This window comes from Mycoplana sp. ABR4_002 (assembly GCF_056159645.1).
In genome coordinates, this window is the sequence record NZ_JBSWVO010000003.1 from 170,460 (window position 1) to 228,130 (window position 57,671).

Here is a 57,671-nt window from a genome sequence, read left to right on the forward strand (position 1 = left end):
GTCGGAGAAGTATCGGGGCGCAACGCGCGGGTTCGCGGTCGGATCGGCGCTGAGAAGCGTGACCTCCCCTCGCGACCGCGGCCGGATCTGCCCGAGATTGACGGTGCAACCGTTGCCACCGGGAACTGCGTCCACGCCTTCCTCGATGCCAGCGCCAACGACCATGAAATACTGGATGTCTGGCGTCAGCTGGCTCTTGTCCCCCCACCAAAAAGCCCCACCCTCGATTAGGTTGGACGAGGCGGGTCCATTGCGGAAGAGCGCGTAATTGAGGCCGGCTGCCGCCTTCCAGTGCAATTTCTTGTACTTATCGTAGCTGTGCGGTCCGTTGAGCTGGTAGACCAGCGAAATTTCGATATGGTCCTGCAGATTTTGGCCAACACCTGGCAGGTCGGCATGGGCCTCAATGCCATACCGTCGGATCTGGTCTGCCGGGCCGATTCCGGAGAGCATGAGGAGCTTTGGTGTCGCGATTGCGCCCGTGGAGACGACAACCTCCTGATCGGCGCGATAGACGACCTTGCGCTTGCCCTTGGCGCATTCGACGCCGACCGCCCGTCCCTTCTCGATCAGAACGCGGGTTACCGCGGTACCCGTCTCGATGCGCAGGTTGCCACGCTTTCGGGCAGGCTTCAGATAGGCGACGGAGGAGGAGCTACGGCGGCCATTCCGCGCCGTGATCTGATACAGGCCGCATCCCGCTGGATCGCCTGAATTGAAGTCGGGATTGTAAGGCAACCCTGCCTGCTGGCAGGCCTGCAGCCAGGCGCGGGTCAGGGGATGAATGTAGTCGATGTCGGAAACGCCAAGCGGTCCGCCAATGGCATGAGCGTCATTGCAGAAGCGATTGTTGTTTTCCGCACGCTTGAAGAACGGCAGCACGTCCGCGTAACCCCAACCTTCCGCGCCGAGACTGACCCATTGCTCATAGTCAGCGGGCACACCACGGATGTAGATCATCGCATTGACCGAGCTGCCGCCACCAAGCACACGGGCCTGCACCATGGTCGGTGTTTCCGTCCGCCCTTGCTCGGGCATCGGTTCCCATGGAATGCGTTTAAGGAGATCCCCCTGTGCGGTCTTGTAGTAGGCGCCCGGAATGTGGATGTAAGGATTGAGATCTCGGGGGCCCTCTTCTATCAGGAGAACTCGTACGCTTGGGTCCTCCGACAGTCGCGAGGCGACGACGCACCCGGTCGATCCGCCACCGACGACGATATAGTCAAAGATATTGACCTCGGCCGGGGCTTGCGTAGAAATGCCGTAACGCGCCGATCCCATGTTGCGAAGCTCCATTAGTGCCCCCTTGAAATTGCGGCCCCGGCCTTGATGGCGAGGGCGGCTATTGTCAGCGCCGGATTGACGGCGGCCGATGTCGGCAGCACGGAGGCGTCCGTAATGTAGAGATTTTCTACATCGTGGCTGCGGCAGTTCAAATCGACCACTGAGGCTTTCGGATCGTTGCCGAGACGGGCGGTGCCACATTGATGCGATGTCGTCTTTCGACCAAAGGTGTGCGTCAATACGATCGGGAACCCCGCGCTTCGCATGACGGCGCGGGTTTTTTTGATCAGTGCTTCATGCGCCCCCATGTTCGACCGTACCCAATGCATGACGATGCGGTTGTCACGCACCATCACCCGGCTTTCCGGGTTGGGAAGGTCCTCGCTTGTAAGGAACCAGCCGTAAGCGTAGCGCGCCATGAGCTTGGCGAACCAGGCGGGAGCGGGGAACGGTAAATTGGCCTTGAGGATATTGCCGGTGATGTGGCCGAGAAGCTGCACGTTGCCGAGCGGAAAACCATAGTCGTTCTCTGCATTGTAGAAATCGTTGAAGGCCATTGTCTTCTGGTAGACGCAACTGTTCGCGGCAAAAGGATCGATCGTCAGCATCGCTGTCGTGTTGTGGTTCATGAAGTTGCGCCCGACCTGGTCGGAGCTATTTCCAAGGCCGGTCGGATGGACCTTGCTGGCCGATCGCAGAAGCAGCGCCGCAGACTGAACCGCTCCGGCCGCCACGGCGAAGCGATCCGCCAAAATCCGGTGTTCGACGCCTTCCTTGACATAGGCGGCGGCGCGCACGCGATGACCCGTCTCGTCTGTTTCAAGGCGTATGACGCTGGCACCAGTGATAAGGCTGACATTGGGATGGGAAAGCGCGCTGGTGAGCGGCCCCACCTCCGCGTCGACTTTCCCCATGCCCGTATTAGGAAAGCCATCCCAGCCGGTTTTCGCTCCCTTCAGCCAGGCGTCTATATCAATCGACAGTGGCAGGGACGACGGATGGACGCCCGCCTTTTGAAGCCGACGGCGGACGGCAGCAATCGACGGCTCGTCGGGAACCGGCGGGTAGTCATAGGGTTTGTCGTGTGGTGGCTCGGTCGGGTCGCAACCCGTCTCCCCCCGCACGCAATAAATCTGCTCGGCGGCATCATACCAGGGCGAGAGTTCTTCATAGGACAGTGGCCATCCGGGCGATACGCCATCCATATGACGGCGAGGGGCGAAATCCTCACTGCGGTAACGATACATGACCCCACCGAAGAGCTTCGAATTACCACCGACATAGTAGTAGTTGCCGGGCAGGAAGCTCTCTCCGTCCGTGCCTAGCCATTTCTCGGAAGAGCGATAGAAACCCTTCTGGAAGATCGCGATGTCGTCGCGAGCCTCTGGGCTGTCTTTCAGATGCACTCCTCGTTCCAGAATAACAACCCTGAGACCCGAAGGCGCAAGACTGTGCGCCAGGGAGGCTCCCCCGATGCCGGAGCCGATGATGACAATGTCTGCGGTCTCGGTCATGAAAATTCTTTCAGTCGATGCGCGTCTCGGTTTCACTGTCGAAAAGCACAATCTTGGATGTGTCGACCGCCAGTGGTGCCTCCCGGCCCGCATGGGCCTGCCGAGGCGGAAGGCGCGCGGTCACCTCAACGCCACCGAGCTGGAAGACGGCGAGCGTGTCCGGTCCTGTCGGCTCGACCACGTCAAAATCGACCTTAAGCGAAGGCGCAACACCTCCTGTGGCGATTGAAAAATTCTCCGGGCGGATGCCGACCAGTACCTTCCTGTCGGCGTAGCGGCGCAACGCTTCAGCTGAGAGAGGCACACCCGAGATGCGCGCCGGTTGCCGCCCCGCGAGATCAACCACAACCGTTGCCGTCGCGCCAGCGACTTCGAGGACAGCGGGCACGATGTTCATGGCAGGCGAGCCGACGAAACGTGCGACATAGACATTGGCCGGCCGATCGTAGACCGCTTGCGGCTCATCAAGTTGCTGCACCACACCGTCCTTCATAACCGCGACACGGGTGGCAAGTGTCATCGCCTCGATCTGGTCGTGCGTGACATAGACAATCGTCGTACCGAGGCGGGCGTGCAGGCGCTTGATCTCGGTGCGCATGTCCACGCGCAGTTTGGCATCTAGGTTCGACAAAGGCTCGTCGAACAGGAAGAGTTTCGGCTCCCGCACGATCGCCCGCCCCATTGCGACGCGCTGGCGCTGGCCACCTGACAGCTGCGAAGGCTTGCGATCGAGAAGGTGGGTGATCTGAAGAAGATCTGATGCAGTTTTTACCGCCTTGTCGCGATCGACCTGAGCGATCTTGCGGATCTTCATGCCGAACTCGATGTTTTGCCGCACGGTCATCGTCGGATAGAGCGCGTAGGATTGAAACACCATTGCGATGTCACGGTTCTTCGGCGAGAGATCGTTGACGGTCTTTCCGGCAATTCGGATCTCGCCACCGGTAATTGTCTCCAGTCCGGCGATCATGTTGAGCAACGTTGACTTTCCGCAGCCAGAAGGGCCGAGCAACACAAGAAAGTCACCGGTACCGATGGAGATGGAAACCTCCTTAAGGACCTCTAGATTCCCGTAGGCCTTCCGGACGCGATCGATTTCAAGAGTGGACATGGGCTCAGCCTTTCACGGCGCCGGCCGTCAGCCCGCGGACGAAGTAGCGGCCCGCGACGATGTAGACGACCAAGGTTGGGATGGCGGCGATCATGGCTGCTGCCATGTCGACATTGTACTGCTTGCGACCGGTGGTCACGTTGACGATGTTGTTGAGCGCGACCGTGACAGGGCTGCTGGAGCCCGAGGTGAAGGAAACGCCGAAGAGGAAATCGTTCCAGATCTGCGTGAACTGCCATATGCAGGACACAACGATGATCGGGATTGACGTCGGCAGGATGACGCTCCAGAAAATTCGGAAGAAACCCGCTCCATCAACCATTGCCGCCTTGGTCAGTTCATCCGGCAGCGACACAAAATAGTTTCGGAAGAACAGCGTCGTGAAGCATATCCCATACGAGGCGTGCACAGCGACCAAGCCGGGAATGGAGCCGGCAAGGCCCAACAGGCCGAGTGTGCGGGCCATGGGGATGAGGATCGCCTGGTAAGGCAGGAAGCAGCCAAACAGCAGAAGGCCAAAAGCGAGATTCGCGCCGGGAAACTTCCATTTGGTGAGGATGTATCCATTTATCGCGCCGATGCCAGTCGACAGCACGACCGCCGGGATCACCATCAGCAGGGAGTTGACGAAATAGGGCTTGAGGCCGGTGCATCCGGTGCCGATGCATGCCTCTGACCACGCCGAGCGCCAGGCGTCCAGCGTGACCGCCTTAGGCATGCCAATGAAGGAGCCGCCATAGATCTCGTCAAGTGATTTTAGCGATGTCGTGATCATGACCCAGAGAGGCATCAGATAGACAAGCGCCACAAAGATCAGGCAGCCGTAAACGACGAACGAACCGAGCCACGCCTTGCCAGATCGGGACACAGCGTTAGCCATTGTTCTTCTCCCGGAGTTCGGAATAAAGGTAAGGAATGATGATGGCCGCAACGGTCATTAGCATCATCACCGCGCTTGCGGCGCCAACGCCCATCTGATTGCGCCGAAAGGTGGCGGAGAACATGAAAGTCGACGGCAACTCCGTCGCAGTGCCCGGTCCGCCATTTGTGAGCGCCAGTACCAGGTCAAAGCTCTTGATGGCGATATAGCTCAGGAGAACAATGACACTAAGCATTGCGGGGCGCAGCATCGGAATGATGATCTGACGGTAAATCAAAGGCAGCGAGGCTCCCTCGATCTGCGCGGCTTTGATGACCGAATTGTCAATGCCGCGAAGGCCCGCAAGAAAGATCGCCATTGCGAATCCGGATGACTGCCAGACGCCTGCCACGACGACGGTGTAGATCGCCATGTCGGGATCGGTGATCCAGTCGAAGCGAAAGTCCGTCCAACCGAGATCGTTGACAACCTTCTGGATCCCGAGGCCCGGGTTCATGATCCACTTCCAGGCTGTGCCTGTCACGATGAACGAAAGTGCCATGGGGTAGAGGTAGATCGCGCGGAGCACGCCCTCGGCGCGGATGTTCTGGTCAAGGAAGATCGCCATCAGCAGCCCGAGGCCGGTGGAGAGTGCCAAAAACAGTGCCGAGAAGATAAAGAGATTGGCCACGGCGGTGTGCCATCGCGGCGTTGCCCAGAGCCGTACATATTGCTCGAGACCCACGAAATCATAGGTTGGCACGAATTTCGACGAAGTCACGGAGATCACGCCCGTCCAGAGAATGAACAGGTAGACCGTGACGATAACGACGAGCAGGCTGGGAGCCACGACGAGGCGCGGTAGCCAGCTTGCCAGTCGCGAGGACATGCGCATGGTGGCGCTCATGAGTCAGCTCCGATGGCAGTTGTCTGGAGGAGCCGGCAAACGCGGCTCCTCCTTTTGCAGTTGATTACCGGGCGTTATCGATGCCAGCGACCAGCATCTTCACAGCATCTTCCGAGCTCATGCTGCCGACGAAGAACTGGGCGGCGACGTCACCGAAGACGGCGGCAAATTCGGGCTTGGCCGCGAAGCCATGCGTCATCGCGCCCTGCATGCTGCCATTGTCTATTGCATTTGCGCGCTCTTCGAAGCCGAGCTTGGCGCAATCATCGAAATCATCGACTGGCACGTCATTGCGGGCCGGAATCGAGCCTTTGATGAGATTGAAGTCCTTCTGAACCTTCGGATCCATGATGGTCTCAGCAAGAGCGACCTGTGCCTTCTGCACGCTCTCGTCGTTCACGGTGAACATACCGAAGCTGTCGATGAGATACTGGAAGGACATCACCTTGCCAGGCGTTGCAAAGCAGTAGAAGTCCTCGTTGGCTTTCAGACCTTTGGCGAGGAATTCTCCTTTCGCCCAATCGCCCATAAACTGCATGGCGGCCTCCCCGTTGATGACCATGCCGGTGGCAACCGCCCAGTCGCGGCCAACGAAATTGTCATCGACGAGACCGCGAACCTCGCGCAGGGCATCGAACACCTTGACCATCTCGGGGCTGCCGAGCGCTTCCGGATCGAGATCGACCGCGGCCTTCTGGTAGAAGTCGGGTCCGTTGATGTCGGACAGCAGCGCATCGAAGATGATGCCGATCTGCCAGGGCTCGTCACCCATCGCAACCGCGACGACACCCTTTTCCTTCAACTTTTTGCCGGCATCAATCAGTTCAGCCCAGCTCTTCGGCATGGTGACACCGGCATCGTCAAAGATTTTCTTGTTGGCCCAGACCCAATTCTGGCGGTGCATATTGATCGGCGCGGCGATGAAGGCCTCACCCGAGGTCACGAAGGGCAAGAGTTGCGGGGCCAGTGCCTCACGCCAGCCGCCGGCTTCGGCAAGATCATTCAGGTCGCGCACGACGCCCTGTTCGGCCCACTGCACACCTTCCCAGCCGAGGAACTGCATGGCTCCTGGAGGGTCGCCGGCCGTCAGACGAGCGCGAAGCGCTTGTTGCGCGTTTGCGCCGCTCATGCCGCCAACCGCAGAATCCTTCCACTGGAAGCCTTTGGCTTCGAGGTTCTTACGAATGACGTTGAGCGCATCGACTTCGCTCTGAGAGACCCAGTGGTGCAGAACCTCAATCTGGCCTTCCGCCCTGGCAGCGATGGGCATGAGCATGGTCGCCGCAAGCGCTGTGGCGATAAATTTGGACATCGTATCATCCTCTCTGGTTGGGTTTGGTCGCGGTCCTTGGCGAACTCTTGTGCGGGACTATTGGTTGGGCTCGACGGGTTGGGCATATCCGATGTTCCTTCCGCCGTAGCGGCGGACGCGGATGTTGGCCTGCTCTGCATGGCCGGAAAAACCCTCCATCAGGCAAAGTCTCGAGCCATAGGCGCCGATCATCGCCGAGGCCTCGTTGGTCAGAACCTTCTGGTAAGTGCAGGTCTTCAGGAATTTTCCGACCCAGAGCCCACCGGTGTAGCGGGCCGCCTTGTTGGTCGGCAGCGTGTGGTTCGTGCCGATCACCTTGTCGCCGAAAGCGACGTTGGTGCGCGCACCGAGGAACAAGGCGCCATAGTTCCTCATGTTGTCGAGGAAATAGTCCGGGTCACGGGTCATAACCTGAACGTGTTCCGAAGCAACATAGTCGCCCGCGGCCAGCATCTCCTCGATCGTGTCGCACAGAATGATCTCGCCGAAATCGTTCCAGGCCTTGCCGGCGACGGCCGCCGTCGGCAGGATCTTCAAGAGGCGCTGGATCTCGGCAAGGGTGTCGTGCGCCAATTTTTCAGAGTTGGTGATGAGCACCGCTGGCGAATTGACACCGTGCTCGGCTTGGCCGAGGAGGTCTGTTGCCACCAGTTCGCCGTCGACGCTGTCGTCAGCGATGACCAGCGTTTCCGTCGGGCCGGCGAAGAGATCGATGCCGACGCGGCCGAAGAGCAGGCGCTTGGCTTCCGCCACATAGGCATTGCCGGGTCCGGCGAGCATATCGACAGGATCGATCGTCTCCGTGCCGTAGGCCATGGCGGCGATCGCCTGGACACCACCGAGGCAATATATCTCGTCTGCACCAGCCAGCGCCTGCGCAGCGACAATTTTTTCGGCAATCTTGCCCTTGAAAGGCGGCGCGCAGGTGATGACGCGTTCGCAGCCAGCGACGCGTGCCGTTAGGACCGTCATATGAGCAGAGGCGAGCAGTGGATATTTTCCGCCGGGAACGTAGCAGCCGACATTTTGAATCGGCACATTCTTGTGTCCAAGGATAACGCCTGGCAACGTCTCGACTTCGATATCCTTCAGAGCGGCCTTCTGGGCTTCGGCGAAGCGACGGATCTGATCCTGCGCAAAATCAAGGTCCTCACGCTCTTGCGCCGTCAGCGCGTCGATGCAGGTATCGATCTCCTGCTTGGTAAGGCGGTAGGAGTCGCGATCGAACTTGTCGAACTGGACGGAGAGTTCACGAACCGCCTTGTCTCCGCCGGTCCGAACTTTCGCGAGAAGCGCCTCGACAGCCTTGGTGATCGCGCTGTCGGTACCGCTTTCTTCCGTGGTGGCCGTGGCCGTTTTGATATGACGGATCATGACAAGGTCTCTTCGTTCACGGCCGCCGTTTGCGCCGCGTCATCAATGGTCTTGGGAGGGAAATGGGGGAAGCGGCCGCCTCCCCCGCTTATGCAATCAGAGATGCTGTTCGCGGGCACGCATATCCGCGTAAGCGACCTGTTCCTTCTCGTAGTAGGCTGGCGAGGGAAAGTCCCACCAGCCGGTCGCGAAGGGTCCGGCGGCATCGCGCGAGACGATGACCTCGACGAGCGCCGGGCCGCCGCATTCGAGCGCAGCTTTTAGACTGCTTTCGAGATCTTCGTCGCTTTCAACTTTCCACGCCTGCAGGCCGAAAGCCTTCGCAGAAGCAGCGATATCGGCTGAATAGGGCGCGCCGTTACCGGCATGATGGTTGAACTCGGAGGCGATGTGGCGGCCCATGAACTTGCGCTGCCCACCGCGGATCGACATGTAGCCCTGATTATTCAGCACCAGGAACACGACGTTGATGCCGTTCATGACTGCCGTGCCCATTTCCGGAAGAGACATCATGAAGTCGCCGTCGCCGACGATCGCCACGACCTGCCGGTCCGGACAGGCAAGCTTGGCGCCGAGCGCCGCCGGCACCGCCCACCCCATCGGCGAATAGGACCCAGAGGTGAGGTGCGTTCGGGGCTCGTAAACGGGGAAACTCTGCTTGACCGATCCTTGCGTGTTGCCAGAGCCGACCACGACGATGCCGTTGCGGGCAAGGACCTTGCGAAGCGCCATCAGCGGACGCTGCGAAGTGAAGGGCGTTTCGCGACTGTTTTCACGCGGTCCCACCTGAGCGCGCCAGTCCGCCTTGGCCTTCTGTATGTCGGCGAGAAATGTCTCGCGGCGCGACAACATTTTCTGCGAGTCCGTGTCCGAGATAAGTGAGACAAGCGCCTCCAGCGTTACCTTTGCGTCGGCGACGATGCCAACTTCGGTTTCGTAGTTTTTGCCTATCTCGCGGGGGTCGAGGTCGATATGGATCAACTTGGCAGAGGGGATCGAGAACGATACGCCCTTGGCGTAGGAGGATGCCGACCAGTCGGTAAAGCGGCAGCCGACCGAGACGACCACATCTGCCGAAGCGGTGATCTGATTGCCACAGGTCGTGCCTGTCTGGCCGACCGCACCGATGAACAGTGCGTGATCCTCCGAAATCGAGCCCTTGCCGTTCCAGGTGATCGAGACCGCCGCACCGAGCTTTTCGGCAAGTTGCGTCAGTTCGGCGGAGGCGTTCGCAGTGATCGCTCCGCCGCCGGCGACGATGACGGGGCGTTCGGCGGCAAGAAGAACCTTCAGCGCGGCCTCTACGGCCTTCGGATCCGGATAGGCGACGCCGACCGGCAAACGCTTGCCGAGGGGATGGATGGTGACATCCGCCGCCTCAACCTGGACGTCCATCGGAACTTCGACATGAACCGGACCCGGACGGCCGGTCAGCATTTCGCTGAAGGCGCGGTGCATTATGCTTGGGAGGACCTGCACCGAATTGGCCTGCCACGCGCGCTTTGTCACCTGCTCGGTGACGCGCGGGAAGGCGTTGTCTTGCTGACGCTCAAGCTCCTGCATGGTTCCATGACCATGCATGTAGGTCTGCGGCGATCCAGAGACGTAAAAGAGGGAAGTGGAGTCGCAATATGCGGTGGCGAGGCCGATGATAGTGTTGGCTGCGCCCGGGCCGACCGAGGTAGAGCAGGCCATCGGCCTGCCGGAGGCGCGATAGTAGCCGTCCGCCATATGAACCGCGCTCTGCTCGTGCATTACCTGGATGAAAGGAATTTCCGACCCTTCCTGCATGAAGGCATCAAATAGCGACCAGATACCATGGCCCGGCACGCCGGCCACATATTCGACGCCGTATTCCTTCAATGCCTTCGCGACGACTTGGCCACCTGTCAGTTTCATGTGATCGACCCTCTGAAATCTCTTTTTCCGAGCAGGAAGGGGACGCCTTCCAGCGATGGGTCATTCTTCAGCGAGCGGCCTGCGCTCGCAAGTTCGCAGGCATTGAAACACTGACGCGAGTTGACGCACAACCAAAGCAATCTTGCGTCTCTGTTTTTACCGATCTCCACCGTGTCATTGTCGTTGGAGGCAATTTGCAGCGATCCGCATGTATCCTGAGCGGAAAGTCGGCTCGGCCGCGCGGCAGCCATCCTTCGCAGAGTGAAGCTGAGATAGCGTCATTTTGCGAGGAAATTAATTCCGACGCGCACTTTTTTCGAAGCACGCACTATGGCTTTCTCATAACATCTTCAGGCAACAGGAACGCCGCCGTGCATAACCTAAGCAGAGATTTGGCATTCGCGGACGACTTCATTTCCGCAAAACTGGTTGAGAATGTAGTTGACTACGACGTCCAGGACGCTGTCGTGATCAATATCAGCCCCGTTGCCATGGTGACGGGAGATGAGCACCCCGCCATCGTGCCCGCGTGGAAATCCACCTGGCTGAGGGGCGGGCGCATCCGTTCGGCTGAGCGAGCCGCAGTTATCAAGGTGGTTAGCCCGATCAATCTCGGCGGCTGCATGTTCCGCGGCTGGGATTGGCTCGGCAATCGTATACGAAGCTTTCCGCGGGACACGCCGCTCTATATCTCTGCGCAGGACGAGATCGGCACCGTGACGCTGGACCCGCGCGCCTTTACGAATGAGCGCGCTCACACTGAAGCGCCGCAAGTCTTCAAACTGAAGCTCAACCTTTGGTGGTCGCCAGGCGACACGGACTGCTTCATCCACAATGAGCACCCGTTCCTGGAGACGCACACCCAGATCCATGGCGTCGGGCGCATGCAGAAATTCAAGACGCGCGATCCAGCGACGATCTACGAGGATGTTGTGATGCCGATCGGCTATTCACACGACCCTTTCTGCCGCGTGACTGGCGAGAACCAATGGACTTATCCATGGCACCGTTACTATGCGGACACCGACAGCGTCTGGCTGGCCATTGAACTGCATCCCTGAGGCGGCAGAGGCCACCTCAGCTCATCTGGATCATGTCCGAGCCGTCGCCGAGATATTGCAGGGCCTCGCGCGGGATCGCAGGATCATTCCGGTCGAGCACCGTGAGGTTTTTGAGATGATCGCGACGCAGGAGTCCCGGACCGCGGTAATGCAGCGCCACCTTCGTGGAGTAGGGCTGACGAAAGACAGTTGCGGCAATCCCGCTGGAGATGCCGAACATGAACTTCTTGGCGTTCCGCTTGACCTGCGCATAAACCCCGAAGGTCAGTTCGTTTGATTGGATGCCTTCGAAGTCCGCGGTGAAGAGGCGATCGGCCACCGGGAAACAGAAGCCGTAGTACTTGAAGACGTACTCCGTTTTCTTCGGATTGTCGAAGCTCGGGAAACGCTCGACGTAGTAGTGCTGGAGGAACTCCTTGTTGCGGTAGATGCAGAACGCCGATCGCAGAACGAAGCCCTTGTAGATAGAGGAAAACTGATAGCGATCGTAAACACCGACAATGTCGTCGTGATCTGCGCTATTTTCGACAATCATGCTCGAAACGAAGCGAGAGAATTCCGGCAATTGGCGGGCTGTCGTCATGGCATGGAAGAAATTGCCGTCGACGAGCGTACGAAACTCGTCGGGATCTGTGAAAAGCATCGGAACGCTGAGACCAAAATAGTTTGCAATGATCCGGAGGTTTGCAGTCGATGGCACATGGGTCCCGGAGAGGTATTTGTTGAACTGCTGCCGATTGACATTGATCTTTCGGCACACCGACGCGACCGATCCGTGTTGCTCGCAGAGCGTTCGGAGATTCGCAGCCAAGGCGTTTACGTCTCTTCCAAGATGTACCAATCCCAGCCCTCTAAAACTGAAGCAGTGTGACGCAATTAATACTTCATTTCGCTAATGAGTTCAACCGTCTGCGAAGTTGTCGCAGGCTTGGTGCACGGTCAATCTCTGGATGACGAAAAGGAGGATCCACGGTGCATTCGAGAGAAGGGCCTGGATGGTCGGTCATGGGCACCGGCACGATTGCGACCGAACATATGGTTGCGGCAATCCGTGCCATGGGCCATCAGCCCCTCTGGGTCGTCAGCCGCAACAGGCAATACGCCGCGCATTTTTCGTTGGACATGGAGATACCCGGTGTATCCCTCGACGCTCGAAAGACGCTAAAGGATCCCCGTGTCGGCTACGCCTATGTCAGCGCCATCAGGAATCGGCGCAAACACTACATCCTGGCCACTGCGGCCGAAGGCAAACATGTGCTTTGCGATGGGCCGGTCGCTGGAAACAGTCGCGCCGCAGCAGATCTCGTCGATACGTGCAAGAGGGCGGGCATTGTTCTTGCTCTTAACCAACCGCTCCGCGCCCTGTCACCCCATCAGACAATGCGCCGACTGGCGCAGGAAGGTGAGATCGGCACGCTGCAATCGCTTCTCATCGCCCGCGGCGCCCCCTTCCAGCCTCCTCCCAACCGGCATCCGGACGAGCCCTCAGACCGGGGCGACGCGCTCTTCGACCTTTCCATCGACAGCATCGATCTCGCCCGCTTCCTGACTGGCCAGGAGCCGGCAAGCGTGTCGGCGCTTCCCGCCACTGACCAGAGGGCCTATGTGATGGAGATGTCGGGCGGCGCCATCTTCCAGTCTTACGAGAGCTTCACAACGGCTGAATTTGAAAGCGTGGTCATGCTCGCAGGTGATCGCGGAACGCTTGTCGCCAACGGAACTCTCAGCGGCAAGGGATCGGGCGCGCTAATACGGAGGCTGAACGGCCGCAACGAACTCATCCCGGTGCGCGACCGCGACCAGCACGTCACGACACTCGAGGCCTTCCTCGTCCTACGGCAGAAGCCGGCGACATGGATGTCGCTCGGCGAAGACAATGTCATCGCGATCAGAGCCGCGGAGGCTATACAAGCCGCCCAGAACAGGCGCACCGTTTCCATCGCCGACGAGTGACTCATTCCATACGAGGTTCAGACCCATGACCAGAGCACAAAACCAACTCATCTTCCATTCAATGGCGTCCAAGCCCAACAGCCTCGCCATCGACATCGAGATTGCAAAGAGTGTTGGTTTCGATGGGCTGGAGACCTCCGGCACAAAGATTGCGGCCTTTCTTGACGCCGGTTTCAGCGAGCAGGAGCTCAAAGAGCGCCTTGCCGGCCTTTCCCTCCCTGGCATCGGCTTCCTGATCGACCTCGAACGACAGGGCGAGGGCCGAAAGCAAATGCTGCTCGAGGCCGAAGCGCTTTGTTCACTTGCCTGCGCGGCGGGCGCGAAGGGCATTGAAGCCATTACCGGCCCTCTGGACATTAGGGTCTTCGAACCCGGGGCGGCACAGCGCTATCCGGAACTCTATCGCGGCCTCATCGATGTGCCGACGGGCGAGCAGAGCGAGTTGACGGCTGGAAATCTTCAGGCGGTCGCTGACATCGCTGCCAGCCATGGGCTGATCGTATATCTCGAAGCTCTCTCCTGGACGCCGCTTAACAGCATAGACGCGCAATTGCGGATCCTCGACCTGTGCAAGCGCGATAATGTCCGGATCGTCATCGATTTCTGGCACGCCTATACCTCAGGGGACACGCCGGAGCGCATCGCTCGGATCGACAAAGAGCGGATCTATGGCGTGCACCTATGCGACTCTCTTCCATACACAGGCGGTGTGCCGAACGAGCCCGTTCTTCGCGACGTTCCTACCGGTCAAGGTGTACTCGAATTAAAGAGCTGGGTGGATGCGATAAAGTTCACCGGCTATGAGGGCTGGTGGAGTTGTGAATCTTTCTGCAATAGACAACACCAAGACAACAGCTTCAGCGTTGCGATGGACCTGAAAGCGCTGATGGAACGCTTGATACTGAGTTGAGAGGTGATGACAAATGGCCGCCTCAACCACGCACCGGTTCATCCCGGGCGCTCGGACAAAAGATTTCCGAGAACGGGTTCACGAGATTGGCTAGGGCTCCGCAAGATTGCATCCGCTATTCGTCAGCAGGGGTTAGTGGGCCTCCATCCGCGTAGAACCTGCCGCCGTCAGAGCAGCTACTTCCTGTGCTGACAGTTTCAATGATGCGGCTCGCACGAAGCTTTCCACATGGTTGATGGATGTCGCGCTTGCGATTGGCGCGGTTACGCCCTCCCGTGCAAGAAGCCAAGCGAGCGCAACTTCGGCCGGCTTGGCTCCGTGCGTCGAAGACACTTCGTCGAGTGCGCTCAATATGCGCTCACCGCGAGGGTTCAGATACTTCTCCATGCCGCCACCGCGCGTGGACTTGGAAAAATCTCTGATCGAACGATACTTTCCGGACAGGAACCCGGATGCAAGACTGAAATAGGTTACAACAGCGATGCCCCGCGAGCTGCATAAATCACGCAGATTTCCTTCGAAAGAACTGCGATCATAAAGGTTGTATTCCGGTTGCAACACGGCATAGCCTGGCAGATTCTCTCTTTCTGCAGTGGAGAGAGCATCATCAAGCTGTGACGCATCCATATTGGAAGCACCGATAGCCTTTATTTTTCCTTCCCTCATTAGCTTTTGAAATGCTCCGAGCGTTTCTTGAGACGATGTGCCTGCGGGATCTGGCCAGTGGGCAAAATAAATGTCGATCTGTTCCACGTTCAATCTGCGAAGCGACTTTTCTACAGCACCAATTATCCAGCGTTCGGATAGGCCGTGCGGGTGGGGACCGCCATCAACAGAGCCAACTTTTGTAAAGATCGCAACCTTATCTCGAGCGCCAGGTCTGGCTTTCAACCAGTTGCCGATGATGGTCTCAGACTCACCACCTACGTTTCCCGCGACCCAGGCAGAATAACAGTCGGCAGTGTCAATTGCATTGAACCCGTGATCGAGGAACGCGTCGAGAACTTCAAAGCTTCCCTTCTCGTCTAAAGTCCAACCGAAAACGTTACCCCCTAGAATGATTGGGGCGGTGTCGAGTCCCGTATTTCCGAGGGCTGTTCTGATCATTAGTTGCCTTCCTATGACCGACTAGTCGCGCCAGCTATAAAGCATTGAATCGGTACACGCATGAGTTCCGGGCACGAAGCTCATGAAGGAACCTGTCCACGAGTTCAGAAGCAGTGCCAGGCCCGGGTATTGTAATTACGTCATCCTCATTCTGTGGATCTTCGAGATCTGCAAATTGGCTGTCGACTAAGCCAAGCGGCATGAAATGGTCTTTACGTCGAGAAACGCGCTCGACGATTTCGGCATGCGAAACCTGAAGGTGAAGAAAGATGACAGGTCGCTGCGCCACACCCCTGAGTTGCTGACGGTATCGCCGTTTGAGCGCCGAACAGCTAACTACAGGTGACACACCACCGCCACTCATACGTAAATGCAACCCGATCGTTTCCAGCCAGGCAAAGCGATCGTCATCGTCTAATGCATGGCCTGCAGACATCTTCCGGATATTTCGAGTGGGGTGAAGACCATCTCCTTCGACGAAAGGGCGACTCAACACGTTTGCCAGGATGGCGGCGACCGTGGACTTGCCGCATCCGGAGACACCCATAACAACTATAGGGGGGATAGGGAATTCAATCGTACTCATCCGGCTCTGCTTTCAACTTTTCAATGCCCTCACCGGTGATCGCCGTATGCAGAAGCTTAGTGACCGTCTTGCAATACCTACGACCATCGATGGACAGAGCCAGGCTAAGTGAATTGACGCATGGTAGTTCAGGTAGCGGAATGCACTCATTATTGCCTCCTGTTTTGGTCATACTTTCCGACGTTTGCGGTTGCGGTAGACATCTGCCGTTACGGCTGCGACGATGATCACGCCCTTGACGATCTCCTGGTAATAGGCGTCGATCCGCAGGAAAGTGAAGCCCGAGGACATGACACCGAGGATGACAACGCCAATGACTGTACCGGATATTCGCCCGATACCTCCGGCCAGTGACGTACCCCCGATCACCGCAGCGGCAATAGCATCGAGCTCATAGCTCATTCCCATGCCCGATTGCGCCGTCTGAGCTCGCGCGGCCGTAACGACGCCTGCCAACCCGGCCAGCATGCCGGCAATCGTATAGACTTTGAGAAGGTGCAGTTCGACGTTGATGCCGGAAACACGGGCAGCTTGTGGGTTGGCGCCGATCGCATAGGTGAACTTGCCATACCGAGTGTAACGGAGCACGATGTGGAAAATCAAAGCAATCGACAGGAAGACGATAACCGGCCAGGCACCTGAACCGATGAAGGTGAATTGTTCGCTCAACCCGGATATCGGCTGCCCTTTTGTATACCACTTCGATATGCCGCGGGCCGCGACCATCATACCGAGAGTGGCGATGAACGGCGGAATGCGCGTGTAGGCGATAAGAGCGCCATTGATCAAACCAGCGACCAGTCCAAGGATGATCCCCGCTCCGATCGGCACGATCGCCGGCATATCGGTCAGCTCTGGATAGAGTGCCCTCGCCCAGTCGCCGGTTTGAGCCAAACTCGCCGAAATCATAGCGGTCATCGCAACAACAGATCCAGAGGACAGGTCTATGCCGCCCGTGATGATGACCTGCGTCACCCCGACAGCAATGATGCCGACGACCGAGACCTGCAGGATAGTAATCGTCAGACGCTGGGAATTTGCGAGGAAGCTCTGGCCGACGAAAATCCAGCCGAGCAGTTCGCACAATAGCGCAATGCCGATCAGCACAATGAAAATGCTGAGTTCCTGAGGTGGCTGCCATTTGTGCAATGTTGGCGCGTCCTTGCCATTAAAGACAACCCCTGCATCCTGTTTCATTGGATCTAGTTCCTGTTGGTCGTACCCGTCAGCGTGCTGCGAGTTCCATGATCTTGACTTGAGTGGCTTCCTGACGATCGAGGAAGCCGGTGACCTTCCCCTCATGCATGACCATCACACGATCGCTCATGCCCAATACCTCCGGCATTTCCGAAGAGATCAGGATGATGCCGGCGCCGGCCTTGGCCAGGCTCGAGATCAACGCGTGGATCTCAGCCTTAGCACCGACATCGATGCCGCGCGTAGGCTCATCGAGGATGAGGATTTGAGGATTTGTAAGGAGCCAGCGACCGATGAGGACTTTTTGCTGATTTCCCCCCGAGAGATTCTCTATGCAGGTGTCCAAGCCTGAGGTCTTGACGCGAAGTTTTTGCGCCATCTCGGCACATGCAGCCGTCAGAGAGCGGCGTCGAACAAAACCGTTCCGCGTATAGTCCTTGTGAAGGACAGCGACCTGCATATTCTCCAGAACGCCTAGCGGAAGCATGCAGCCCGTCTCTTTGCGGTCCTCGGTCAGAAATGCGACGCGGTTCTTGATGGCGAGCCCAGGGGATGTGACATCAACGGAACGGCCGTGGATTGATATCTCGCCGGACGTGGCTGGCGTGACGCCGAACAACGTCTCTGCCACATTCGAACGTCCCGATCCGACGAGCCCGGCGAGGCCGAGAATCTCGCCCGCGCGCAACTCGAAAGATACGCCCGAAAAGACACCCTCCAGGGCGAGGTCTTTAACCGAGAGAATAACTTCCCCCAGCTCGACCTCTTCCTTGGGGAACATCCTCGAGACCTCGCGGCCGACCATCTTGCGAATGACGTCATCGCGCGTGACGTCGTTGGAGGCATGCGTGCCGACATAGCGGCCATCCCGAAATACGGAAAGCTCGTCCGAAATTTCGAAGATCTCGTTCATTTTATGCGAGATGTAGACGATGCCCTTTCCCTCGGCGCGCAGATCACGGATGATCTCGAAGAGATGTTCCGCTTCTCGGTCGGTCAGGGCCGAAGTCGGCTCATCCATTATGAGCACGTCAGAATTGTAGGACACAGCTTTGGCGATCTCGACCATCTGCCGGTTTGCGACGGACAGGCTGCGAACTTCCACGTCTGGGTGAACGTCTATCTTCAACCGACCGAACAGTTCGCTGGTCATGCGGTTCATCCGGCGGTGATCGATAAGCCCATATGCGTTGCGCGGTTCTCTCCGGATCCAGATATTCTCCGCCACTGTCATAGACGCCATCAGATTGAGCTCCTGATGGATCATCGCAACGCCCTTTTGGAGCGCCTCAAGCGGGTTCCTGAATTCGACCGCCTCCCCCTTAAGGAAGATCGTGCCACGATCTGGCTGGTAGATCCCCGCCAAGATCTTCATAAGCGTGGATTTTCCCGCGCCGTTTTCACCCATGAGGGCGTGGACCGTCCCCTTTCGCAGATGAAAATGCGCCTCATCAAGAGCGATTGCGCCGGGAAAGGCCTTGTGAATTCCAACAGCGCTAAGAAGATAATCATGTCCAGCGGGAGTTGAAATCGGCCACTGAGACATTACCGATTGTGTGCCCATAGCGAGTCCTCCATTCCTCGAACGAATGATGCGCGGCACGACGCCGCGCATCGACTTCGCCCTTAGTTCAGGAACTCCACCAGGTTGTCCTTATTTACCAGCTTCAGCTTCGAGAAAATTTTCTTCTCGGTTGGCTGACCCTTGACGATCTTCAGGATCGCATCAAGTGCGTCTTTGCCTTGCAAAGCTGCGTCCTGTTGAACTGTCACCTTCATTTCTCCAGCCTTCATGGAGACCAAAGCGTCTTGAGTGGCGTCGATGCCAGCCACGATCACTTCGTCAGTGGACTTGCCAGCGGCCTTCAACGCTTGTACGGCGCCGAGCGCCATCTCGTCATTGTTTGCGATAACAGCATTGAACTCGATTCCTGCCGAGAGCCAGTTCGTGACGAGATCAAGTGCGTTTGTTCGCTGCCAGGCGGCAGTCTGTTCGTCGACAATCTCGATGCCCTTGCATTCATCCGTGCTGAAAACCTGATGAACGGCTTCGGTTCTACCGCGAGCGACAAGAGTGCCGAGTTCGCCCATCAGGATAACTGCCTTGCCCTTGCCACCCAGTAGCTTGCAGACTTCCTTTGCCTCAATCGTGCCTGCTTCGATCTGATCGGAGCCAACGAAGGCCTGATTTTCCGGCAAAGCATCAACGTTGGAGGGCTGATTGTTGGCAAATACGAGCGGGATGCCAGCCTCCTCTGCCGTCTTAGAGATCGTCACGCCGGCATCAGCCTCGACCGGGATGACGATCATGCCATCGACATTGCCAGCGATGAAGTTGTCGATATGGCTTTGCTGTTTGGAAACATCGCCTTGCGCATCTTCGATCAGCAGCTTTACATCGCCGAGCTCGTTGGCATGGGCCTCAAGACCGCTGCGGAGAATGGCGAGAAAGTTGTCATCGAAACGCTGCATGCTGAAGCCGATTGTCGTTTCAGCACGGGCGGACGCCGACATGGCTGCGGCGACTGCGGCGGCGAGTACGATTTTTTTCATGTTCTTTCTCCGAAGGTTGTTGCTTTTTGCTAATGGCCGCCAGCCGGCAACGTCGGACTTCGACTTCGTCGTCGGGCAGGTACTCGCACACTTCCTGTTCGCGACAATCAACTGAAGATCTCGCTTTCGGAAACGTGGGGAGGGCATTGCTGCGTGGCCGACACCGAATTTGCTCGGGTCATTGCTGTCGTTGACGCACATCGAGTGGGCGGCGCCTCTATCTCCCAATCGGAGCCGCATCCCATCGATAGGTGAAACGTTAAACTACTCACTCTTTTTCTGTCAATCAGGAAAAGAGATATTCTCTCTTAAATTTCTCATTTTGGTGGTTCTTCGCAATTTCAACATGGCAAAATGCATGTTGACAAGTTTCGTCTTAGGTGTATCGTTTCACCAAATTAGATCTGACAAACGCCGCATAGGGCGAACATGATCCAGTTGCAAACCTCCGGTGATAGTGTCTTTGCTGCCTGTGAATGAAGTGAGGTGGCGCCGATCATGGATGACGAGAAAATGGCAATCACGCAGCCGAAGAGAACCCGCCGGAAAACGATGGAGGTACCCGTCGAGGCTGGCGAAAGAGTCACTATTCAGGACGTGGCCAAGGCCGCGGGCGTCTCCAACACGAGCGTCTCCAATTACATGAACGGTCGACTGGAGCGGCTGGGGCCAAAGACGAGGGCCCGCATTGCGGAGGCGGTCGTCAAGTTGGGTTTCAGGCCCAATCAGGCAGCGCGCCAATTGAAGACGGGAAAGACAAAGGGAATTGCCCTTGTTGTTCCTAGCATCGTCAACCCGTTCAACGGTCAGCTGGTGTTTGCGATCGAGCAGGCGGCGGTGAAGGCTGGATTTGCCGTTCATCTCTGCAATACGATGCGTGAAGATGCGGTAGAAAGGCGCTTTCTCGACAATCTGGTAGGGATCGGTGTCAGCGATCTCATCACCGTAGCTCCATTGATTACAAGGAAGGGATTCTACAATGCGCAGAGCGAGCTTTCGGTTGTCGCAGTGGATGCTGACCGGTCCGACCTTCGGCTGCCCCGTCTAGACACGATCAATTTCAACCATGAAGCTGCCATCGAACTGGCGGTTGAACATCTTTACGACCTCGGCCATCGCCGTATCGCTTATGTGACAGATTCGATTATCACCTACAGCCGTCGCAAAAGGCTCGCAGGCTTCAAGACGGCGATGAACTGTCGCGGCTTGGAAAGTGACCTCGTGGTCGAACTCGATGCGGATCATGGGGCGCGCGATATTGCGGATGCCGAAATGTTGGAAGTGGGCCGCGATGCCGCTCCCGAAGTTCTGGCGCTGGCGCGACGCCCAACGGCCGTCATCGCTTTCAACGACATGATCGCACTCGGCCTCCTGGCGAGCTTTCGTCAGGCCGGATTGTCCATTCCCGGTGACCTCTCGCTCGTCGGCATAGACGATGTCTGGGTCAGCCAATTGTCCTACCCGGCACTGACTACAATCAGGCAGCCGATCGAGGCGATGGGCGTGGCGGCTGTCGACAGGATCGTAAACCCTTTGGCGGCGGCTGACGGTGGAGGCTCCGACACGCTCTTCCTGCCGGAACTTATAGTACGGGAGACATGCGGAAAGCCGTCGATCTAGGCAGAACAGCAATAGCAGGCCTTTAAAGACACCAAACCCAACACCTGACTTGAAGAGACTGGCCGGCACACCACCGCGCCTTAACGAGAAGGCTTTTTCTTGATGAACATCAGTTCCCATAACAAGGGCGTCAGCACGGGACTGCGCCTTGCCTGCGATACGGGCGGTACGTTTACCGATCTCGTCGTTGAAGACGGAGACACGATACGCCTTTTCAAGGCGTCGACTACACCGGATGACCCGGTCCGCGGCGTGCTAGATGCTCTGCAACTTGCTGCCGATCACTACGGACTCGACCGCCGTGCCTTCCTGCAGCGGGCCTCAATGTTCGTGCATGGCACGACGCGCGCCATCAATGCTATCATTACCCAGAAGACGGCCAAGACGGCGTTCATTACCACAAAGGGTCATCGCGACATCCTCGTGATCCGCGAGGGCGGGCGTATCGAGCCCTTCAACTTCACCGTAGCCTATCCCGAACCCTATGTTCCGCGGCGATATACATTCGAGGTCAGTGAGCGCATGGACGCCCGGGGCAACATTGTATTAGAGCTCGACGAAGCCGAATTCATCGCAACCCTAGAGCGCCTGAAGTCTCTCAAGATCGAGGCCATTGGCGTCTGCCTTCTCTGGTCTGTCACCAACCCGGCACATGAGTTGCGCATCGGTGAGCTCATAGAGCAACATCTTCCTGATGTCCCATTCACCCTTTCGCACCAGCTCAACCCAACCCTTCGCGAATATCGCCGCGCATCGGCAACGGTCATCGATGCATCGCTGAAGCCGCTGATGTTCGGTTATCTCGCTGGCCTTACAAACCGCCTGAGGGAAGCAGGCTTTGATGGGCGCACGCTGATGGTCACCTCCAGCGGTGGCATCATGGATGCAGAAGCGGTTGCCCGCGCCCCAATCCATTCCATCAATTCCGGCCCAGCCATGGCGCCTGTGGCAGGTCGCTATTATGCTGACCGCGATTTCGGTAATCCGATCGCCATCGTCGCTGATACTGGCGGCACTACGTTCGATGTGAGCCTCGTGCGCGACGGCCGCATCCCTTGGAGCCGCGAAACCTGGATCGGCCAGCCAACGCGCGGTCACATGACTGGTTTCCCGTCGGTCGACATCAAAAGCATCGGCGCCGGCGGCGGCTCGATCGCCTGGGTCGACGATGGCGGGATTTTGCAGCTTGGGCCGCAGAGCGCAGGCTCAACGCCCGGACCAGTGGCCTATCGACGCGGTGGTACGGAACCGACGGTCACCGATTGCGCAATCATCCTTGGCTATATCGATCCGGACTTCTTCCTGGGCGGCGCCATGCTTCTCGACCGCGAGGGTGCGACCGAGGCCCTGCGGACCAGGGTCGCCGATCCACTCGGCATCAGCGTCGAGGAGGCTGCCGCCGCGGTCCTCAAGCTCTCGACCGAGAAGATGGTCGGCGCGGTGGAAGAAATCACCGTGAACCAGGGCATCGACCCGGCGTCGGCGCTGATGATCGGTGGTGGCGGTGCGGCCGGTCTCAATGCGGTGGCGATCGGCAAGCGACTGCAGTGCGCAGGCGTCTTGATCCCGGAAGCTGGTGCCGTGATGAGTGCAGCCGGCGCTCTAATGTCGGAACTGTCGTCCGACTATGCACAACTGAACTTCACCACCAGCGGTAACTTCGATGGTGAAAAGATCAACTCATTGCTCGAAGAACTTGAGGCCCGCTGCAAGAGGTTCGCGGCCGGCGCCGGCGCGGATGCGATCGAACACAGGATCGATTTCTCGGTGGAAGCCCGTTATCCGCATCAGATCTGGGAAATCGACGTCCCCCTGCCGTCTGACCGGATCGCCTCCGGCAACGACCTCCAGGCTCTGAAATCGGCATTCCATGAGATGCACCAGCGCATCTTCGAGATTTCCGATCCGGCATCGGAGGTCGAATTCGTTACCTGGCGCGCCAAGATCAGTTGCAAGCTGAAGGACGCGACCTCCGGAACGTTGCCGCTTGAGGGCGGCTTCACCGGCGGCAAGGCCTCGCGCCCGGTCTATTTCAGCGAGACCGGCTGGATCGAAGTTCCAGTTCACCGCTTCGAGGCGATGGTGCCCGGCCAACCGGCGCCCGGCCCCTCGATCGTGGAATCTTCTTTCACCACGGTTGTCATCGATCCACAGACGGTAGCCGAACGCACTCCCGGCGGCGGTCTGCGCGTTACATTCTAATCAGGAGTAAACAATGACCAGCCCTTCGAAGAACGCCCCAGACGGCGTGCAAATGGCGATGATCTCCAGTCGAATGGAGACGATTGCACGCAAGATGCAGAACACCATTTTCCGGACCGCGCGGTCTGGTATTCTCAACACCGCGCATGACTTTTCCTGCGTCGTGCTGACAGCGGACTGCCAGATGCTTTCTGCTGCGGAAAGCCTGCCGAACCATACCCTGATCGGTCCCGACCTAATGTGCCAGGCGGTGCTTAAGCACCATCCAGTTATGAAGCGAGGCGACTGCTTCCTCCACAATAGCCCCTATGAAGGCAATTCCCACGCTGCTGACCATTGCATGATCGTGCCGGTTGTCGATGATGAGGGCATTCTACGCTTCTTTGTGCTTGCCAAGGCCCACCAGGCCGATTGCGGAAACTCGCGGCCGTCCACCTATCTCGCCGACGTCAAGGACGTTTACGAGGAAGGTGCCCTGATCTTTTCTGCGACCAAGATTCAGGAGGATTACAAGACAAACCAGGATATTGTGCGCATGTGCCACGCCCGCATCCGCGTGCCGGACCAGTGGTGGGGCGACTTCCTCGCAACGCTCGGCTCTGTGCGCATCGGTGAGCGCGAGTTGCTTTCGCTCGGCGAAGAACTCGGCTGGGACATGCTGGAAGGCTATGCCTCGCGCTGGTTCGATTATTCCGAACAGAAGATGATCCAAGCGATCTCAAAACTGACGACAGGCAAGATCACACTCCACTCGGCGCACGATCCGTTCCTCGGCCTACCGGACGGCATTCCGGTCAAGGTCGAGGTTGAGATTGACGCGGAGAATGCTCGCATCGTGGTCGATCTCACCGACAATCCGGATTGCCAGCCCTGTGGTCTCAATCTTACTGAAGCGACCTCGAAGAGTGCTGCAATGATCGGTATCTTTAATGCACTTCTGGATCACAACGTAATCCCGAATTCCGGTAGCTTCCGTCGAATCGTTGTTAAACTGAGGGAAAATTGCTGCGTCGGCATTCCCCGTCATCCTGCCTCCTGCTCGGTCGCAACCACCAACCTGGCAGACCATGTAACAAACCCGGTCCAACGGGCGATTGCCGAATTGTCGGCGGGCTATGGTCAGGCCGCGACGGGCCCGATTCAGCCGCCAGGCATGGGTGTCATCTCGGGGCGCGATCCACACAATAATGACGAGCCCTTCATCAACCAAGTCCATATCGGCGTCAGCGGCGGCGCCGGCACGCCAGTCACGGACGGCTTCCTGTCGATCATCCACGCCGGAAATGCCGGCATGTGCCGTATAGACAGCGTCGAGGTTGATGAACTGCATCACCCGATTCTGATTGACGACCGTCATCTGATTGAGGATAGCGAGGGGGCGGGCACCTACCGAGGCGCGCCGTCAATCTATAGCGAGTATGGCCCATGGGGTGGTGGCGAACTGACCATCCTCTATGCGGCGGACGGCACAATCACACCGGCTGCAGGTACACGCGGTGGTGGCTCCGGCGGCACGTGCAGGGCGGCTATGCGGAAGGCCGATGGCACTGTCGTGGAGCTGCCCCCCTGCCACGGCGTCACATTGACCGACGGCGAAAAGATTATCTCGCATTCGGCAAGCGGCGGTGGTTATGGCCTACCGACCGAACGCGATCCTGCCAAGGTTGTTCACGATTTGGCGGAGGGCTGGATCAGCGTAGAGCGCGCACGTGATGTTTATGGCGTCATCGTAACCGGCTCTCGCGAAGCGGACGACCTTGCACTTGACGAAGCGGCCACCGATGCACTGCGTGGCAATGTCAACCGTCTCGCTGCTGCAAGCTGATTAGTCGAGACATGTCGACGCCCCTGCAGCAAACGGGGGCGCCGGATCTATTCGGAGCCGATTTAGGCGATCAACAAGGATATTTGCCATGTCAGATGACTGGAGCTGCGGAGCCGCCTATATCGACGGCCTGTATATGCCGCTCAAGGATGCCAAGATCCCCGTGACGGAGTGGGGCTATCGCCGTTCTGACGTAACTTACGACGTCGTCGGCGTCTATTACGGTGTATTTTTTCGTCTCGACGATCACATCAATCGCTTTCGCGCATCGATGGACAAGCTTCGTATGAAGCCACCGGAAAGTGACGAACAGATCAAGAAAATCCTCGCGGAGCTTGTCGGGCGTTCCGGTTATCGCGAAGCTTATGTGGCAATGGATTGCGTTCGGTCGCGTCCCCCACGCGGCGTGCCGCTGCACCCCGCCTATGGCCGAAGCTATTTGATTTGCCACGTTCTGCCGTGGGTCTGGGTGTTCACGCCCGAACAGCAGGAGCGCGGTGTGCATGCGATTATCGGCACGCCGGAGCGCATTGCGCCCGAATCCATCGATCCGAGAATCAAGAATTTTCACTGGGGCGATCTGACGTGTGGCAATTTCGAGGCTCATGAACAGGGGGCTGAAACCGCAATTCTGCTCGACCGTCACGGACATGTCACCGAGGGTCCCGGTTACAACGTCTTTGCCGTGATAGCCGGCAAGGTCGTGACCCCGCGCTCTGGCGCGCTCGAAGGCATTACCCGCAAGTCTGTAATCGAACTTTGCGAAATGCTCGGCCTGGAATGCGAACTGCGTGACATCACCCGGGCGGAGTTCGAAAGTGCCGACGAGATCTTCTGCTCGACTACCGCGGGCGGCATTATGCCAATCAGCAAGCTGGGAACCCGAATTCTCGGTAATGGACGCCCGGGTCCCATCACGGAGCGCCTTAAGCGCACGTTCTGGGAGAAGCGCAAGCAAGGTTGGCACGCTACGCCGATCGCCTACGAAAGCTAGCGGCCAGTAAACCAAATCAGAGCCAAGAACGGACGTGAGTGAACAGCATGCAGGGACCATCCATTTTTGATCTCACCGGGAAGACTGCTCTTGTTACCGGCTCCAGCCAGGGTATCGGTCTGGCGCTCGCAAGAGGACTTGCCCAGCACGGGGCGAAAGTTGTCCTGAATGGACGAAACGCAGAAAAGCTTGAAGCAGCCGTCAGGCAGATTAGAAACGAGAACCTCCTCGCTGAAGCTTGCGCTTTCGACGTGACGGATGCTGAAGCCTGCGCGTCAGCCCTCGCCGAACGGGAAAGTTCACATGGTCCGATCGACATCCTCATCAATAATGCCGGCATGCAGTTCCGCGCGCCTCTGGAGGATTTTCCGACTGACGAATGGGACACGTTACTCAAGACCAATGTGTCCAGCGCATTCTTTGTGAGCCGGGCCGTGGTTGCCGGCATGATCGCGCGCCGTCAAGGAAAGATCATCAACATTGCATCCGTTCAGAGCGAGCTCGCGCGTCCAGGAATTGCCCCATATACGGCGACCAAGGGCGCCATTCGCAATCTCACCAAGGGAATGTGCACCGATTGGGCGAAACACGGACTGCAGATCAATGCGATCGCACCCGGCTATTTCAAGACGCCGCTAAATTCAGCGCTGGTGGAAAGTACTGAATTTTCGGAATGGCTGCAGAAGAGAACGCCGGCTGGAAGGTGGGGAGAAGTCGATGAACTCGTGGGAGCGGCGGTATTTTTGTCCAGTGCTGCTTCGTCGTTCATCAATGGCCATACGCTTTTTGTCGATGGCGGCATCACGGCGAGTCTGTGAGGTCGATCGCATACGTTTCTCGTCGAACCTGTTTATCGGAGCAGGACCGTGACTTCGCGATGCTCTCTACCGCCAGGGCTGTGCGGGCCAATAGAGCGTAACGGAGTTGATCACGGGCTTTATGTCTTTCGGGGGCTGAATGGCCCTCAGAAAGCAACGAATTCAAGACTTTGCAAACCTGGAGCGAAAGGCACGGCAGCCGCGAGCCGGTCGCTTACTTGGAGGACGACCCGAATGAGAAGACTGACTGATATTCATGCCGAAGCCAGCCGATACTTCGTTGCCGGCGCATCTGCGGGGCAGAGATACAATGCCCCACTCGGCCAACCACTTTACATATCCAGGGCCGACGGCAGCAGATTTTGGGATACGGAAGGAAACGAGTTCATCGACTTCCATACCGGCGCAGGCGCCGCGCTTTTCGGACATAACAATCCGCGTATTCGTGAAGCCATAAACCAGGCCTTGGAGCTGGGTTTCTTCATGAACTTCGATACGGAACATCACACGCATCTGGCTAAACTACTGCAGCAGTTTTTTCCAAGTTGCGAGCGCGTCCGATTGCTCAACACCGGTTCAGAGGCAACGCAGGCGGCAATCCGTCTGGCACGCATCTATTCCGGCCGCGAGAAGGTATTGAGATTCGAGGGCCATTTCCACGGGATGCACGAGAGCATTTGGTTCAATCATAATATGGTCAGCAAGGTCGACATTCACGGCGAGGTTGATACCAATCCGGACTCTCCAGGCTTTCCAACCAATGCCAAGGACAGCGTCATCAACGTCGTCTTCAACGATGCAGAGGCCATTGAACGGGCACTGAAGAAGTACAAGGATCTGGTTGCCTGCGTCATACTTGAGCCCGTCAGCTATAACTGCGGATGCCTGGAGGCGCGTGGCGATTATCTTCGAGCCGTTCGCGAAATTTGCACCCGCGAGGACATCGTGCTGATTTTCGATGAAGTTGTTAGCGGTCTGAGGATGCGTCCGGGCAGCGCTCAGAAATATTACGGTGTACTGCCCGATCTTACCGTCATGGCAAAGGCGATCGGTGGTGGTACATCGATTGCTGCGTTCGGTGGTAAAAAGGAGATCATGGAGCACCTTAACCCGGTCGGGCGGGCAGCTGTGAGCGGTACCTACAGTGGCGCGCTGATGCCCGTGTTGGCCAGCATCGCATGTCTTTCCATGGCCAGCGAAGAAAGCTTTTATGATGGCATTGAGAGAACCGGCGAAAAATTATTTTCAGGTATTGGCGACCTTCTTGTAAAGCATAAGATTATCGGCCATGTCAGAGGACTGGGCGCCAGATTTGGAATTTACTTTGGAGTTGAGAACCCGGAAGACGACTTTGACTTTCGCAGGATAGCAGCAAGTCACGACAGAAGCACCTACAAGAAATTTGTGACAGAATGCGTGAAGAACCGGCTTTGGTTCCACGACACTGCAGGTCCGGTTTCGCCCGCCCACTATGGCTTCACGACGGCACATACCCAAGGCGACATAGACGAGACGTTGGAACGACTGGATACGATATTCAGCTGTGTAACTAGATGCAGCCATAGCTAGGCTCATGTTCGGTATCACTGAAACGAAAGCCGCACCGATCAGCAATGGCGGTGCGGCGCTGGTCCTTCGTGAATGAGTGCGCCTTCGAAACCCTTTGGATCCACAAGTCGAGGAGTGAGCAATGAAGCTTCCCACCCCACTGTTCTTGCATGAGCTGGCGGATGCTGCCGATCGCGAAACCATGCCACGCTTCCGCAAGCCGGTCGAGACATCTTCCAAGCCGAAGGAAGGCTACAGGTTCGATCCGGTAACGGAGGCGGACCGCGAGGCCGAGCGGGCTATGCGTGAACTTATCAAGGATCGCTATCCCGAGCATGCTGTCCTTGGTGAAGAATATGGTGCTCAAGGACGCGGGCCTGTCCAATGGGTACTCGACCCCATCGACGGTACACGTCCCTTCCTTCTCGGACTGCCGGTCTGGGGTACACTGATTGGCCTTTCGTTCAATGGACGCGCGACTATTGGAATGATGAGCCAACCGGTGACGGGAGAGCGGTTCTGGGCGGATGACAGTGGCAGCTGGCTGGAGGCGAACGGGAATCGCGTTGCTCTAAAAGCGAGTGAGCAGATCGAACTTTCACACGCTGTTCTGCATACCAATTCACCTGAAAGCATACGGAACAATCCAGATGTCCCGTTTTCTGCCTTAGACGACAAGGTGAAGATGACCCGCTATGGCGGGGAATGTTATGCATTCGCAATGCTGGCGGCCGGCCGCATCGATCTTTGCGTCGAATTCAATTTGCAGCCTTACGATATCGTCGCAATGATCCCGATCATCGAACGAGCGGGCGGCATCGTGACAACATTCGAGGGCAGACCTGCCGATGCCGGAGGTCGGGTTCTTGCTTCGGCCAATCTAAACCTTCACGAGGCTGCGCTTGAGATTCTAAATCAGCGGCCTTGAGTTTGGCGTGGGTATAAGGCGCTAGGGCCAGGCCGAACGCCTCGACGCCAACGAGATCATCCTCAACAGCCCGGATGCGACCGGCTTCGACCGCTACAAGGCCGGCAAGGGCCGGGTCGATGTCGCCTTCGACTGCTCCGGTCATCCGGCGGCGAGCCCACGCGGGACCTGGTTGCGGTTGGCCTTGGCGGCGCGATGACATTTCCGCTCCCTTCCGTCGTAACCAAGGAGCTCGTCGTCGTCGGCAGTTTCCGCTTCTTGCGCCGCCCCTCCGGTAGCGTAGCGATGCCTAACAGCAACTTCGCAAGCGCCACACCGGACAGATATAAGGTTCCGGCTACCTGGTCATTTAGCCAATTGTACGCGGCCAAATTCGGGGCTGGCTTCATCGCTTCCGAGACCACATTCGTGTCCAGGACGATCATTCAATCCTCATTGGCTCAGCCGGCGCGTGGCGTCTCATTTGATCAAACACGCCAAGCCGCCCGAACGGGATGATCTCCATAGTCGCGAAAACGCGGCGTTGTCCCAGACATTTCCACACCGCTCAACGCCGATGCCGGCTGATCGAATAGCCCGCCGCGTGCTTCGTATTCGCGCTATGACCGCCTCTTGGCAATCCGCAATGAATTCAGGAACCAAATCCGACCTACCGAGTTTGGTACACAGCCTCACTGGCTTTGAACGAGGAACCACATCATGAAAGAACTGCTCCTCGCCGGGGTATTCCTCGGCGCAACCACCATTGGCGCGCTGGCGCAATCCGCAAGCCCTCCTGCCACAACGGATGGCGACACCCCTGCCGTCATCACGCCCGACATGACCAATCCCACCGCTCCGGTTGCTGGCTCCAACAGCTTCACGGAGGAGCAGGCCAAGGATCGTTTGATCGAGGCGGGCTACAGCGAAGTGGCCGGGCTGAAGCTCGACGAGACCGGCGTCTGGCGCGCAACAGCGATGAAGGACGGAAAATCCGTCTCGGTTGCTCTGGATTATCAGGGCAACATCGTTGCCAACTAGTTCCCAAGGAGACCCTGATGAAAACCGTTACCGGACTTTTTGATGACTATACCGATGCCCGCGCAGCAGTCAGCGCGCTTGAAGAGCGCGGCGTGCCGTCGGACGATATCAGCATCGTTTCCAACAATGCTGGTGACCGGTATGAGAGCACAAACGATAGCAACGCCGCTGAAGGGGCGGGCACGGGCGCTGGTATCGGAGCTGCGGTAGGTGGTGTCGGCGGGCTCCTGACCGGCCTCGGCGTCATGGCCATTCCGGGCGTCGGGCCGGTGGTCGCTGCCGGTTGGCTTGCCGCCACGGCAGCGGGCGCAGCGGCCGGAGCTGTCGCTGGTGGTGCCGCTGGCGGGATCATCGGTGCGATGACGGAGTCGGGCGTGCCGGAAGAACATGCCCATGTCTATGCAGAAGGTGTACGACGCGGCGGCGCCGTCGTCACCGCCCGTGTCGAAAATGCGCTCTACGCGGATGCGGAGGCCATTTTGCGTAGGGGCAGCTGGGTTGATCCGGTCCAGCGCCGCGCTCTCTACGCCGAGCAGGGATGGACACGCTTCGATGAGACGCTCGACCCCTACACGGTGGATGAGGTCGAAAAGGAACGTATACGCCTCCAGAGCCTCCGCTGAGATGTCAGTCTGATAACTGATACGGCCCCCAATGGGGCCGTTTCATTCTCTCTGCCCGGGGCGGACGGCCAGCAAAATGACTGCATTGCTGTCAAGAATTGCAATCATGGTTTGCTGAGACTTCTTCCGGAGCCGGTTACGACTTGAAGAATCTGTCCATCGCATCCGCCGCCGATGTCCCGTCTAAGGCCGTCACGCCCGCAAGCCATGGTGTCACGGCGTCGGGATGAGCCTTCAGCCATTGCACAGCCGCGGCCTTCGGGTCCTTACCCTCATTGAGGATGCCGTTCATGATCTCGTTTTCCATGGCGAGCGTGAAGCGAAGGTTCGTCACGAGTTTCGCGACATTCGGGCATTCAGAACCATAGCCTGCCCGGATGTTGGTATAGACGTCTGCGCCGCCATAGTTCGGCCCGAAATAAGCATCCCCGCCCGAGAGGTAGTCGATGTTGTAGCGGGTATTCATCGGGTGAGGCGCCCAGCCGAGGAAGACGATCCATTCCTTCGCCTCGATCGCCTTTTCGACCTGGCTCAGCATGCCTTGTTCTGAAGACTCAACCAGTTCCCAGTCTTTCAGCCCGAAATCACCCTTGCCGATAAGGTCGAGGATCATCCTGTTGCCGTTGTTGCCCGGCTCGATGCCGTAGATCTTGCGGCCGAACTTGTCGGCGAATTTCCGAAGGTCGGCGAAATCCTTCACGCCCGCATCGGCGACATACTGAGGCACGGCGAAGGTATATTTGGCGCCGGTGAGGTTCGGGCCGAAGACCTCGATCGCCTCGCTGTCGAGGAAAGGCTTGCGATCGGCCTCCATGCTGGGCTGCCAGTCGCCGAGATAGACGTCGATATCCTTGTTCTGCATGCTCGTGTAAGTAACCGGGATCGAGAGCAATTGACTGTCGGCCTTATAGCCCAGCGCTTCGAGGACGGCGGTCGCGACGGCGGTCGTCGAAGTGATGTCGGTCCATCCGACATCGGAGAAGCGCACCGTCCGACAGCTCTCCGGTTCCGCGCTGACGGCGGTTCCCATCGAAAATGTCAATCCGAAAATGACCCCCAGCATTTGCTTCAACATTGTGACGTTCCCTGTGTTGGTTTCAGATGGCATGCACGGCGAGACAAAAAGGCGGCTCACCAAAGTGCGCCGCCTGTGACCTGAATATTCTCCATGGTAATGCCCTTGGCATCGTCGCCGCAGAGGAATGCGGCGAGTGCGGCGACCTCTCGGGACTGGATGAGCCGGTGCTGCGGATTCTGGTGAGCGATGTCGGCCATCGCCTCCTCGACCGTTCGCCCGTAGCCCTCTCGCTCGATCAGCTCGCGCACATTGTTGCGCATCAGCTCGGTCTCGACCCAGGTCGGACTGATCATCACGCATGTTACTCCGTAGGAAGCACCCTCGAGCGCCACGCAGCGGGTCAGGCCCAGCAGGCCGGATTTCGATGCGCAATAAGCCGGGTTGTCCTTCCAACCGACGCTGGCCGCCGTCGACCCGATGTTGATGATCCGGCCCCACTGACGCTCGATCATGCCTGGCAGGTAAGTCCGCGTCATGCGGAAGGCACCGTTGAGATTGGTGTCGATGATCCTGAGCCAGAGTTCGTCGGAATGGCCGGAAACCGGCTGCTCGGCGGTCATGCCGGCAGAATTGACCAGAATGTCCGCCGGGCCGCAGGCGGCTTCCGCAGCCGCCGCGAACTTCCGGACCTCCTCGGTATCGCAGACGTCGAGAGGGCCGATATGGACGGCAGTGCCGAAACCGGACAATCGTTCCCGAACCTCCGCGATCAGGTCGCCACGCTGGACGCCGGCTGCGCGGGAGCCCACGGCGACATTCGCGCCCTGTGCGGCGAGCGCCTCTGCGATCGCAAGTCCCTGGCCGGTCAGGCCGCCGGTGACGACCGCGCTTCGGCCCTTGAGCTTTTCGGTCATGCCCTCTCCTTTCTGTAGTTCGGCACAATCATCGCCCCTTCCCGAAGCTGTTCACGGGCAACATCTGCTTCAAATCGGCGGACGGGTCGGCAAGAATGGCTCGGTCGGGATGGACCCCCAGTTCGAGCATCTTCCGGCCAACCTGATAGGCGGTAGCGTCATTGACCGCGTCGACTGAGACGAACGCGTCTTGCCGGAAATACCAGAGAGAACAGCTCCCCTCGCGGCTGCCAGGTCGCAGCAGCGTCCCGTCGTAGCCGAGATTGAAGCCGGCGATCTGCAGTTTGACGTCATACTGATCAGACCAGAACCACGGTTTCGGTCGGTAGGGCGCACCTGCCCCGGCGATGACCGCCGCAACCGCCTCCGCCTGGTCCACGGCATTCTGGACCGATTCAAAGCGCACACGCCGGTCATCCCAGGGCAGTGAGGCGCAATCGCCTGCGGCGAAGATGGTGGGATCGGACGTCCGGCCGAATTCGTCAACGACAATGCCGTTTTTCACATCGAGGCCGGCAAGGTCGGCAAGACGTGCGTTCGGAGCCACGCCGATGCCGACGATGACGCAATCGGTGTCAATCACCGTTCCGTCGGAGAGCCTCGCAGCGCGAACATGCCCGTCCTCATCAATGAGATGGTCTAGGCCGGTACGTTCCCGGATTGTCACGCCGTGCGCCTCGTGGACGGCACGAATGATGTCGGCGGTTTCCGGCGCGGCTGTCCGCTGCAGGATACGCTCGGCCATTTCAATCACGGTCACGTCGAGCCCGCGATGGCGCGCGACCGCTGCGGCCTCGAGCCCGATATAGCCGCCGCCGACAATCAGCACCCGGCGTCCCGGCAGCATCGCCCCCGCCAGGAGATCGGCGTCGCGCTTGTCGCGTATGACATGGACACCGCCGAGCCCGCCGCCGATCGACGCGGGCAATTGGCGGGGCGTCGATCCGGTCGCCAGCAGCAGGCTCCCATAGTCGAGAACCGTACCATCATGCAGCACGACCTGCTTTTCCGCGCGTCTGATCTCCTCCGCCGAGGTGGAAAGGCGGATGTCGACCTTGTTGTCGGCGTACCATTGCTCGGGGCGGAAAAGCAGCCTGTCGAAGCTCATGTCGCCAAGCAAGTACTTCTTTGACAGCGGCGGCCGTTGATAGGGCAGCACCGCTTCCGACCCGATGACCGTGATCGAACGGTCATCCTTGAGTGCACGCAGCTTGGCGGCGGCGGCAAAACCGGCTTGGCCGGCGCCGACGACTTCTTTCATGTAAAAGGCCTCGTGTCTCAAACCTCACTGGCGGCTCGATGCTTCAGAAGAAGACGCTTGTTGTTCGCCTCCCGCCCCGCCGGGGGGCCGGTCCTTTTTGCCCCCACTGCACTCATCATCGTTCCGGCCGAAACCCTTCTCCTTCCGCCAATTGGAGATGTAACGGGAAAGCAAGACAGACTGAAAAATGATCACCGTACGTCCCTTGCTGCGACTCGATTTGGCGCTCAGTTGCGATAGTCCGGCTCTTCGACGTCGAGGATGGCCCTCACCTCGGCGAGATGATCGATCGCCAACTGACCATATTGCGCCCATTGCTGCTGCGTGACAGCGGCGACGTCGTCCGAAACGACGCGCAGAGGCCGGCCCGAGGCATAGGCGATCATCACCGTCTCGCAGGCACGCTCGAAATAGTACATCTCGTCCAGCGCAGCAGCGACGGTATCAGCCGCGACCAGCACGCCGTGATTGCCCATGAGCAGCACGTTGTTGTTGCCGAGGAGGCTCGCCAGGCGGTCGCCCTCGTCGTCGGAAAGCCCCATTCCGCCAAAGCCTTCGTCGATTGCGAGCCGACCGAAGAAGCGCATGGTATTCTGGTCGATCGGCGGCATGCGGCTGTCCTGCAGCGATGCCAGCGCCGTCGCATGGCGCGGATGCAGGTGCATGACGCAGCGCGCCTGCGGACAGCGCGCATGGACGCGGCCGTGAATATGCCAGGCGGTGGGATCGGGCGCGTCGGGCTGATCCATCGTGGCGGCGTCCTCGGGGTCGAGCAGGATGAGGTCGGACGCCCGTATCCGAGAAAAATGCCGGCCGCGAGGGTTCATCAGGAAGTAGCGCCCGCTCGGTTCCACCGCGAGGCTGAAATGATTGGCCACGGATTCATGCATCCCCAGCCGCGCGAACCAGCGGAATGAGGCAGCCAGATCCTGCCGCATCATCTCGAGTGTATCCCTATCCGGCAGCGTGTGCGGGGCGGCAGTCGACAAGGTCTTGATAAAATTCACGCGCTGGTCCTCCCTGCGTGCAGGTCGTTGATGGTCTGGGCGGCACGCAGCGGCGTCCGGCCACGAATGATGTCTGAGGCCTTTTCGGCGATCATGATCGTCGAGGCATTGGTATTGGCGCTGACAATGGCCGGCATGATTGACGCATCGACGACACGCAGACCTTCGAGCCCGCGCACCCGGCATTCGGGATCAACGACGGCGCCGGGGTCGTCAGCGGCGCCCATCCGGCAGGTGCCGACGGGGTGGTAGCAAGTCTCCAGTGTCTGGCGGATCCAGCGGTCGATGTCCTCGTCCGTTCGCACGGCCGGCCCGGGAAACAGTTCGGCGCCGGCAAAGGGCCCAAGTGCCGGCTGAGACAGCACATCGCGTAGCAGGTGAACGCCGGCGCGCAGGTCAGCGAGATCCTGCAGATCGTCGAGATAGTTGAACAGGATTTCCGGCGCCTGAAAGGGATCGCGGCTCATCGCGCGCACATGGCCGCGGCTGCGCGGCCGCATCAGGTCGATATGGACCTGAAAGGCATGCTCGGCTCGCACATCGACCCCGCCGGGAACGACGGCGAGCGGCATGAAGGTGAACTGGATATCCGGGTGCTCAAGCTCCGGGCGGCTGGTAATGAAGCCGCCGGCCTCGAAATGGTTGGTTGCCGCCGGGCCGGAGCCCTTCAGCATCCACTCGACCCCGGCGAGCCAGCTGCGCGGCGCAAGCGTCACCGGATAGAGCGAGACGGGCTGTTTGCAGGCGTGCTGGATCACCAGATCCGGGTGATCGTTCAGGTTTTCGCCGACGCCCGGCAGCTCATGGTGCACCTCGATACCCGCGGCCTCCAGATGCTTTTGCGATCCGACACCCGAGAGCTGCAGAATATGAGGCGAGCCGATGGCGCCGCCGCAGAGGATCACTTCGCCTGCCACGGCGAGATGTTCGCGCCCGTCCCTGGCATAACGAAGCCCCGTCGCCCGCCAACCTTCCAGCGCGACGCCCAGCACATGCGCACCGGTGATCACGCTCAGGTTGGATCGCTGGCGCGCCGGGGTGAGATAGGCGTGCGCGGCGCTCCAGCGCCGGCCGCGAAAAGTGCTGCGTTCGACGGCGCCGAAACCTTCCTGCTGGCTGCCGTTGAAATCTGGCGTCCTCGGATAGCCGGCCTCGACGCCGGCCTCGACGAAGGCACGGGCTAGTTGCGAAGTTTCGAGATCGCCGCGCGTCACCCGGATCGGGCCGTCCCTGCCGCGCAGGACATCGTCCGCGACCGGGGCGGCCTCCGACCGACAGAAATAGGGCAGCACCTCCTCATAGCTCCAGCCGCGCGCGCCGCACTGCGCCCAGCCGTCGAAATCGCGGGGATGGCCGCGCAGCCAGACCATCCCGTTGATCGAAGAGGAACCGCCCAAAACCTTGCCGCGGGGATGGCCGAGCTGCCGGTTTTCCAGATGCGGCTCGGGCGCCGAGGTAAACGCCCAGCTATAGCGGTCTGCCCAGACCACGCGCGACATGCCCGCCGGCATTTTCAGCCAGATGGAGCGGTCCTCGGGACCAGCCTCCAGCAGCAGGACGCGACAGTCCGGATCCTCCGACAATCGCGCCGCCAGCACACAGCCCGCCGACCCGGCGCCGGCTATCACATAATCCCAGGACATGCCCGCGCGGCCCGTCATTCCCGGATCGCCTTGTAGCAAAGTGTATGGAAATGGTGGACGAGGTTCTCGCTCTGGTTCGGGCGTGCAGGATCTATGAGATACCTGCCCGCGCCAAAACCCAACGAATGCAGGCCCTTCTGGTTGGTGACGTTCAGCTCGATATCCTCGGGGCCGAGCTGGGTATTCATCCATTCGATCGCCGCCCTGGTCACCGGCGGCATCTCGCGATCCTTTGGCGTGTAGTAGCTGAAGCGCAGCAGCGACTTTTCCGGGCCGAGCGGGATCATGATGAAAGCCCCGACCATGTCAGTATAGGGGAAGGTGTAGAAGGTCGTGTTCGGAAATATGCCGACGTTGAAGAACCAGTCCGTCTGCCAGATCGAGCCCTCCAGTGGCACGCCGTAGGCTTCCTTTGCGCCCGTGTTCGGGGGGCCAATATATGTCCACCAGTCGCCGTAGGGCGTCAGCGTATAACCCTTGAAATCAATCAGCGCGGCAAGGTCCTTGTGGACTGGGCCGGATAGATCGAAATGGTAGCCCTCGATCGAGTTCTCCTGGATGACCTTCCAGTTTGCCTCAACGATGACGTCCGATTCGGAGGCGAGCACGAGATTGTCGAGATCAGGCAGAAACCGCCGCATTTCCTCTTCTGCGCCCCTGGCGATCTCGGAAACCGGCGCGGCATTCTCATCGAGCGTGATGAAGACGAAACTGGCGTAGATCTCCATCCGGACTGGTTTGAGACCCCAGTCCTTCTTGTCGAAATCGGCGAGGTTTTCGGTACGCGGCGCAGCGCGCATACTACCATCCTGATTGTAGCACCAGGAATGGTACATGCAGCGTATCACACCCATCTTGTTGCCGCGGCGCTCCTCGATAAGGCGGTTGCCGCGATGGCGACAGGCATTGTGGAAGGCATTGATCTGCCCATCTCGGTCGGCCATCACAATGATGCTCTGCTCGAAAATTTCTTGAACAACGAAATCGCCGGGCTTTGCGAATTCGTTGACATGGCCGACGACGTGCCAACAATTCATGAAAATCTTCGCCTTCTCTTCCTCGAACACGCTCTGATCGAAGAAGAACGGCGCCGGCATCGATGTGCCCGTCCGCGGATCGCTATAGTCCCAAGTCAAATGCGCGATGGTCATGTCTATCTCCTGCGAAACGATGGGGCCCGTGGAAGGAACCGACGACAGGAAGATGCTACGGCAGGGCATCAGCCGACACTTGACGATATCCGCCATCTCTAGCAGATTGCCTTTTCCAGAAATTTCGGAAAAATAATAATGATCGTAGCTTGTTAGGAGATCGCCTCCCACGTTGGGGTGCGAGGCTTTCCTAATCAGACGGAATCCGCCATCGGAAGTCCGAAATCATCAAAGGCCTCTCATGACCCTAGAAGATCCGAAATCGCATCGCTTCGGGCTCGTTCTCGCCCCCGGTTTTTCCCACCTGGCAATGGCGATGGCGATTGAGCCGCTGTTCATCGCCAACTGGATTGCCCGACGAAAGCTGTTCTGCTGGAACACGCTGTCGACCGACGGGCTCGCCGTAACGGCGAGCAGCGGCATCCAGACCCCGGTTGATTATCCGCTCGGGACTTCGGAGCGCTTCGACGTGGTGCTGGTGTTGGCAAGCTTCGACGCCCGCCAGGCCGCGACGGACACCCGGCTTTTGAAATGGCTGCGCTGGGCCGAGCGGGCGGGCGCAGAGGTCGGCGCTGTCGAGACCGGAAGCGAGATACTGGCGGCGGCCGGAATGATGGAGGGCCACACTGCGCCCGTCCACTGGTACAATATTGAGGGCGTGCGCGAGCGCTATCCCGGCGTGAACGTGACCGACACGCTCTACAGCCTCTTGGGCCGGCGGCCCGTCTCGGCCGGAGCAAGCGCCACGCTTGACATGGTGACCGCGCTCATCGCCCGTACGGCTGGTGAAGAACTGGCAAACGAGGTCTCCCAGCACCTGCTGCTGCAAAAGCGACAGGGCAACGATCGCCAGCGCACGATTGACGCCACGGAAAAGGGTGCGGTAACGCGCGACCCCGCGACTCGCGCCCGACAGATTATGGCCTCGACGATCGATGAGCCCAAGACCTGCTCGAAAATCGCCGAAATGGTCGGCGTTTCCGAGCGGCACCTTCAGCGCCTGTTCCAACAGCAGTTTGGCGCGGGTATGGCGCAAATCTATCAAATGCTGCGGATGGAGCGCGCGCACCAGCTGGTTCAGCTAACGGACCTGACAATTACCCAGATCGCAGTCGCTTGCGGCTTCTCGTCTCTCGAAGTGTTCTCCCGCACCTATCGGAAAGCCTTCAACGTCTCCCCAAGCCGCGACCGGCGCCAATCCGTCGATAGCAGCGTCTTCCGACAAATGCGATGAAGAGCTCTCATTCGTAAAAGCCGCGGAGACAGGCCTATCACTTGGAAAAACTGTCATACGTATGACCGATAGGCGATCGTCGAATAGTTCGAGCAGAGCATCAAGGCCGGCTTCATCGCTTCCGAGACGACATACGTATCAAGGACGATCATTCAAACCGCGTTGACTCAGCCGGCGCTTTGCCCGCGGCGAGGAGAGAGAGAGAGATTGGCTCTGGGAACGGCGATGTCCCCAAGATGGCAAGGGCCGTCACGCGCAGACTGATGCCGGTGCGGCTGCCTATCGCGGCGGAGCGGTCTCCGCCTGGGCTCCTTGAGGTCTCCATGCAAGATAAAGACCAGACAGCATCATGATTTGATCGCAGGTTATAAACTGAGTTTATGACGCCATTTATCAGAGTTCAACTTGAGTCCAAGGCATTGTTAATCAGTCTGTATACTGATATAAGTCATTTATGATCAGCCTACAGACTGAGATTAATAGATGAAGAACGACCGTCGTAAGATGGGGCGCCTACGGCTCGATGAAAGACTTCTGGCGCTCCAACCAATTGACCGGTTCAAGGCACCGCCGAAGGGATGGGTACGTGCGCTACGCGACGCACTCGGGATGACGGGTGCGCAGCTTGGCGCGCGCATTGGCGTGCGGCCGCAAACCGTTGAGGCCATCGAGAAGTCGGAAGCCGCAGGCACGATCCAGCTTAACACCTTGCGTCGCGCAGCTGAGGCCCTGGATTGTACTCTCGTCTACGCACTTGTTCCCAACAGTTCACTCGAGGCAGCCATAGAGACACGCGCACGAAAAATCGCGACGCGGGAGCTTCGGCGCGTTGCACACACGATGCGGCTCGAAGCGCAGGGTACGGATGACGCGGACTTCGAATCCCGCGTTCAGGCTTACATCCACGACAGGCTTTCCGAGCGCGACCTCTGGAACGAGACATGACAGACCTATTTCAGGAGCCTGAAGACGCACCCCCCCTTGAACCGCGCGAGCGAGAGGGACTGCTGCAGACTTGGATTACCCATCGCCGTGACCTTAACGAGGCGGAGCGAGAAAACATCGTCGAGGGTTCCGCGTGGGCTCGCGGTCGTCGGCGCGTATCGCTTGAGCAAATGCTTGCCGAAGATTTCATGCGCACACTGCACAAGCGGATGTTCGGAGACGTCTGGGCATGGGCCGGCACATTCCGGACGACGGAGCGCAATATAGGAATTCAGGCTTACCGCATCGGTGTGGAGTTCGCGAACCTGTTGAACGACATCCGGTACTGGATCAAACACCAGACATTTCCGCCGGATGAAATTGCGATCAGATTTCACCATCGCCTTGTCGCCATTCATCCGTTTCCGAATGGAAATGGTCGCCACGCCCGATTGGCGGCCGATCTTCTGATTGAACGCCTTGGAGGCGAACGCTTCAGTTGGGGCGGAGGAACTCTGGCCAATGTTGGCGAACTGCGCAGCTGCTATGTCAGAGCCCTACGCGCGGCAGACAACCATAATATAACGCCGCTGCTAAAATTCGCGCGCACCTGATAGGCTCCACGTCTGTGCGCATCGATGGTGAAGCGATCTAAGCCAACAACACGGCTTGCATTTTCTGGCTCAGGTCAGAGTTTTACGATTGTCTTGCGGGCAAGCAGACCCTGCGGCGCAAAAAGCAAGACTGCGATGACCAGCAAGATGGTGAAGGCATCCCGGTAACTCAGCAGACTGTCGGGCAGATAGGCCTGCAGGAAGACCTCGATGAACCCGAGAAGAAAGCCACCGGCAACGGCACCGGACAGGCTGCCGAGCCCCCCGATAATCGCCGCGATAAATGCCTTGAGCACCGGCAGAAATCCCATGAGCGGATCGACGCTGCCGCGTTGAGCCACCCAGAGAATTCCCGCGACGCCCGCCAGCAGTCCCGAAATGGCAAAGGCAGTAGCAACGACCGCATTGGCGCGGATACCCATCAGGCGCACAATGGCAAAGTCTTCAGAAGCGGCGCGCATGGCGCGTCCGAGCACGGTAGTGCGCAGAAAGAGGTTGAGACCGACCAACATGAGTACCGTGACCAGAATGGAAATCGCCTGGATGACCCCGATATGCAGGCCACCGATCTCGATCGTGCCCGACAGGCTCATCGGCATCGGAACGGGCTTGGGGCGGGCCGAGATAAAGTTCTGAAAGAGCACACGTAGAATGGCGCTGACGGCAAAGCTCGTGAGCAGAAGTGTCGTTCCGCTCGCCCCGCGTACGGGCCGGAAGGCGATGCGCTCCATCAGCAACACCAGAACGATCGCCACTCCCAGCGCGACGACAACGGCGAGACCGAAAGGCAGGCCAAAGAGAAGTGCGAAGCACAGACCGTAGCCGGCCGCAGTCATCAACTCGCCATGGGCAAAATTGATTAGCCCCATGATCGAGAAGACGACAGCGAGGCCGAGTGCGAGCAGGGCGTAGGTACCGCCAAGGCTAAGCGCGTTGACCAGTTGCTGGAGGAACATGTCCATCAATGGTTTTCCTTCTTGCGGTCACGCGCCCAAATAGGCGCCTTGGATTTCGGTGGAGTTACGCAGTTCGGCGGCAGTACCTGACAAGACGACGCTCCCGTTCGCCATGACATATCCGGCGTCGGCAATTTCCAGCGAAAGCGAAACGTTCTGCTCGACAAGCAGGATGGTCAGGCCACGGTCACGCAGGCCGGCGATCAGCTCGAATATCTGATCGACGATCTGCGGCGCCAGGCCGAGCGAGGGCTCGTCGAGCAACAGAAGATCGGGCGACGACATCATGGAACGAGCGATCGCCAACATCTGCTGCTCACCGCCGGAAAGCGAGCCCGCCTTCTGGTGCAGTCGTTCTTTCAGGATCGGGAAGCGCGCTAGCATATCCTCGCGCACATCGTCGATCTTGCCCCGCCCCTTGTGCATGGCGCCCCCAAGGAGAAGATGTTCATCGACGGTCAGTGTCGGGAAGATGCGGCGCCCTTCAGGGGTCAATGTCATGCCCATGCGCACGATCATTTCCGGCGGAAGGGCGGAAATGTCCTTGCCCGCGAAGGTAACCCGGCCTGCCCGCTTGACGACAAGGCCGACCAGCGAATTGAGCGTGGAACTCTTACCCGCACCGTTGGCACCGAGCAGGGTGACAATCTCGCCCTTGCGAACCATAAGGTCGACACTCTTCAGTGCCTCGACTGGCCCATAGGCGACCTTCAAGCCGGTGACTTCGAGCAGGGGATTTTGGTCTGGATTGTCACGCGTCATCGGGCAAATCCTCGCCGCGACACAAGGGCCTCGGCCAAACAGCATGGGGACCCCTCCGGCAATGCCGGAGGGTGTTGATTGAACATCAGGGCGCCGGAACGTCCTCGGCAGCCGGAACACCTTGGTGGACGAGCGAGCGATTGCCGCCCTCGATGCGCACAAGCGAAACGGACCGCAGCGGCATACCCTGCGTGCCGGCGTAGGTGATCTTCCCGGTTACCCCTTCGACATTCTCCAACGAGGTGATGGCTTCGCGGATCGCGGTCGGTTCAACGCTGTCCGCCTTGGTGACGGCCGCCTCGATAACTTTTCCAAGATCGTAGCCGTTGGCGATGTAGACGGTATCCGGATCCTGGCCGAACTTGGCCTTGTACTTTTCGTTGAAGGCGGCAAGTGAACTGCCTTCCGTCGCAAAGCCGGCCGTCGTAAAAACAACGCCATCGACAATCTGGCCAAGCCCGAAGGTCGTCGGGGAATCGATGCCGTCGCTCCCGAGGATCGGCGTGGTAATGCCCGCACCGCGAAGCTGCCGGATAAATGCCGGGAAGTCAGGCTCGTAGGCGGCCGTCATGATAACGTCGGGCGCCGGGTTAAGCGCCTTGATCTTGGTTACTTCGGCGCTGAAGTCCTGCTGTCCCATACTGTAGGTACCCTCGCCGATCACCTCGCCGCCCTTGCCCTTGAAGCTGGTGGCGAAATATTCCGGCAGCTTCAGCGTATAGGCCGTATCCGGCGACTTCAGCACATAGGCCGTATTGAAACCCTTTTCCTTGGCGTAGTTCGCCAGCACCGCGGCTTGCACGTTGTCAGCCGGGTAATTGCCAAACATGTAGTCGCCGACGGCGAGCGGCATGGTCGGGGTCGTCGCGCAGAAGGAGAAAGTCGGAATCTGCGCCGCCTGCGTGATCTGGCCGGCAGCGATTGACGGATCGGCGTCGCAAGGCGTGACGAGGATCTTGATGCCTTCATCGACCAGCTCCTGCGCCACGAGCGCGGTCTGCGCGGCATCCGATCGGGTATCCTTGGCAATGAGCTTTATCGGGAACTTGCCTGCAATGCCGCCGGCCGCGTTGATTTCGTCAACGGCCATTTCCAGCCCCTTCAGCGAGGGTTGGTCATAGGGGGCCAGACCGCCGGTCTGTGCGGTCGCAAGACCGACGACAAGGTCCTCGGCGAGCGCGGGAAAAGTGAGCGCACCAAGCGCGGTGGACAGGAGAAAAACCTTCAATGACGTCTTCATTATGTGCTCCTCTGGTGGTTATGCGGGTTTGCCGACGGCGCTCGGATCGACAGTGGGCAAGGCATCCATGACAGGCTGCGCGCGCGTTTCGGACCTATGCCGACGGCCGATATAGGCTTCGATGACGGCCGTATTGTTCTGGATTTCCGCCGGCGTGCCGATGGCAATCTGCTGCCCCTTGTTGAGCACCACGACGATGTCGCAGAGCCGCATAATGAGCTTCAGGTCATGCTCGACCACGAGAAGCCCGAGACGGTGCTTCTGGCGGATGCGATCCAAAACCGTCATCAGTTCCTGCGTTTCGGCCGGGTTCATGCCGGCGGCCGGCTCGTCGAGCAGCAGATAGCGGGGTTTCAGGGCCAGGGCGCGCGCAATTTCAAGACGACGCTGCGCACCATAGGAAAGCGTGCCGGCAAGTTGATCCGCAACATCTCCGAGGCCGACCTCTGCCAGCGCCTCGTGCGCAAGGCCGACAGGATCCTGCGCGCTTGCGATAGCGCTGGCGGCAACTGTGACGTTTTCAAGTACGGTGAGGTTCTTGAAAAGGCGAATGTTTTGGAAGGTACGGGCAAGGCCCGCGACCGGTACCCGGTGGGCGGGCATCGAGGCGACGTCCGTTCCCTCGATCAACACCCGGCCGGTCGAAGGCGGCACAACGCCCGAGACACTGTTGATCAGGGTCGACTTGCCTGCACCATTCGGGCCGATCAGCCCGGTAACGAGGCCGGGACGGATTTCAAAATTGGCGTTCTCCAGCGCAACCAGACCGGAGAAACGTTTCCCGACATTCTCGACGCGCAGTGTGCCGATGGCTGCAGGCGTCTTCTGCGTGGGCAGCTCCCCAACAGGCTTTGCGGCACCGGTCGAAAGGCGCTTCAGGATAGAGACCTGCTCATCAAATTCACGCACGCCCAGAAGTCCGTCCTGAAGTCGGTACATGACGAGGAGAATCGCAAGACCGATACCGATATCCGTCAGGCCAAAGACCGTCGGTAGGGAAAACAGGCCGAGATCGACGCCGCCTTCGAGCTTCCGCAGAAGCTCGACAATCACCATAATTACCGCCGCACCGCCGACCGCTCCGGAAACCGTAGTGATGCCGCCGAGAATCAGCATGGCGAGCAGTATGAAGGTTAGATTGAAATAGAAGTCTTTCGGCGAGAAAGCGCCGATGAAGTGTGCAAACAGCACGCCGGCCGCGCCGGAGATGATCGCGCCCAAAACCCATGCAAGGAAACGATGAAAGCGCACATCGACGCCAACCGCTGTCGATGCAATCTCGTCCTCTCGGGAGGCACGAAGCTTCATGCCGGCGGCACTGTCGCGGTAGATGCGGGCGATCGCCACGGCGATGATGGCAAAAGGTAAAGCGACCCAGAGGTTTACGGCGCGCGGAATGCCGAAGAAGGTCTGACTGCCACGCGTGAAATCACTGGATGCGACAAGCACCACGTGCACGATTACAAGAAAGCCGAGCGTACATATCGACGCCGAGGAACCGCCGAGGCGGGCAACCGGAATGCCGATCGCCACGGCAACGAGGGCGACAACGACGAGGGCGACGAGCATCGCGGGAAGGAAGTGCATGCCCCACCCAATGAGCCATTCCGGCAAGTGCGGCAACGCCGTCTTCTGCACCATCGGATTGATGGTCAGAAGACCGGATGCGTAAGCGCCAATAGCCATGAAGCCGACATTGCCGAAAGAAATGATGCCGGAATTGCCGCTGTAGACACCGATGCCGATGACCGCGATCACATTGATCAGAAAGAGTGTTACCAGCCGTTGCCCAGCCCCTGGAAAAAAGCCTTCTGCCACGAGGGCTGCGATTAACAGGGGAAGCACCGTCGCAATGATCCCGACGACGGTTCCACGCCTTATGCGCACCATCAGCATTCTCCCCATCCACGGCTTCGTTTCTGCGAGCCAGTTTCCGCAACAAACGTTAATCCAGAAAATCAATATGTCAATCTTGTTTCATTTTTTGTTATCTGATAGCAGCAATGTAACGAAATTAAAATAAAAGTAGCGGCGCAGATCACGACGGGGAGGCAGGCAATGGCCATTCGAGATCGCCTGACGGACGGGGAAATTGCCTTCACTCGGGCGGAGCTGAAGATCGTGCGGCAGCTACTGGCGAACTACCCGGCGGCCGGCCTGAACACCGTTGCGCATCTGGCCGCGGCCGCCGATGTCAGCAACCCCACCGTGGTGCGTTTCGCCAACAAGCTCGGCTATGAAGGCTACCCGGAGTTCCAGGCGGCTCTGCTCAGTGAAGTCCAGGAGCGGATGAGTTCGCCACTCTCAATGCTCGATACGCGCAAACCCTCGTTGGAGCAGGAAAATTTCTACCAGTACTTCCTGCGCGCCAGTATTCATGCACTCGAATCCTCGATGCAGATGCTGCCGCCTGACGACTTCGAAGCTGCCGTCGCGGCCGCCGCCGACCTCAGCGTGCGCGTCCATTGTCTCGGCGGGCGCTTCAGCGGCTTTCTCGCCGGCCTTCTTTGGTCGCACATGAAGCAATTGCGCGCCGAAACACGCTGGATTAACGGCGCGCAGGCCGACCAGGTCGACCAACTCGTCGATCTCGGCAAGCGTGACGTGCTCTTTGTCTACGACTACCGGCGCTACCAGATCGATACGATCCGCTTCGCACGACAGGCCGCCAGACAGGGTGCGCGCGTCGTGCTCTTCACCGATCGATGGGTCTCGCCGATCGCAGAATTCGCTTCAGTCACGCTGACGGCACCCGTCGACACGGTCTCGCCCTACGACACGATGGTACCCGCCATCGCCCAGACCGAAGCCTTGATTGCGGGTCTCACCGCCCGGCTCGCCAACCAGTCGCGCCACCGTATCGAACGCATGGAGGAATTGCGGCGCAGCTACGCGATCACCGAGGACGCCTACAACGCGCCGGTCGAAGGGAAATGACATTCCGCCCGAAACGGGCGACACGAAATCCATTGGAGGCAGACATGACTGCAATTGAAGTGCAATACGGCAAAAATCTGCTGCGGCGCGACAGCGCCTATGAGGCAGGTATGACCGCCGTGCTCTATGTCGACATGCAACGCATCTGGTGCGAGCCCAACCTCGACCCGACCCATCCGCAGGATGCCGACAGCTACTATCACCGCCGCCTGTGCGAGAAGGTCATCCCCAACCAGGTACGAATCCTGGAAGCTGGACGCAGGGCCGGTTGCAATGTGCTGCACACGATCATCGAGAGCCTGACGCTCGACGGCCGCGACCGGTCACTCGACCATAAGCTCTCCAACATGCATGTGCCGAAAGGGTCGCGCGAAGGACAGGTCATCCCGGCACTCACTCCCATCGACAACGAGATCGTGCTGCCGAAGACCTCCTCCGGCGTGTTCAATTCCACAAACATCGACTACGTGCTGCGCAACCTCAATACCCGCTACCTGATTATTGCCGGCGTTATAACGGATCAATGCGTCGATATGGCCGTGCGTGATGCAGCCGACCGCGGCTATCTGGTGACGGTCGTGGACGACGCCTGCGCCACCTACAGCCAGGAGCGCCACGAGAACGCGCTACGCGCCTATTCCGGTTACTGCTGGACCACCGATACCGACACCGTCGTCCGGCGCCTAAACGGCCTCGGTCAAGCCTGACATTCGCGAAGGGGACCATCATGACCGACAACAGCAACGGCAAGGCGACCTCCGGGCTGACGGAGCTTGCGACCTTCGTCACGACAGACATCGCCGGCATCACCCGCGGCCGCAGCTTCGCCGCCGCCGACATCGAAGATTATCTGCGCAAAGGCGTTGGCTGGGTGCCGGCAAATCTTGCGCTGACGCCATTCGACCTGATCGCCAATCCAAATCCCTGGGGCTCTGCCGGCGACCTGCGCCTGATGGCCGACCCCACCAGCAAGGCACGTGTCACCTGCCTGCCGGATGAGACGCCCCTTCACTTCTACCACTCCGACATTACTGATCTGAGCGGCGAGCCGTGGGACTGCTGTGTGCGCAGTTTCCTCAAAGCGACGCTTGCTGATTTCGAGAAGGAAGCCGGGCTCAAGGTCGTCGGTGCCGTCGAGCAGGAATTCCAGATCCTTGGAGCCGATTGGCCTGTTGCTCCTGCTTTCGGCCTTCGCGCCCAGCGCCGCGCCGAGCCTTTTGGTCCACTGCTGATGACCGCGCTGAAAGAGGCCGGCGCCGAGCCGGAAATGTTCCTGCCCGAATATGGCAAAGACCAGTTCGAGATTACCTGCCGCCCATCCCCCGCGCTCATCGCCGCAGACCGCGGCGCCACAATCCGCGCCGTCACCAGGGAAGTTGCGGCCCTTTTCGGCTGGCAGGCCAGCTTTGCACCGAAGACCGATCCGAACGGTGTCGGCAACGGCGTGCATCTGCATATCAGCTTCACCGACCTCGATGGCAACCCGGCGACCTTCGATGCGGCCCGGCCCGGCCGGCTGTCGAACGTCGCCGGCGCCTTCGCCGCCGGCGTCATCAGGCACCTGCCGGCGCTCGTCGCCTTCACCGCGCCATCCGTGCTCTCCTATATGCGCCTCGTGCCGCACCATTGGAGCGCGGCCTACACGTGCCTTGGTGAAAAGAACCGCGAAGCGACATTGCGAATCTGCCCGACGCTGGAGTTGCCCGGCAGCAACCCAGCCAGGCAGTTCAACTTGGAGTACCGTGCCGCCGATGCATGCGCGAGTCCGCACTTGTCGCTCGCCGTTGTTCTACGTGCCGGTCTCGAAGGCATCCGGCAGCAATTGGAACAGCCGCCGCTGATCAACACTGATCCGTCGGAGTTCTCGACTGACGAACATGCAAAGCTCGGCATTCGCCGGCTGCCCTCCAGCCTTTCGGAGGCGCTTGACACGCTTGCAGCCGACTCAGTGGTGACGGGTTGGTTTTCGGCGGACTTCCTCGATTGCTATTTCGCCATGAAACGAAAGGAGATCGAGATCGTCGAGGGGCTTTCGCCCGAAGACCTCTGCAGCCGCTACGCGACCGTCTATTGAGTTGCCAAACAATGACGCTAAGCCAAGCTTTCCCACACGGCGAGAACCGATGGCGGCACGATCCGGCGCTGCCGCTGCTCGCCATAGACGAGCCGCCACCCTACGCCGTGGTCAATCCGGATGGAGCATCGCCCTACCTGCTCCTGTGCGAACATGCCTCGAACCGCATCCCGCGAGCGCTCGGCGACCTCGGGTTGCCGGAGGCGGAGCGCCTTCGTCACATCGCTTGGGATATCGGGGTCAGCGCCCTCTCCCAGCATCTCAGTCGAACCCTCGACGCATCACTGTTCATGACGAACTATTCGCGCCTCGTTATCGACTGCAATCGGCCGCTCGGCGCTCCTTCTGTCATCCCTGAAATCAGCGAGACGACCGAGATCCCCGCCAATATCGGCCTGACGGAAGCTGAGCGAGCGCAGCGCATCGAGACACTCTTCAGCCCCTACGCCGATGCCGTCGCAAGACGGCTCGACCTCTTACAACGGCGGGGCAAACGTCCCATCGTCGTCGGCATCCATTCCTTTACACCGGTCTATTTTGGCAAGCAGCGCCCATGGCACGCAGGCATTCTCTATGGTGAGGCGACCGGTTTGGGCCAGACGCTAATCCGCGAGTTGCAGTTGGAAGGGGACCTGACCATCGGCGACAACGAGCCGTATACGATCCATCGGGACGAAGACTATACCGTGCCGGTTCATGCCGACTCCCGCGGCCTGCCGGGCGCGCTCATTGAGGTTCGACATGATTTAATCGACACACTTTCCGGCGTTGCCGAATGGGGTAACCGGCTCACGCGCTGTCTCAAGACCGCAATGGCGCGCGGTCTCTAAAACCGGGACGACGCGGCAATCGGTAGCTAGCAAAAGCTGCGCTTCTTTCCCCTTGCCATCACCGGCAGACGAGGAGCACGGCTCGTCGAAGAGGGCGGACGCGAACTCATGGACCTCTCCGGTGCGTGGGGAGCGGCCAGTCTCGGCTACGGTCACCCAGCCCTCGTCGAGGCCGTCACACATGCGACTGCCAATCCTGCTGGCGCCAGCATTCTCTCCGCCTCGAATACTCCGGCCGTCAAGCGTGCTGCTGCTCGCCGCTTTCCGGGTCGCGGCACGCATAAGGTCTGGTTCGGCCATTCGGTTCCGACGCCAATGAAGCCGCATATCGTGCCGTCACGAATGGCGCTTATCACGGATGCGTCCCCGGTTCGACCGGCACAGATCTGGACATATCGACAAGCGGTCCAACCACCGTAGGCAAGCTGGAGGCACATACGGACGAGGAGGATGCGCCCTCTCAAGGTGGAATTGCGCTCATCATTTCCAGCACCTTATTGTGGAATTGTTTTAGCAGGTCGTCGCGCGGGTGCGCCAAACTGTGGCCGGCATATGGATTTGATCGACAGTAGGCCTTCCGCCGAAACTACCGGAAGAATGTTCGTGTAATTTTCTATTGTTGGGATGTCCGGCAAATCAAGACCATGACCGGCCGCCGTCACAACCATCACGTCGGCACCTGCTGCGCGTCCTGCTTCAACACCAGCCTCAACATCCTCAAACACAAGACAATCCGCAGCCCGAAACCCAAGCCGCTTTACCCCGAGAAGAAAACATTGGGGGTCTGGTTTACCATTCGTAACATCTTCCGCAGTAACGATAACGCGAGGCATGGCTAGCCCGGCCGCCTCAAGTCGCCTTTCCGCGAGCTTTTTTGAAGCAGATGTGACAATCGCCCAACGATCATTGGGAAGCGCAGCTAAGAACTCTGCAGCTCCAGCGATCGCGGCAACCCCCTGAACATCATCTATCTCTGCTTGGGTGATCTTGGCAGCTTCGATCTCCGGATCCACTCCCGGAAGTTCCAGTCGGCGAATAGTGTCAATCGCCCTTTGCCCATGCATTGTAGGCAAGAACGCAATTGGATCCAGGCCTTGACCTTGCGCCCACGTACCCCAAACGCGCTCGGCGGCAGCGATGGACGTCAGGAGTGTCCCGTCCATATCGAAGAGAAAAGCAGAGAATTCTTTATTTTCATCGAACTTCAACAAGCAAGCTTTCCGTATCTGGTGTCTAGATGGTGAGTGAGCTGAAGCGAGTTTGTCATCGACGCCTAGCCAGTCTTTTCGGTGTGAACTATTCGCGCCTCACTCAATGCAAAGGAATCGACTAATTGGACGAGGTCGTCAACTTGCTCCGCGAGCATTCATTACGTTCAGTCGCGCTTCCAGCACCCTTGTCGCATAAAACCCCATGAAGCCGACGGCGGCAATGGTAATTAGCAGCAGCCAAACTTCGTTTGAATGCTGAACCGGGCGAGAATCCTGTCCATTTCTCCGCCCAAAGCACTGGCCTACAACCCTGCAAAGAATGTTCAATGTAGACAAACGTTCTGACAGATGTGCCGCGTTGCGAGTCAAGAGAAAACGGGATCGAGCGCACCGGACGCATAGCGACTTGCCATCGCAGAAACGGGAAGGGGTGGAATGCGCGCCGCCATGCCGGCGGTGCCGAACTGCTCGAAGCGCTCCTTGCAAAGCTTGGTGAGCGCGGCCATTGCCGGCTTCAGATATTTGCGGGGGTCGAATTCGCTCGGATCTTCCTGCAAGATCCGACGGATCTGCCCCGTCATGGCCATCCGGCCGTCAGTGTCGATATTGACCTTGCGAACGCCATTCTTGATGCCGCGCTGGATTTCCTCGATCGGCACGCCCCATGTGGGTTCCATCCGACCGCCATATTTGTTGATGATATCTTGCAGCTCGATCGGAACCGACGACGAGCCGTGCATGACGAGATGCGTGTTAGGCAGCTTGCGGTGGATCTCTTCGATGACATTCATCGCCAGCACCGAACCATCAGGCTTGCGCGTGAATTTGTAGGCGCCGTGCGAGGTGCCCATGGCGATCGCCAGTGCATCGACCCGTGTTTCGCGCACGAATTTCACTGCCTCGTCCGGGTTCGTCAGCAACTGGTCGTGAGACAGCTTGCCTTCCGCGCCGTGCCCGTCTTCGGCCTCTCCCATGCCCGTCTCCAGAGAGCCAAGCACACCGAGCTCGCCTTCAACGGAAATACCGCCGAGATGCGCCATCTCGGTTACTCTTTTGGTCACGTCGACATTATAGTCCCAGTCGGCGGGTGTCTTCGCATCCGCTTTCAGCGAGCCATCCATCATCACTGACGTGAAGCCCGCCTGGATTGCCGTCATACAGCTGGCCGGATCGTTGCCGTGGTCAAGATGCACGCAAACCGGGATATGCGGGTAGATTTCGACGACCGCATCCATCATGTGCTTGAGCATGATGTCATGGGCATAGGCCCGCGCACCACGCGATGCCTGCATGATGACGGGTGCACGAGCCGCATCCGCGGCTTCCATGATGGCGAGCGCCTGTTCCATGTTATTAATATTGAAGGCGGGTACGCCGTAGCCCTCCTCCGCCGCATGATCCAGCAACTGTCTTAGGGTTATCCTTGCCATCCGAATTCTCCCTCCCGCGGTTTCCCTCGAAAGCCGCCTGTCGTTTTCGCCAAACGATGAAACTAAATCTCTCTGGACGAACTAAGCGTTCAGCACACGGCCATAGGCATCGAGCACTGCTTCCTTCATCGTCTCGGAGACTGTGGGATGCGGGAAGATCGTGTGCATCAGCTCTTCTTCCGTCGTCTCGAGGTTCATCGCGACGACAAAGCCCTGGATGAGCTCGGTGACTTCGGCGCCGACCATGTGGGCGCCGAGCAGCTCGCCGGTCTTCTTGTCGAAGATTACCTTCACCATGCCCTGGTCTTCGCCGAGCGCGATCGCCTTGCCGTTCGCCGCAAAGGAGAAGCGGCCGACACGTATGTCGCGGCCCAGTTCATTGACCTTGGCTTCGGTGAGGCCAACGGAGGCGACCTGCGGATTGCAGTAGGTGCAGCCCGGGACCTTGCCCTTGTCTGTGGGATGGACACTCGGCAGGCCGGCGATTTTTTCGACACAGACGACGCCTTCATGCTCAGCCTTGTGCGCCAGCATCGGCGGGCCGGCGACATCGCCGATCGCATAGATGCCCGCGACATTGGTCTTGCCGTAACCGTCGGCGACGACGCAGCCGCGGTCGGTCTTGATGCCGAGCGTATCGAGGCCAAGGTTTTCGATGTTGCCCTGGACGCCGACGGCCGAAATCATCCGGTCGGCGGTGATCTGCTGCACTTTGCCATCTGAAGTCTCGACATGGGCGGTGATGCTATTGGCGCCCTTCTCGACCTTCGTGACCTTGGCGCTGGTAAAGATCTTGAGGCCGCGCTTTTCAAGCCGCTTGCGGGCTATGGCAGTGATTTCGGCGTCCTCGACCGGCATGATGGTCGGCATGACCTCGACCACCGTGACATCGACGCCCATCGAACGATAGAAGCTTGCGAATTCGATACCGATCGCGCCGGAACCCATGACGATCAGCGACTTCGGCAGCGCATCCGGCTTCAGGGCCTCGAAATAGGTCCAGATCAGCTTGCCATCAGGCTCGATGCCGGGCAGAGCGCGCGGGCGGGCGCCGGTCGCGATGATGATGTGCTTGGCGGCATAGGTGCCCTCACCCTTGACGTTCTTCGGCAGCGGATGCTGCGGTTCGACGACAGGCTTCGACGACTTGCCGACAACGATCTCACCCGGCTTGGTGATTCTTGCTTCGCCCCAGATGATGTCGATCTTGTTCTTCTTCATCAGGAAGCCGACGCCGGCATTCAGGCGGGCGGAAACGGCGCGCGAGCGGCCAACGACGGCCTTGGCATCCGGCTTGACTGTGCCCTCGAGAACCAGACCATAATCCTTAAAGTGATTGGCATGGTCGAGTACCTCGGCCGAGCGCAGCAGCGCCTTTGTCGGTATGCAGCCCCAGTTCAGGCAGATGCCGCCCATATGTTCGCGCTCGACGATCGCGGTCTTGAGACCGAGCTGGCTGGCGCGGATGGCGGCGACATAGCCGCCGGGGCCGGAGCCGATGATGATGACGTCGTAGGACATCTGTTTTCCTTGAAAAGATTGGGGGATCCGTCACGACGTATTCGCGTCGCGGCAAGATCCCCCGAGGCTGGGAGGAAACTAGATCAGCATGCTCATCGGGTTCTCAATGAGCGTTCGGAATTTTCCGATCAGCTCTGCGCCTAGAGCGCCATCCACCGCGCGATGATCCGTTGACAAGGTCACGGTCATTACGGTCGCGCTCGACAAATCGCCTTGAGCGTTGACGACGGGCCTTTTCTCTCCAGAGCCAACAGCCAGGATGGTTGAATGGGGAGGGTTGATGATTGCTGCGAATTCCTTCACCCCGAACATGCCGAGGTTCGATATCGCTCCTGTGCCGCCTTGGTACTCGGCCGGCTTCAATTTCCCCGACCTGGCTCGCGCAGCCAGATCTTTCATTTCGTTGGAGATCGTCGAAAGCGTCTTGGATTCCGCACTTCGAATGATCGGCGTTATCAGCCCGCCTGCCACGGAAACGGCAACTCCTACATCAACGGAATGATGGCGCACGAGGTTCTCTTCCGTCCAAGATACATTCGCGTCTGGTGTTGATCCGAGGGCCAGCGCATAGGCCTTGATGACCATGTCATTGACCGATAACTTAAATTTTGGCGTGCCATCCGACACTGGCGCCGAGGCATTCAGGTCGGTTCGCAGCTTGAGCAAAGCATCGATATGGCAATCAACCGAGAGGTAGAAATGTGGAACAGTTGTCTTTGCTTCCAGCAATCGCCGGGCGATCGTCCTTCGCATGGGTGTATGAGGTTGCAGATCGAAGGTACCTTCGGCAAACAGCTTCAGAGAGCCGTCGAAAGACAGCTGTCGGGCACGATTTTCAGCGCCGGCAGGCGCTGGCGGAGCAACTGGCGCCTTGGCAAGGAGAGCCTTTGAAACATCAGCGCTCACGATCCTTCCATGTGGGCCGGTGCCTGCCACGGATCCCAAATCAATAGCGCCTTCTCGGGCCAAGCGCCTTGCAAGGGGCGTAGCTCTGATTGAGCTTCCGGCATCCGGCAATTCAGTATGGCTTTGCTCAGTGACCGGAGCCGCAGCGGTCACGTTGGTGGCCTCCGCCGTTGCAGGAGCGGCCGAAGGAGATGATGCAGGCGCAACCTGATATTCCTCCCCTTCCTCGTAGACCCAAGCGACTGCCGACCCCACCGCGATATCAACGCCTTCTTCGCCGGTGACGTTTCGAAGAATGCCCGTAGCGGGGGAATCTATTTCCATCGCAGCTTTATCGGTTTCGATCTCGAACAGGACATCGCCCTTGCCGATACGGTCGCCTTCCTTGAAGAACCACTTCGAGATCTTGCCGGTCGCCATGTCCATGTCGACCTTTGGGAGGATGATTTCTGTTGCCATACTATCGCGCTCCCCGCACGAGGTCCCGCGCGGCACTTAGAATGTCCGGGACTTGCGGAACAGCAGCCTTTTCAAGCTCTGGATTGTACGGAATCGGGGTCTCGGAGCCCCCAAGACGGACAATCGGTGCATCTAGGTAGTCGAATGCATCGCTCTCGGCGATCATAGCGCTTATTTCTGCGCCGACACCAAGAGTCTTGACACCCTCATAGACGCAGAGCAGCCTCGTTGTCTTCTTGACGCTTGCGATCACGGTTGCCCTATCGATCGGCCGCACCGAACGAAGATCGATTACTTCGACATCAATGCCTTCGCCGGCCAGCTGTTCAGCTGCATCCAGCGCTTTGTGGACCATGATCGACGTCGCGACGATGCTAAGATCCTTGCCCTGTCGGCGGATTTCCGCTTTGTCGAGAGGGACCGTATAATGACCTTCGGGAACCGGTCCCTTCATTTTGTACAGAAGCTTGTGCTCGAAGATCATGACCGGATCCGGATCGGCGACAGCGGCCAGCAGCATGCCTTTGACATCGTGCGGTGTCGCGGGCTGAATGACCTTCAGGCCGGGTACATGTCCCAACCACGCCTCCAGGCTCTGGCTATGCTGGGCGGCCGCCCCGGTGCCAGAGCCGGCTGGAAACCGCATAACAACCGGCACTGACACTTCGCCGCCAAGCATATAGCGCATCTTGGCAGCCTGATTGACGATTTGCTCCATCGCCAGTGCCGCGAAATCAGAGAACTGAAACTCGAAAATCGGTCTCAATCCGGTCATCGCGGCACCAACCGCGACACCTGCGCCGCCTAGTTCGGAAATCGGAGTGTCCATTACGCGATCAGGGCCGAACCTGTCGATGAGATCGCCGGTTACCTGAAACGCGCCACCGTAAACGCCGATATCTTCGCCCATCAGAATGACACGCTCATCCGCCTCCATTGCAATCGCCATGGCTTCCTGGATGGCCTGGGAGTAGCTGAGTTCTCGAACACCGGTGTCCATTATGCCTGCTCCGTATAGACATTCTCAGCCAACTCAGCGACGTCGGGCGCCGGACTTGCCTTTGCGAATTCGATACCTGCCGCGATCTCATCGCGAACGGACTGACGGATTGCCTCCAGCTCTGCATCGTTTGCGACACCGAATTCCCGGAGCTGGGTTTCGAACCGGACGATAGGATCTCGATTGCTCATCGACCAAGACGGTGAGAACGGTCACGAGCCCGCTCGACAAGCTCGGCCTGTTCAGGCCGGGAGAGATCTCGCCCGACGGCTGAGCCGTGCGCCCCTTGATCGAGGTCGCCGACATCTTCCGTGCAGCGGGGCCTGTCTACCGGGCCTCCCATGCAGGTCACCTGAGCCTTACCCAGTTCAAGGTCATGTCGGCGATCGAGAACTGCCGCACCGCAGCGCTCGGCGGTCACGTTGAGGCCTGCGAGGACTGCGGCCAGTGGCGCATCGCTTACAACTCCTGCCGCAATCGGCATTGCCCAAAATGCCAGGGCGCGGCGGCACGGACATGGCTTGCCGAACGCGAGGCCGACCTCTTGCCAGTCGGCTACTTCCACGTCGTGTTCACGCTGCCGGCCGAGGTCGCCGACATCGCCTTCCAGAACAAGACGCTCGTCTACGACCTGCTGTTCAAGGCGGCGTCGGAGACGATGATTACGATTGCCGCCGATCCCAAGCACCTCGGCGCGAGGATCGGCATCACCGCCGTGCTCCACACATGGGGGTCGGCGATGACCCATCATCCGCACGTCCACATGATCGTGCCGGGCGGCGGCATTTCGCTCGACGGCAATCGGTGGATATCGTCGCGCCCGGCCTTCCTCCTTCCGGTGCGCGTACTCGGCAAGCTGTTCCGCCGCCTCTTCCTCACCCGGCTGGTCGCTCTGCACGACGCGGGACGGCTCAGCTTCTTCGGCACCCTTGCCCATCTCGCCGAGCGGCGGGCATTCCTGCGCCACCTTGCTCCCGTCCGAAAGAAGCGCTGGGTGGTCTACGCCAAGGCACCCTTCGCCGGACCGGAGACGGTGCTCGCCTACCTGTCGCGCTACACCCACCGCGTGGCGATCTCGAACAGTCGGCTGATCGCCTTCGGCGAGACCGGCGTCACCTTCCGCTACAAGGACTACCGCCGCGACGGCACGGACCGGCAGCAGGTCATGACGCTTGCGGCCGACGAGTTCATCCGCCGCTTTCTGATCCATGTCCTGCCACGAGGCTTCCACCGCATCCGCCACTACGGTCTGCTGGCTGCCTCCGCCCGCAGGGCCAGTCTCGCGCTCGCCCGCGCACTCCTGGATGTCGCGGCGCCGCCTGATGACGACACACCAGACGAACCGGAAGACTTCCGCCCGCCATGCCCCTGCTG

General features: G+C 59.1%; 50 protein-coding genes and 1 pseudogene (2 of these 51 cut by a window edge). 21 read left to right on the forward strand and 30 right to left on the reverse strand.

Annotated features, from left to right (window positions below; genetic code table 11):
- From ACXAGF_RS23160 to ACXAGF_RS23195, 8 genes are all read right to left on the reverse strand, one after another.
- A protein-coding gene (locus ACXAGF_RS23160; RefSeq protein WP_475019999.1) for a GMC family oxidoreductase crosses the window boundary here: on the reverse strand, positions 1–1,281 show its 5' portion. The gene continues 351 nt to the left of window position 1, outside the view; 1,281 of the gene's 1,632 nt are visible here — the first part of the coding sequence; it begins with the start codon at positions 1,279–1,281; its stop codon lies off the left edge, out of view.
- A gap of 14 nt (positions 1,282–1,295) precedes the next feature.
- Positions 1,296–2,798 (reverse strand): GMC oxidoreductase, encoded by a 1,503-nt coding sequence (locus tag ACXAGF_RS23165; protein ID WP_475019903.1) that lies wholly within the window; start codon positions 2,796–2,798, stop codon positions 1,296–1,298.
- A 10-nt stretch (positions 2,799–2,808) separates the two neighbouring features.
- Positions 2,809–3,909, reverse strand: a complete 1,101-nt coding sequence (locus ACXAGF_RS23170) for an ABC transporter ATP-binding protein (protein WP_475019904.1) — start codon at positions 3,907–3,909, stop codon at positions 2,809–2,811.
- A 4-nt stretch (positions 3,910–3,913) separates the two neighbouring features.
- A complete protein-coding gene (locus tag ACXAGF_RS23175; protein WP_475019905.1) occupies positions 3,914–4,789 on the reverse strand; it encodes a carbohydrate ABC transporter permease in 876 nt (291 codons plus the stop codon).
- Positions 4,782–5,675, reverse strand: coding sequence for a carbohydrate ABC transporter permease (locus ACXAGF_RS23180; protein ID WP_475019906.1), 894 nt, complete (start codon positions 5,673–5,675; stop codon positions 4,782–4,784). The genes ACXAGF_RS23175 and ACXAGF_RS23180 overlap by 8 nt, the downstream gene beginning before the upstream one ends.
- A gap of 64 nt (positions 5,676–5,739) precedes the next feature.
- The gene (locus tag ACXAGF_RS23185) at positions 5,740–6,987 is read right to left on the reverse strand and encodes an ABC transporter substrate-binding protein (RefSeq protein ID WP_475019907.1); all 1,248 of its coding nucleotides are present in this window, start codon (positions 6,985–6,987) and stop codon (positions 5,740–5,742) included.
- 57 nt (positions 6,988–7,044) lie between these two features.
- Positions 7,045–8,361, reverse strand: a complete 1,317-nt coding sequence (gene hisD, locus ACXAGF_RS23190; RefSeq protein WP_475019908.1) for a histidinol dehydrogenase — start codon at positions 8,359–8,361, stop codon at positions 7,045–7,047.
- Positions 8,362–8,457: 96 nt separating this feature from the next.
- On the reverse strand, positions 8,458–10,260 hold the full coding sequence (locus ACXAGF_RS23195; RefSeq protein WP_475019909.1) for a thiamine pyrophosphate-binding protein: 1,803 nt from the start codon (positions 10,258–10,260) through the stop codon (positions 8,458–8,460).
- A gap of 467 nt (positions 10,261–10,727) precedes the next feature.
- On the opposite strand from ACXAGF_RS23195, the gene ACXAGF_RS23200 reads away from it, so the two are divergent.
- A complete protein-coding gene (locus tag ACXAGF_RS23200; protein ID WP_475019910.1) occupies positions 10,728–11,321 on the forward strand; it encodes a hypothetical protein in 594 nt (197 codons plus the stop codon).
- 16 nt (positions 11,322–11,337) lie between these two features.
- On the opposite strand, the gene ACXAGF_RS23205 is transcribed toward ACXAGF_RS23200, so the two are convergent.
- Complete coding sequence (locus ACXAGF_RS23205; protein WP_475019911.1) at positions 11,338–12,132, reverse strand: helix-turn-helix transcriptional regulator; 795 nt, start codon at positions 12,130–12,132, stop codon at positions 11,338–11,340.
- A gap of 194 nt (positions 12,133–12,326) precedes the next feature.
- Here ACXAGF_RS23205 and ACXAGF_RS23210 point away from each other — a divergent pair, with 194 nt between their 5' ends.
- Together ACXAGF_RS23210 and ACXAGF_RS23215 are read left to right on the forward strand one after the other, a co-directional pair.
- The gene (locus ACXAGF_RS23210; RefSeq protein ID WP_475019912.1) at positions 12,327–13,274 is read left to right on the forward strand and encodes a Gfo/Idh/MocA family protein; all 948 of its coding nucleotides are present in this window, start codon (positions 12,327–12,329) and stop codon (positions 13,272–13,274) included.
- A 25-nt stretch (positions 13,275–13,299) separates the two neighbouring features.
- Positions 13,300–14,184 carry a sugar phosphate isomerase/epimerase family protein gene (locus tag ACXAGF_RS23215; protein WP_475019913.1) on the forward strand — a complete coding sequence of 295 codons (885 nt, stop codon included), beginning with the start codon at positions 13,300–13,302 and terminating at the stop codon, positions 14,182–14,184.
- 132 nt (positions 14,185–14,316) lie between these two features.
- Here ACXAGF_RS23215 and ACXAGF_RS23220 read toward each other — a convergent pair whose 3' ends face one another.
- The 5 genes from ACXAGF_RS23220 to ACXAGF_RS23240 all read right to left on the reverse strand — a co-directional run bounded on the left by ACXAGF_RS23220 (position 14,317) and on the right by ACXAGF_RS23240 (position 19,627).
- Positions 14,317–15,291 carry an aldo/keto reductase gene (locus ACXAGF_RS23220; RefSeq protein ID WP_475019914.1) on the reverse strand — a complete coding sequence of 325 codons (975 nt, stop codon included), beginning with the start codon at positions 15,289–15,291 and terminating at the stop codon, positions 14,317–14,319.
- 34 nt (positions 15,292–15,325) lie between these two features.
- Positions 15,326–15,877, reverse strand: a complete 552-nt coding sequence (locus tag ACXAGF_RS23225) for a gluconokinase (RefSeq protein WP_475019915.1) — start codon at positions 15,875–15,877, stop codon at positions 15,326–15,328.
- A 168-nt stretch (positions 15,878–16,045) separates the two neighbouring features.
- Complete coding sequence (locus ACXAGF_RS23230) at positions 16,046–17,074, reverse strand: ABC transporter permease (protein ID WP_475019916.1); 1,029 nt, start codon at positions 17,072–17,074, stop codon at positions 16,046–16,048.
- 28 nt (positions 17,075–17,102) lie between these two features.
- Positions 17,103–18,638 carry a sugar ABC transporter ATP-binding protein gene (locus ACXAGF_RS23235; RefSeq protein ID WP_475020000.1) on the reverse strand — a complete coding sequence of 512 codons (1,536 nt, stop codon included), beginning with the start codon at positions 18,636–18,638 and terminating at the stop codon, positions 17,103–17,105.
- 62 nt (positions 18,639–18,700) lie between these two features.
- On the reverse strand, positions 18,701–19,627 hold the full coding sequence (locus ACXAGF_RS23240) for a substrate-binding domain-containing protein (RefSeq protein WP_475019917.1): 927 nt from the start codon (positions 19,625–19,627) through the stop codon (positions 18,701–18,703).
- Positions 19,628–20,125: 498 nt separating this feature from the next.
- Between ACXAGF_RS23240 and ACXAGF_RS23245 the strand changes: the two genes are divergently transcribed.
- The 9 genes from ACXAGF_RS23245 (at position 20,126) to ACXAGF_RS23285 (ending at position 31,205) form a co-directional block, all read left to right on the forward strand.
- Positions 20,126–21,247, forward strand: coding sequence for a LacI family DNA-binding transcriptional regulator (locus tag ACXAGF_RS23245; protein ID WP_475019918.1), 1,122 nt, complete (start codon positions 20,126–20,128; stop codon positions 21,245–21,247).
- 102 nt (positions 21,248–21,349) lie between these two features.
- Positions 21,350–23,449, forward strand: coding sequence for a hydantoinase/oxoprolinase family protein (locus ACXAGF_RS23250; protein WP_475019919.1), 2,100 nt, complete (start codon positions 21,350–21,352; stop codon positions 23,447–23,449).
- 13 nt (positions 23,450–23,462) lie between these two features.
- Positions 23,463–25,274, forward strand: coding sequence for a hydantoinase B/oxoprolinase family protein (locus tag ACXAGF_RS23255; protein ID WP_475019920.1), 1,812 nt, complete (start codon positions 23,463–23,465; stop codon positions 25,272–25,274).
- A gap of 88 nt (positions 25,275–25,362) precedes the next feature.
- Entirely contained in the window at positions 25,363–26,268 is a 906-nt protein-coding gene (locus ACXAGF_RS23260; protein WP_475019921.1) for an aminotransferase class IV, read from the forward strand.
- A 47-nt stretch (positions 26,269–26,315) separates the two neighbouring features.
- Positions 26,316–27,086: an SDR family oxidoreductase gene (locus ACXAGF_RS23265; RefSeq protein WP_475020001.1), complete on the forward strand. Its 771-nt coding sequence runs from the start codon at positions 26,316–26,318 to the stop codon at positions 27,084–27,086.
- Between the two features lie 234 nt (positions 27,087–27,320).
- Positions 27,321–28,655 (forward strand): aspartate aminotransferase family protein, encoded by a 1,335-nt coding sequence (locus ACXAGF_RS23270; RefSeq protein ID WP_475019922.1) that lies wholly within the window; start codon positions 27,321–27,323, stop codon positions 28,653–28,655.
- Between the two features lie 121 nt (positions 28,656–28,776).
- Positions 28,777–29,562, forward strand: coding sequence for a histidinol-phosphatase (hisN, locus tag ACXAGF_RS23275; RefSeq protein WP_475019923.1), 786 nt, complete (start codon positions 28,777–28,779; stop codon positions 29,560–29,562).
- 699 nt (positions 29,563–30,261) lie between these two features.
- Positions 30,262–30,582 carry a PepSY domain-containing protein gene (locus ACXAGF_RS23280; RefSeq protein ID WP_475019924.1) on the forward strand — a complete coding sequence of 107 codons (321 nt, stop codon included), beginning with the start codon at positions 30,262–30,264 and terminating at the stop codon, positions 30,580–30,582.
- Between the two features lie 17 nt (positions 30,583–30,599).
- Positions 30,600–31,205, forward strand: a complete 606-nt coding sequence (locus tag ACXAGF_RS23285) for a general stress protein (RefSeq protein WP_475019925.1) — start codon at positions 30,600–30,602, stop codon at positions 31,203–31,205.
- Between the two features lie 136 nt (positions 31,206–31,341).
- Here ACXAGF_RS23285 and ACXAGF_RS23290 read toward each other — a convergent pair whose 3' ends face one another.
- From ACXAGF_RS23290 to ACXAGF_RS23315, 6 genes are all read right to left on the reverse strand, one after another.
- Positions 31,342–32,280 carry a choline ABC transporter substrate-binding protein gene (locus tag ACXAGF_RS23290; RefSeq protein WP_475019926.1) on the reverse strand — a complete coding sequence of 313 codons (939 nt, stop codon included), beginning with the start codon at positions 32,278–32,280 and terminating at the stop codon, positions 31,342–31,344.
- Positions 32,281–32,336: 56 nt separating this feature from the next.
- Positions 32,337–33,137, reverse strand: a complete 801-nt coding sequence (locus ACXAGF_RS23295; RefSeq protein WP_475019927.1) for an SDR family NAD(P)-dependent oxidoreductase — start codon at positions 33,135–33,137, stop codon at positions 32,337–32,339.
- Between the two features lie 28 nt (positions 33,138–33,165).
- Positions 33,166–34,398 carry an NAD(P)/FAD-dependent oxidoreductase gene (locus ACXAGF_RS23300; RefSeq protein WP_475019928.1) on the reverse strand — a complete coding sequence of 411 codons (1,233 nt, stop codon included), beginning with the start codon at positions 34,396–34,398 and terminating at the stop codon, positions 33,166–33,168.
- 227 nt (positions 34,399–34,625) lie between these two features.
- A complete protein-coding gene (locus tag ACXAGF_RS23305) occupies positions 34,626–35,339 on the reverse strand; it encodes a class II aldolase/adducin family protein (protein ID WP_475020002.1) in 714 nt (237 codons plus the stop codon).
- A gap of 62 nt (positions 35,340–35,401) precedes the next feature.
- Positions 35,402–37,066, reverse strand: a complete 1,665-nt coding sequence (locus tag ACXAGF_RS23310; protein ID WP_475020003.1) for a choline dehydrogenase — start codon at positions 37,064–37,066, stop codon at positions 35,402–35,404.
- Entirely contained in the window at positions 37,063–38,370 is a 1,308-nt protein-coding gene (locus tag ACXAGF_RS23315; RefSeq protein ID WP_475019929.1) for an aromatic ring-hydroxylating oxygenase subunit alpha, read from the reverse strand. Before ACXAGF_RS23315 ends, ACXAGF_RS23310 begins: the two co-directional genes overlap by 4 nt.
- Positions 38,371–38,440: 70 nt before the next feature.
- Here ACXAGF_RS23315 and ACXAGF_RS23320 point away from each other — a divergent pair, with 70 nt between their 5' ends.
- From ACXAGF_RS23320 to ACXAGF_RS23330, 3 genes are all read left to right on the forward strand, one after another.
- The gene (locus tag ACXAGF_RS23320; protein WP_475019930.1) at positions 38,441–39,433 is read left to right on the forward strand and encodes a GlxA family transcriptional regulator; all 993 of its coding nucleotides are present in this window, start codon (positions 38,441–38,443) and stop codon (positions 39,431–39,433) included.
- A gap of 483 nt (positions 39,434–39,916) precedes the next feature.
- Positions 39,917–40,378, forward strand: coding sequence for a mobile mystery protein A (locus ACXAGF_RS23325; protein ID WP_475019931.1), 462 nt, complete (start codon positions 39,917–39,919; stop codon positions 40,376–40,378).
- Entirely contained in the window at positions 40,375–40,971 is a 597-nt protein-coding gene (locus ACXAGF_RS23330; protein ID WP_475019932.1) for a mobile mystery protein B, read from the forward strand. The genes ACXAGF_RS23325 and ACXAGF_RS23330 overlap by 4 nt, the downstream gene beginning before the upstream one ends.
- 74 nt (positions 40,972–41,045) lie before the next feature.
- On the opposite strand, the gene ACXAGF_RS23335 is transcribed toward ACXAGF_RS23330, so the two are convergent.
- From ACXAGF_RS23335 to ACXAGF_RS23350, 4 genes are all read right to left on the reverse strand, one after another.
- Positions 41,046–41,933, reverse strand: coding sequence for a branched-chain amino acid ABC transporter permease (locus ACXAGF_RS23335; RefSeq protein ID WP_475019933.1), 888 nt, complete (start codon positions 41,931–41,933; stop codon positions 41,046–41,048).
- A 21-nt stretch (positions 41,934–41,954) separates the two neighbouring features.
- Positions 41,955–42,689 carry an ABC transporter ATP-binding protein gene (locus ACXAGF_RS23340; RefSeq protein ID WP_475019934.1) on the reverse strand — a complete coding sequence of 245 codons (735 nt, stop codon included), beginning with the start codon at positions 42,687–42,689 and terminating at the stop codon, positions 41,955–41,957.
- A gap of 85 nt (positions 42,690–42,774) precedes the next feature.
- Positions 42,775–43,929: an ABC transporter substrate-binding protein gene (locus ACXAGF_RS23345; RefSeq protein ID WP_475019935.1), complete on the reverse strand. Its 1,155-nt coding sequence runs from the start codon at positions 43,927–43,929 to the stop codon at positions 42,775–42,777.
- Between the two features lie 18 nt (positions 43,930–43,947).
- Entirely contained in the window at positions 43,948–45,825 is a 1,878-nt protein-coding gene (locus tag ACXAGF_RS23350; RefSeq protein ID WP_475019936.1) for a branched-chain amino acid ABC transporter ATP-binding protein/permease, read from the reverse strand.
- Between the two features lie 162 nt (positions 45,826–45,987).
- Here ACXAGF_RS23350 and ACXAGF_RS23355 point away from each other — a divergent pair, with 162 nt between their 5' ends.
- Genes ACXAGF_RS23355 through ACXAGF_RS23375 form a run of 5 tightly spaced genes read left to right on the forward strand, consistent with a single transcriptional unit; the run spans position 45,988 to position 50,190 of the window.
- The gene (locus tag ACXAGF_RS23355) at positions 45,988–46,866 is read left to right on the forward strand and encodes a MurR/RpiR family transcriptional regulator (protein ID WP_475019937.1); all 879 of its coding nucleotides are present in this window, start codon (positions 45,988–45,990) and stop codon (positions 46,864–46,866) included.
- A gap of 44 nt (positions 46,867–46,910) precedes the next feature.
- Positions 46,911–47,573 (forward strand): cysteine hydrolase family protein, encoded by a 663-nt coding sequence (locus ACXAGF_RS23360; RefSeq protein WP_475019938.1) that lies wholly within the window; start codon positions 46,911–46,913, stop codon positions 47,571–47,573.
- Between the two features lie 20 nt (positions 47,574–47,593).
- Positions 47,594–48,940, forward strand: a complete 1,347-nt coding sequence (locus tag ACXAGF_RS23365; protein WP_475019939.1) for a glutamine synthetase family protein — start codon at positions 47,594–47,596, stop codon at positions 48,938–48,940.
- A gap of 11 nt (positions 48,941–48,951) precedes the next feature.
- A complete protein-coding gene (locus ACXAGF_RS23370; protein WP_475019940.1) occupies positions 48,952–49,770 on the forward strand; it encodes an N-formylglutamate amidohydrolase in 819 nt (272 codons plus the stop codon).
- A 57-nt stretch (positions 49,771–49,827) separates the two neighbouring features.
- Positions 49,828–50,190 carry a hypothetical protein gene (locus tag ACXAGF_RS23375; protein ID WP_475020004.1) on the forward strand — a complete coding sequence of 121 codons (363 nt, stop codon included), beginning with the start codon at positions 49,828–49,830 and terminating at the stop codon, positions 50,188–50,190.
- 74 nt (positions 50,191–50,264) lie between these two features.
- On the opposite strand, the gene ACXAGF_RS23380 is transcribed toward ACXAGF_RS23375, so the two are convergent.
- The 6 genes and pseudogenes from ACXAGF_RS23380 to ACXAGF_RS23405 all read right to left on the reverse strand — a co-directional run.
- A complete protein-coding gene (locus ACXAGF_RS23380; protein ID WP_475020005.1) occupies positions 50,265–50,933 on the reverse strand; it encodes an HAD-IA family hydrolase in 669 nt (222 codons plus the stop codon).
- Between the two features lie 413 nt (positions 50,934–51,346).
- Positions 51,347–52,411 carry a class II fructose-bisphosphate aldolase gene (gene fba, locus ACXAGF_RS23385; protein WP_475019941.1) on the reverse strand — a complete coding sequence of 355 codons (1,065 nt, stop codon included), beginning with the start codon at positions 52,409–52,411 and terminating at the stop codon, positions 51,347–51,349.
- An 81-nt stretch (positions 52,412–52,492) separates the two neighbouring features.
- Positions 52,493–53,932 (reverse strand): dihydrolipoyl dehydrogenase, encoded by a 1,440-nt coding sequence (gene lpdA / locus ACXAGF_RS23390; protein WP_475019942.1) that lies wholly within the window; start codon positions 53,930–53,932, stop codon positions 52,493–52,495.
- 78 nt (positions 53,933–54,010) lie between these two features.
- Positions 54,011–55,297, reverse strand: coding sequence for a pyruvate dehydrogenase complex dihydrolipoamide acetyltransferase (locus ACXAGF_RS23395; protein ID WP_475019943.1), 1,287 nt, complete (start codon positions 55,295–55,297; stop codon positions 54,011–54,013).
- 1 nt (position 55,298) lies between these two features.
- Positions 55,299–56,297 (reverse strand): alpha-ketoacid dehydrogenase subunit beta, encoded by a 999-nt coding sequence (locus ACXAGF_RS23400; protein WP_475019944.1) that lies wholly within the window; start codon positions 56,295–56,297, stop codon positions 55,299–55,301.
- Positions 56,297–56,488 (reverse strand): annotated as a pseudogene (locus ACXAGF_RS23405) (thiamine pyrophosphate-dependent enzyme); the annotation flags it as partial. The gene ACXAGF_RS23400 and the pseudogene ACXAGF_RS23405, both read right to left, overlap by 1 nt.
- Positions 56,489–56,574: 86 nt before the next feature.
- Here ACXAGF_RS23405 and ACXAGF_RS23410 point away from each other — a divergent pair.
- Positions 56,575–57,671, forward strand: the 5' portion of a protein-coding gene (locus ACXAGF_RS23410) for an IS91 family transposase (RefSeq protein ID WP_475019945.1). Its footprint extends 97 nt past the window's final position; the window shows 1,097 of its 1,194 coding nt (coding positions 1–1,097); its start codon is at positions 56,575–56,577; the stop codon falls past the right edge of the window.

Coding starts and splice junctions, on each gene's coding strand:
- hisN (WP_475019923.1), top strand. CDS start 28,777: ATGAAGCTTCCCACCCCACTGTTCTTGCATGAGCTGGCGGATGCTGCC.
- fba (WP_475019941.1), bottom strand. CDS start 52,411: ATGGCAAGGATAACCCTAAGACAGTTGCTGGATCATGCGGCGGAGGAG.
- ACXAGF_RS23240 (WP_475019917.1), bottom strand. CDS start 19,627: ATGAAAAAAATCGTACTCGCCGCCGCAGTCGCCGCAGCCATGTCGGCG.
- ACXAGF_RS23370 (WP_475019940.1), top strand. CDS start 48,952: ATGACGCTAAGCCAAGCTTTCCCACACGGCGAGAACCGATGGCGGCAC.
- ACXAGF_RS23365 (WP_475019939.1), top strand. CDS start 47,594: ATGACCGACAACAGCAACGGCAAGGCGACCTCCGGGCTGACGGAGCTT.
- ACXAGF_RS23360 (WP_475019938.1), top strand. CDS start 46,911: ATGACTGCAATTGAAGTGCAATACGGCAAAAATCTGCTGCGGCGCGAC.
- ACXAGF_RS23290 (WP_475019926.1), bottom strand. CDS start 32,280: ATGTTGAAGCAAATGCTGGGGGTCATTTTCGGATTGACATTTTCGATG.
- ACXAGF_RS23230 (WP_475019916.1), bottom strand. CDS start 17,074: ATGAAACAGGATGCAGGGGTTGTCTTTAATGGCAAGGACGCGCCAACA.
- ACXAGF_RS23350 (WP_475019936.1), bottom strand. CDS start 45,825: ATGCTGATGGTGCGCATAAGGCGTGGAACCGTCGTCGGGATCATTGCG.
- ACXAGF_RS23395 (WP_475019943.1), bottom strand. CDS start 55,297: ATGGCAACAGAAATCATCCTCCCAAAGGTCGACATGGACATGGCGACC.
- ACXAGF_RS23210 (WP_475019912.1), top strand. CDS start 12,327: ATGGGCACCGGCACGATTGCGACCGAACATATGGTTGCGGCAATCCGT.
- ACXAGF_RS23195 (WP_475019909.1), bottom strand. CDS start 10,260: ATGAAACTGACAGGTGGCCAAGTCGTCGCGAAGGCATTGAAGGAATAC.
- ACXAGF_RS23245 (WP_475019918.1), top strand. CDS start 20,126: ATGGATGACGAGAAAATGGCAATCACGCAGCCGAAGAGAACCCGCCGG.
- ACXAGF_RS23255 (WP_475019920.1), top strand. CDS start 23,463: ATGACCAGCCCTTCGAAGAACGCCCCAGACGGCGTGCAAATGGCGATG.
- ACXAGF_RS23310 (WP_475020003.1), bottom strand. CDS start 37,066: ATGACGGGCCGCGCGGGCATGTCCTGGGATTATGTGATAGCCGGCGCC.
- ACXAGF_RS23305 (WP_475020002.1), bottom strand. CDS start 35,339: ATGATGCGGCAGGATCTGGCTGCCTCATTCCGCTGGTTCGCGCGGCTG.
- ACXAGF_RS23260 (WP_475019921.1), top strand. CDS start 25,363: ATGTCAGATGACTGGAGCTGCGGAGCCGCCTATATCGACGGCCTGTAT.
- ACXAGF_RS23165 (WP_475019903.1), bottom strand. CDS start 2,798: ATGACCGAGACCGCAGACATTGTCATCATCGGCTCCGGCATCGGGGGA.
- ACXAGF_RS23180 (WP_475019906.1), bottom strand. CDS start 5,675: ATGAGCGCCACCATGCGCATGTCCTCGCGACTGGCAAGCTGGCTACCG.
- lpdA (WP_475019942.1), bottom strand. CDS start 53,932: ATGTCCTACGACGTCATCATCATCGGCTCCGGCCCCGGCGGCTATGTC.
- ACXAGF_RS23325 (WP_475019931.1), top strand. CDS start 39,917: ATGAAGAACGACCGTCGTAAGATGGGGCGCCTACGGCTCGATGAAAGA.
- ACXAGF_RS23225 (WP_475019915.1), bottom strand. CDS start 15,877: ATGAGTACGATTGAATTCCCTATCCCCCCTATAGTTGTTATGGGTGTC.
- ACXAGF_RS23185 (WP_475019907.1), bottom strand. CDS start 6,987: ATGTCCAAATTTATCGCCACAGCGCTTGCGGCGACCATGCTCATGCCC.
- ACXAGF_RS23340 (WP_475019934.1), bottom strand. CDS start 42,689: ATGACGCGTGACAATCCAGACCAAAATCCCCTGCTCGAAGTCACCGGC.
- ACXAGF_RS23265 (WP_475020001.1), top strand. CDS start 26,316: ATGCAGGGACCATCCATTTTTGATCTCACCGGGAAGACTGCTCTTGTT.
- ACXAGF_RS23355 (WP_475019937.1), top strand. CDS start 45,988: ATGGCCATTCGAGATCGCCTGACGGACGGGGAAATTGCCTTCACTCGG.
- ACXAGF_RS23235 (WP_475020000.1), bottom strand. CDS start 18,638: ATGGGCACACAATCGGTAATGTCTCAGTGGCCGATTTCAACTCCCGCT.
- ACXAGF_RS23280 (WP_475019924.1), top strand. CDS start 30,262: ATGAAAGAACTGCTCCTCGCCGGGGTATTCCTCGGCGCAACCACCATT.
- ACXAGF_RS23170 (WP_475019904.1), bottom strand. CDS start 3,909: ATGTCCACTCTTGAAATCGATCGCGTCCGGAAGGCCTACGGGAATCTA.
- ACXAGF_RS23300 (WP_475019928.1), bottom strand. CDS start 34,398: ATGAAAGAAGTCGTCGGCGCCGGCCAAGCCGGTTTTGCCGCCGCCGCC.
- ACXAGF_RS23345 (WP_475019935.1), bottom strand. CDS start 43,929: ATGAAGACGTCATTGAAGGTTTTTCTCCTGTCCACCGCGCTTGGTGCG.
- ACXAGF_RS23380 (WP_475020005.1), bottom strand. CDS start 50,933: ATGGACGGGACACTCCTGACGTCCATCGCTGCCGCCGAGCGCGTTTGG.
- ACXAGF_RS23400 (WP_475019944.1), bottom strand. CDS start 56,297: ATGGACACCGGTGTTCGAGAACTCAGCTACTCCCAGGCCATCCAGGAA.
- ACXAGF_RS23250 (WP_475019919.1), top strand. CDS start 21,350: ATGAACATCAGTTCCCATAACAAGGGCGTCAGCACGGGACTGCGCCTT.
- ACXAGF_RS23220 (WP_475019914.1), bottom strand. CDS start 15,291: ATGATCAGAACAGCCCTCGGAAATACGGGACTCGACACCGCCCCAATC.
- ACXAGF_RS23270 (WP_475019922.1), top strand. CDS start 27,321: ATGAGAAGACTGACTGATATTCATGCCGAAGCCAGCCGATACTTCGTT.
- ACXAGF_RS23175 (WP_475019905.1), bottom strand. CDS start 4,789: ATGGCTAACGCTGTGTCCCGATCTGGCAAGGCGTGGCTCGGTTCGTTC.
- ACXAGF_RS23295 (WP_475019927.1), bottom strand. CDS start 33,137: ATGACCGAAAAGCTCAAGGGCCGAAGCGCGGTCGTCACCGGCGGCCTG.
- ACXAGF_RS23330 (WP_475019932.1), top strand. CDS start 40,375: ATGACAGACCTATTTCAGGAGCCTGAAGACGCACCCCCCCTTGAACCG.
- hisD (WP_475019908.1), bottom strand. CDS start 8,361: ATGATCCGTCATATCAAAACGGCCACGGCCACCACGGAAGAAAGCGGT.
- ACXAGF_RS23285 (WP_475019925.1), top strand. CDS start 30,600: ATGAAAACCGTTACCGGACTTTTTGATGACTATACCGATGCCCGCGCA.
- ACXAGF_RS23215 (WP_475019913.1), top strand. CDS start 13,300: ATGACCAGAGCACAAAACCAACTCATCTTCCATTCAATGGCGTCCAAG.
- ACXAGF_RS23320 (WP_475019930.1), top strand. CDS start 38,441: ATGACCCTAGAAGATCCGAAATCGCATCGCTTCGGGCTCGTTCTCGCC.
- ACXAGF_RS23335 (WP_475019933.1), bottom strand. CDS start 41,933: ATGGACATGTTCCTCCAGCAACTGGTCAACGCGCTTAGCCTTGGCGGT.